Raw genomic sequence first — 46,597 nt, 5'->3', positions numbered from 1 at the left:
GCGGATTACATTTTCGAGACGAAGATGTCATGGAAGTTGACCACAGAATTCCTAAATCGAAAGGTGGAAAGGATTCTTATGACAACTGGGACTTACTTCACAGACATTGCCACGATATAAAGACTGCTACAGATGGCAGTCTGGGTAAAAAATCTAGCTGTAAAAGTGCTAAACCTAAGCCACCCTCACATACAGAATGGTTCTGGAAAGAGGATATGTTGGTAACGCGGTATGAGTGACAATCACCGAGTCATTGAGGAGCCGTGTGATGGGAAACTATCAAGCACGGTTTTGGAGAGCGGCGACTCTCGTGAGGGAGTCGCCGACTTTAATTTCTTAGACCGAGATTTTCTGCCAGTGAAAGTTGGTGAAAAACCTGACAATTGGCAACCATCAGGTAAAAGAATCAAAAGAGGTTTGTACCGTTCGGCTCAGGGATTAATACTGAATGCAGATGTAAATGGTGCTGCCAATATCATCCGAAAATCAAATGTAGCCATAGACTCAATTGTTGAGCGAGTGGTAGTGGGTTGCTGACAAACCCTTTAAAAATCAAACTTTGGGTGGATTCATCCCCCAAAGTTTGTCCTTAAGAATCCCCGTGTCTTCAGACCGGGGAGTGTCAATAACAATCTAAAATCTAAAATCTAAAATCTAAAATGGATCGACCGTTAGGCTCTGTTATTCAAGGTTCCCTGAGCAAGGGATTAGAAGTGCGACTGCACGCCGATGTTTCGGTGGAAGATATGAGGGTGGGGAAATTTCTAGTAGTGCGGGGGGTGCGATCGCACTTTTTCTGTATGCTCACCGACGTGTCTCTGGGAACTTCTAGCGCCCGCATTTTATCGAATCCTCCTAATCCCGACGACGATTTTCTTCTCGCAGTGCTAGCTGGTAGCAGCACCTACGGTACGATCGAACTGTCGCCGATGTTGATGTTGACTGCTGAGAGAGAAAAACAGCAGGCAATTTTCGACCCGACGAAAAACGGCGGAGTTCGCGAGAATAAGCTGGCGTTAGGAAATTTGGCTTCTTTTGAGTCACAAACCGGTGCGGATATTGAGTTGCTCCCTGTTAAAACTATTCCCAGCCACTTTTCCCAGGTGTTTGATGCCAAAGAAACTGATTTTCGGGCAGTTTTTGGCTGGGAAGATGACCCCTATCGCCGCAATTTTGCGATCGGCAAACCGATTGACATGGACGTTGCTGTCTGCTTGGATTTAGACAGGTTTGTGGAACGCAGCAACGGAGTTTTTGGCAAGTCTGGAACGGGAAAATCTTTTCTCACGCGCTTGCTATTGTCGGGAATTATTCGCAAGCAAGCTGCTGTTAATTTAATTTTTGATATGCACTCGGAGTACGGGTGGGAAGCTGTTTCTGAAGGGAAACAGTTCAGCACTGTTAAAGGTTTGCGGCAGTTGTTTCCCGATAAAATGCAGATTTATACCCTCGATCCAGAATCGACCAAACGCCGGGGAGTCCGCGACGCTCAAGAGTTGTTTTTGAGTTTCGATCAAATTGAAGTGGAAGATATCGCGCTAGTGCAGCGCGAGCTAAATTTGTCGGAAGCTAGTATTGAAAATGCGATTATTTTGCGAAATGAGTTGGGAAGTGGTTGGATAAACAAGTTGCTGGAAATGACCAACGAAGATATCCAAATGTTTTGCGAAGAAAAGCGGGGGAATAAGTCTTCGATTATGGCTTTGCAGCGGAAGTTAGAGCGATTAAATGATTTGAAATACATTCGCAAACGCTGTCCGAAAAATTATGTGACTGAAGTTTTGCAGTGTTTGGATGGCGGGAAAAATGTAGTAATTGAGTTCGGTTCCCACTCGGATTTGCTGTCCTATATGTTGGCGGCAAATGTGATTACTCGCCGCATTCACCAAGCTTACGTGCGGAAAGCGGAGAAGTTTTTGCAGAGCAAAAATCCGTGCGATCGCCCGCAGCCGTTGGTGATTACCATTGAGGAAGCTCACCGCTTTCTCGATCCGGCGATCGTGCGATCGACTATTTTTGGTACGATCGCCAGAGAAATGCGAAAATACTTCGTAACTCTGCTAATTGTAGACCAGCGTCCCTCCGGCATCGATGCTGAAGTCATGTCGCAAGTCGGAACGCGGATCACAGCTTTGCTAAACGATGATAAAGACATCGATGCTATTTTTACCGGCGTTTCGGGAGGGCAGAGTTTGCGATCAGTTTTGGCAAAACTCGACTCCAAACAGCAAGCATTAGTTTTGGGGCACGCCGTACCCATGCCCGTAGTCGTGCAAACTCGCCCCTATGACGAGCAATTCTACAGAGAAATTGGGGATATTGACTGGCAAGAAATGCCCGATGAACAAGTATTTGCCGAGGCAGAATCTGCTAAAATGGATTTAGGATTTTAACAACAGATTAAACCCTTATAAAATCCCTTTTTATCAGCGTTCATCTGCGTGCATCTGCCGTAAAATAATCTAATTCCTATGTTTTAATAATTAATTCAACGCGGCGGTTTTTCTCTCTCCCCACCGGGTTGTCTGAGCCGTCTAAATTATTATTAGGAGAAATCGGTTTAGTTTTGCCGTACCCTTTGGTTTGCATTCGGGTATTCTGCACCTTGAAAACGTTGATAAAATAATATTTTACCGCTGCGGCTCGCTTCTGGGAAAGTTCTAGATTATAGGCATTTTCTCCTTTGTTGTCGGTGTGTCCGTTGATGAATATTTGGGCGTTTTTGTAATGTCTCAGCAGCAGATTTATCTTGGTGAGAGTGGGTTTAGCTTGGGCGCGGACGTTATATTTGTCAAAATCAAATAAAATAGTTTCTGGCACATTAATTCTGATGCCTTCAGGTACTTTTTCGGCGTTCAACTCTGTTTCAATGTTTTTGACAGTCTCGGTTGTTATTTGTGTTGGTAGCTGCTCCTCTGTCGCAGTTTGATTAGCGGTGATATTCTCAATATTTACTGTAGTCTGAGCAATAATTTCAACTTTTACTGTAGTAGGAGTAATTGGTATTACTTCTAAGGTTGTAACTGCTGTTGATTCTGATTCAACAGTATCGACTTTAGCGGATTTACTGGCAGCCAACTGAGAGGATGAGGTCGCGAAAAGTAATGATGAGATTATCGTAGTATTAATCAGTCTAATTAGCTTTTTCATTTTCAATCACCTGTCAATTGGAATCTTGTCGAATAGGGTAATAAAACTCCTCGAATCATTGATAGTCGAATATATCCGCAAATTATTTGCTTTCGGTTGTAACCAACCTACGAATACAAACTGCCCTTTGAGCGTAGTGCCTGGTTTAATCATAATTTGGGTATTATTGGAGGGAGGCAACAAATTATATCGTTGCCCATCGTTGTCGTAGAGATACATACTATTTTCAGCATTAAGTATTACAACTTCCTTGCTACCATTTGTAATCACCATAGTCACTATAATGCTATCTTCACCAAAGGTAATTTTTGTCAGCCGTCTCCATAGTTGGTTATCGATAACGCGCAGGTCGTAAGTTTTTTCAGGTGGCAGAGAGTTTGTAGTTTTCTGGGCAACCTCTAAACTCGTTTGAGTCGGAACTGGCGTAGGATTTGGAGATTGAGTTTGAATTGGCGTAGGAGTTGGAGTATTGGGTGCGGGCGATGCGGCGGGTTCTTGTGCTAATGGTGTTTGAACGGGAGGTGAAATGGATGGAGTTTGAATTGGCGTAGGAGTTGGGGGGGTATTGGGTGCGGACGACGCGGCGGGTGCTTGTGCCAATGGGTTTTGCACACAGGCGACACACACCAGCGATAGTAATGCTAATTGTGGGAAATTTTTAGCTTTCATTGCTGCACCCGATCGAGCTTTTGTGCTAATTTTAATAGAGAGTGGTAGCTTTTGTTGCGGGTTTAATCTAGCCTTGAGAATTAGATGAGCTACAAAGTGCGAGCGCCCTTAAAATCTCTTTAACTAGAAATTACGATCGAACGTCAAAAAAATTAGGCCCCAGCTTTCAGTCAGAAGCTTTTCCCCTTTCACCCCCTCACCCCTCATCCCTAAAGGCCCAAAATTTGCTTAAGCTTAAACATGATTGAGATGATGGAGCCTAGGGGCACAATGAAAGTCAAACAGGGCAACAGCCAGCCTTTATACACCTTGTCGTTACTCGTAGCAGAATTTGGTTAGCATATTTAAATAAAAATGTCAATAAATATTTTAAACAGTTACTCCCATCTAATACGGCGATCCAGTTCGGTTATCTCGCATCCCACCATCTAGGCAGCGAGAAAATTTCAAGCGATGATGGAACAGAGAGCAAAACAAAGCCCTCGAATAGCATGAGTCTGCATGAGTATTGTGAAGTTGAGTGGCAGTTAAAACTAACAGGGAATTCAAAACCTTAAGGAAAAATGTAGAATCTTGACCTTAAGACAGAGGTTTTTACTCTTTACGATCCTCAAAATTGGGAATAATATTGAGAAAACTAAACTCTTGCTTCACTTCGCCTTGAACTAGCCGTTAAAGCTAGCGAGCTACCGAAAATCGACGGCGATTACTGGAAAATCAAGCACAAAAGTAATCCCAAACAAAAAGCTTCTACCGATCGTCACCGATAAACAACAGGGGAAACATCCCCTTTGTCGCAGTCTTTATCCCACTTGTAAAAGTGGGACAGGGTATCACCAACTTTTTATCTGTTGTTACAAGGAGTGCAATACTCACCCATGTCCACCACAACCCCCAAAAACAAAACAGTGAAAGCCGATCGCATGGGCAGCCGGCCATACTCCTCAACGGATACGGTTCGTACCTATCTGCACGAGATCGGTCGCGTACCCTTGCTAACCCGAGAAGAAGAAATTGTTTTCGGGAAGCAGGTGCAGCAAATGATGAAATTAATCGAAGCAAAACAAGCACTTGCTAAAGAATGGCAGCGGGATCTGACGACTCAAGAGTGGGCTGCCGAAATGGAGTTGACCGAACCTGAACTTAGCCGGATCTTACAAATAGGGCGGCGGGCCAAGCAAAAGATGATTGAAGCCAATTTGCGGCTAGTAGTGGCGATCGCCAAAAAATACCAGAAACGCAATATGGAATTCTTGGATTTAATTCAAGAAGGCACCCTCGGTTTAGAACGAGGAGTCGAAAAATTTGACCCGATGCGGGGATACAAATTTTCTACCTATGCCTACTGGTGGATTCGGCAAGCAATTACCCGCGCGATCGCCCAACACGCCCGCACAATTCGATTGCCAATTCACATCACCGAAAAACTCAACAAAATTAAAAAAGTGCAGCGGGAACTCACCCAGCAGTTGGGCCGGTCTCCCTCCCCTGGGGAAATTGCCACCGCCTTGGAACTGCACCCTTCCCAGATTCGGGAATACCTGCTGATGGCAAGACATCCAGTTTCTTTGGACTTGCGGGTAGGAGACAACCAAGATACCGAACTGCAAGAACTCTTAGAAGACGAAACGGCATCTCCAGACAACTACATTACCTCGGAATTACTGCGGCAAGACCTCAATACTTTGATATCAGAACTTACCCCCCAGCAGCGAGATGTAATAATTCTGCGCTTCGGTTTGGAAGACGGCACAGAAATGTCTCTGGCGAAAGTCGGAGAACGGTTAAATCTCAGCCGGGAAAGGGTGCGGCAGCTAGAACATCAAGCCCTTGCCCACCTGCGCCGCCGCCAATCTCAAGTCCGAGAATACTTGGCGAGTTAGTCACTAAAAAAGTTGAGATTTTCCCCAAAATCTCAACTTGTTTTTTCGTGTTGGCGCTGCTGGGAAGGATAATTTTATACCACTTAAAAAAAAGAATGCAACTGTAGACCCGTGATCCAAACCCTTATGGAATATGTCACGCCAAATTATTCAATTGTTTAATCTCAAATTAAAAATCTAAAATGGTATTATTTGAGGGGTCGATCTCGCGATCGGGGCGGACGCAAAATTTGTCAAAACTAATCTTAGATTTAAGTTCAGGCATCGGGCGGGCGATCGTTCCTTCAAGTTTATAGCCAACATTAAGCCAAATACCCGGTTTCTCTACAATCTTTGTGAAACTGGTACAAGAGGCGCTTGAAACCAGCTATTTTAAATTTTGGGGTCTGGAGTGGTTTTGACTTATTTGATATTAACAGGAAGTTTAGAAGCGATCGCGATCGTGCTTGCTCTCTCGCCCGGTAACTTGAGCATCGCATTCCCCGCACGCCGATCACACGACTCGGACATCAAATCCGGCGTTTTTAGCTCGCAATCTCCGCCAAATTCTCGGCCAGATACAGCTAGCACAGGTTTAGCAGATGGCATTTATCTCTACGGCCAGTCGAGCCAGCCAGAGGAACTTAAACAAGAATATTTTGTATTTGAAATGCGGCAGAGTAAGGTAGTCGGCGCTTTTTACCTGCCTCGGTCTGCTTTTTACTGTTTTTACGGCACAAGCGAGCTAACTCAGTTAAATTTAACAGTAGTGGACAGTTACGACGGCAGTCGCTCTCCCTACTCCGTAAACCTGCAAAAGTATTACCCAATTTCCACCATCAGCGAGAACGATCGGCGCATCTTGGGTACTTGCAAAGAATCTCACAAACAGCAGGTGTGGGAAAAGTAGGAAACACACGCTGCGCCACCAGTCAATCGATTTTAGATTTTAGATTTTAGATTTTAGAATTGAAGAAAGCAACCCCACTGATACATCGGGCGCCCCCGGACAAAATTGCTTTCGGTCAGGATTCAGGAAACAGTAGTAAAATTGCTCCTGAGTTGAGAATTATCAATTTTAGATTTTAGATTTTAGATTTTAGATTTTAGAATTGAAGAAAGCAACCCCACTAATACATCGGGCGCCCCCGGACAAAATTGCTTTCGGTCAGGGTTCAGGAAACAGTAGTAAAATTGCTCCTGAGTTGAGAATTTCGGACGGACACCACACACATGGCAAGATGAAACTGCGTCGGAAAACACTATCGATCATTGGCATTACCATCGCTGGATTGACTGGCATTCTGTATGTCGTCTCCTCAAGCATCCTCTTGGGCAGCCTGATCAAAGCAGAGGAACAAGAAGCCACACAGGTTGTCAAGGGAGTGCTCAGCGTGTTCGGGCAAACCGCAGATGACTTCAACTCGCGCTTTGCCGACTGGTCCGCCTGGGACGGCACCTACGATTTTATCCAAAACGGCAACTCCGAATTCATTGTCTCCAATTTAGTTCCACAAGCGCTGGCTAATTTGAGAGTTAATATAGCCGTATTTGTCAATACTTCTGGCAAAATAGTTTATGGTACGGGTTTAGACAGCGAAAAGCTGAAACTAACCCCTGTTCCAGAAGCATTAAAACAGCGTATTTCTCTCAGTGACCCGCTGTTGCAGCACCCCAACCCCAACAGCAGCCGCGCTGGTATCCTGCTGCTGCCGTCAGGGCCAATACTGATTACTTCCCGGCCAATTGTCACGACTAAAAACACCGGCCCGATCCGAGGTACGCTGATATTCGGGCGCAATTTGGATGCTGCAGGCATTGCCAAGGTTTCTAAAATTACTCGCTTCCCGCTAATCGTACACAGCGTAAATGAGGTTCGGTTGCCTGCAGACTTTCAGCAAGTGCGGGAGAAACTGTCGGAAAAAAAACCGATTTTGGTGCGTCCTTTAAGCGAGGAGTCGATCGCAGGTTACGCTTTGATCCGCGATATTTACAACCAACCTGCGCTGCTATTACGGGTGGATATCCCCAGAGAAATATATCGGCAAGGTCAAATTAGTTTGCTGTACCTGCTGGGGTCTGTAGCGTTAGCGGGAATTGGGTTGATCGGCTGCACTCTGCTACTGTTAGAGCGTCTGGTACTGTCTCGGTTGAGCGGTTTGGCGAAAGCAGTGAACCACGTCAGCAGCAGCCAAGACCTCTCGGTGCGACTGCCGGTGACGGGCGAAGACGAGTTGTCCGACCTTGCCCATACTATCAACGGAATGTTGAGTGCGATCGCGATCGCCGAAAGCGAACAACTTGAGGAAAAAGCCCGCTACCGAGCCGTCGTGGAGCAAGCTACAGATTGTATATTCCTGTGGGACGCTCAAACCAAACGCCTTTTGGAAGCCAATACAGCGTTTAGAGACCTGCTCGATTACAGTCTTGATGCGATTTCGCAACTGACTATTTACGATATCATCGCTTACTCTAAAGACCTAATTGACAACAATATCGAGTTGCTGCTGACGGACAAACAATTCAGAATTGGCGAAGTTCTCTACCGCCGCCGAGACGGTTCCTGCGTAGATGTAGAAGTGAGCGGGAGCGTGATTTCCTACGGCGGCCGCGAGATTATTTGCACTGTTGTTCGCGACATTACCGAGCGCAAACAAGCCGAAGCTGAACTGCGTGCCTCGGAAGAACGCTACAGACTTTTGTTTAAAAATAACCCCCATCCGATGTGGGTTTACGATTTAGAAACTCTGGAATTTATAGCCGTCAATCAGGCTGCTGTCCAACACTACGGCTACACTCGCGACGAATTTCTCAACATGACTGTTGCGGACATTCGTCCCTCCCAAGAGTTCCCGAAATTGCTAGAAAATATAACCCAAGTAGATGCCGGTATTGAATTTGCCGGTGTGTGGCAGCACCAGAAAAAAAACGGAACAATTATTGATGTAGAAATTACTTCTTATGCCATGATCTTTGATAGCAGGAATGCTGAATTAGTGCTCGCTCACGATGTGACCGACCGCTTGCAAGCCGAGGTAGAACTCTACAAGGCAAAGGAAGCGGCAGAAGCAGCTAATTTGGCTAAAAGTCAGTTTTTGGCTAACATGAGCCACGAACTGCGAACTCCTCTGAATGCGATTATCGGTTACAGCGAGATTCTGCAAGAAGAGGCTTTAGATTTGGGCGAAGAAGATTTTGTGTCGGATTTGGAGAGAATTCACCATTCAGGCCAGCTTTTACTTTCCTTAATTAATGATATTCTCGACTTGTCGAAGATTGAAGCCGGTCATGCGGAACTTGAATTAGAAACTTTTGACGTGTCGGAGACAGTTCAAAATGTAGCGAGAACTGTTGAACCGCTATTTTTGCGAAACACTAATCGCCTGAATGTAGAGTGTCCTAATAATATTGGCGAATTGTATTCCGATCAAATTAAGTTTACTCAGATTTTGTTTAATTTGCTCAGTAATGCAGCTAAGTTTACTCATAAAGGAACAGTTACACTCCGCGTTGAAAAAATTAAAAATGACGAAAATAGTTGGGAATCTGAACAGTTAATTTTTAAGTGTTCTGATACGGGAATTGGGATAACTCCTGAACAACTACAAAAATTATTTCAACCTTTTACGCAAGCTGATGCTTCGACTACCCGAAAGTACGGAGGTACGGGTTTGGGTTTGGCAATAGCGCAGAAATACTCTCAGATGCTGGGGGGAGAAATTACTGTGAGTAGCGAGTTTGGCAAGGGGTCAACTTTTACTTTAATGTTGCCAGCATAGCTCTCTTTTAAATTTTATATATGGTAAAAAGTCTTGACGACAAACAACATTAATACTCAATACCTGGTTGAGCTTTAATGCCTTGTTCTCGGAATGGATGCTTAACTAAAGTCATTTCTGTCACCAAGTCTGCTCGTTCAATTAGCGCTGGCGGGGCGCCTCTGCCTGTTAAAATAATGTGGGTTTCTTCTGGTTTTTGCTCTAACCCGGAAAGCACTTGCTCGACTTGCAAATAACCTAGTTTTAATGCTATATTGACTTCATCTAGAAGAACTAATTTAAATTCGGGATTGCAGATAAAAGTTAGGGATTTTTCCCAGGCTTTTTGAGCTGTTTCAATATCTCGATCGCGGTCTTGCGTGTCCCAGGTAAAGCCTTCTCCCATTGCGTGAAATTCTAGCTGTTTTTCCCAGAGTTGAAAAACGGCTTTCTCTGCGGGTTCCCAAGCTCCTTTGATAAATTGTACTATGGCGACGCGGTATCCGTGACCGAGCGATCGCACAACCATTCCCAAGGCAGCCGTGGTTTTGCCTTTACCATTACCCGTATTGACTATAATTAAACCTTTTTCTTTTGAGGAGTTAGCGATTCGCTGTGATTGCACTTCTTGGCGCCGCTGCATTTTCTGTTTGTGTTGTTCCGCTGTTAAGCCAGTGGTTGCAGTAGGTTCTGTATTGGTTTCCATTAGATTTTTTTTACCGCAGATGAACGCAAATAAACGCTGATAGATGAAAGATGTCTAGTTATTGCCACAGTGTTTTCAAGTTTAGCACGAAACCGGGCAAGATGTCTTCTCCTGAAAGTTCTGTTGGACATTCCAAAACTTCTTTTTCTTGTCCTTGGCGATAGATTTCGACTCTCCGGGTTTTGCGGTTGATTAACCAGCCTAATTTTACTTGGTTATTCATGTATTCTTGCATTTTGTCTTGGGTATCTTTTAAACTATCAGTCGGCGACATTAACTCTAAAACAAAATCCGGGGCAATGGGAGGAAATTTTTGTTTTTGTTCGGGAGTGAGTGCGTCCCATCTTTCTTGTTTGATCCAAGAGACATCAGGAGAACGATTTGCACCGCTGGGCAGTTTGAAGCAAGTTGAAGAATCGAAACAAATTCCCAGTTGAGTTTGTCTGTTCCAAATTCCAAAATCAGTAGCTATTTCAAAATTGTAATTTCCGGTTTCTCCTCCTGTGGGTGGCATGACGATTATTTCTCCTTTGGCGTTGCGTTCAAATTTGACATCGGGGTTTTCGCGGCACAATTGATAAAATTGGTCGTCGGTTAGTTTAACTATGGAGTTGAAGTTGATGGTAACTGCTATCATGGTATTTTATCAGGATGCGTTGGGACTTTTAAGCCAGATTATGTATATAAATGCAGCTCAATGCCGATCGATGCAGATGCTGTAAATATTATTGATGTGGGAAGCAGGATTTTAATTTTATTTTTTGGGAGGCAGTTTTGATATCATTATATCATCCAATTATAACGAGTTATCAATATTTTTATAAAAAGCTTTTTGCAGGAAACACTTACAGATATACCAATAATAAAACGCAATGTTGATTTCGCTAAACAATTTAGGTACTCCCTCTAGTAAACTGGAAAACATTTTGTTTTTTAAGTGCAGGGAATCCACGCCGATCGCAAAAAACAACAAGCCTAAACCCGCTAACAATATTTGGTAGGGAGTTAACTGTAGTTCTCGCCGAAAAAACCATCCGTAGGAAGACAAAACAACGGCGTACAAAAGACTTACTCCTAGCTTGGGAATTCCTATGGCTATCATATATATATGAATTCTGTAAATTTGATTCAGTAGAAATCCACCTGTTAAAAGAGCGGAAAATAAAATAAATCGATTTTCTACAGGGCGCGGTTGAAGAGTTTTAGCTAATCCATAGGTGAAAGTACAAACAATGACTGGTACAGAACATAAAATTTGGAAAGTTCGAGTTAACAAGGCGACATTGGGATTGGGAGAAAAATAAGGCTGAAAGAATAAATCGCTGACTTTTAACCCTGAAAGTTGAGTAAAAATTATCAGTATAGTCATCAATAATAAGGATAAACAATTGAGTCGAACAACAAAGCGAGAAATAGTCATAAGCAATTAAGACCAAAAATTAGGTTTACTGCCCAAATACAAAAAAATTATATCACCAATATCTCTGGATATTTTGCTAAACTTAATCATGAGTGTTATAAAAACAAGGAGACAGTAATGCTGTCAGTGAAAGAAGCAGAATCGATTGTTCTAAATTTGGCGCAACCCCTCGACAGTCAGCGGGATGTAGAAACTGTAGACTTGCTGGCAGCATCGGGGCGCATTTTGGCGGCACCCGTCACTGGTTCTCTAGATTTTCCTTATTGGGATAATTCAGCAATGGATGGGTACGCGGTGCGGTTTGCTGATGTTGAAAATTGTAGCGCCGAAAAGCCCGCGGTACTCGAAGTAGTAGAGGAGATTCCAGCGGGATATCAGCCTCAAAATACCGTGCAATCGGGGCAAGCGGCGCGAATTTTTACGGGTGGTATGATGCCAGAGGGTGCTAATACGGTGGTAATGCAGGAAGAAACAAGGCGTGAGGGCGATCGTATTTTTATCTTAGTTTCTCCTGAAAAACCCCAAGCATTTGTCAGGCCGGGAGGCGCTTTTTATCAAGCAGGAACAACTTTGCTAACTCCCGGTACAGTTATCAATGCCCCAGAAATGGCGGTGTTAGCAACTGCACAGTGCATTCAAGTTCCCGTTTATCGGCGGCTGCGGGTGGCAATTTTTTCGACTGGTGACGAATTGGTATCGCCTGACGAACCTTTGGCACCGGGGAAACTGGTAGACTCTAATCAGTATGCTTTGACAGTTTTGTTGGCACAAATGGGATTTGAACCGATTCGATTGGGGATTGTTCCTGATAATGAAGATGCCTTAAATAAGGCGATATCCGGGGCTGTTGCTACGGCGGATGTGGTGCTTTCTACGGGCGGTGTCTCGGTAGGAGACTACGATTATATTGAGAAAATATTGGGGGATTTGGGAGGAAAAGTTTACATTAGTTCTGTGGCGATTAAGCCGGGGAAACCTTTAACGGTTGCTGAGTTTAAACGAGGTGAAAAAAATGATGATTCGCCGAGTTTGAGTTCGGATTGTCTCTATTTTGGTTTGCCGGGAAATCCGGTTTCGGCTTTAGTCTGCTGTTGGCGGTTTGTTGTGCCTGCTTTGAGAAAGATGTCTGGGCTTGCCCCGGATGCTTGGGGCCCGGAGTTTCTCAAAGCTAGGTGTAATGCTGAATTGCGATCGCCTGGTCGGCGCGAAACTTATGTTTGGGGTAAACTACATTTAGTTGCGGGAGTGTGGGAATTTGAACCTGCTAGCGGCCACCAAAATTCAGCGAATTTAATTAACCTCGCCAATACGAGTGGTTTAGCAGTTTTGCCCGCATCGGACACCTGGATTGTACCGGGCGAATTCGTGGAGGTTTTAAAAGTTAGTCATTAGTCATTAGTCATTAGTCATTAGTCATTAGTCATTAGTCATTGGATCGGTAGAAGTTCATGTAAAATATTAACAACTAAGTAATTCTTCCTTCTTCCTTCGTATTATGAAAATTTTAATTGTTGAAGATGACCCGATGATGCAACTGGGATTAGAGCAAGTTTTAGCCGATTCCCCAGAGATAGAAATAGTAGGACAAGCAGAAGACGGCTATTTAGGCGTAGCAGCCGCACTGAAACTCAAACCTGATATTATTGTAATGGATATCGGTTTGCCGCGGCTGGACGGCATAGCAGCGACGCAGCAAATTAAAGCACAACTGCCAGAAGTTCGAGTCGTAATGTTAACTTCTCACACGGCAGAAACTGAAATTATTGCTGCCCTTTCTAGCGGTGCTGATGCTTATTGTATTAAAGGTGCTTCCGTAGACAGGCTGTTAGCAGCGATTGCAGCCGCAGCAGAGGGCGCTACATATCTTGACCCTCAAATTGCCCGGACTGTCATCGAACACCTCAAACCCCCGATACCTGCCTCTACAACTACTTTTGGCCAGTTGTCGCAGCGGGAATTGGAGGTGTTAAAATTAATGGTGGAAGGTAACAGCAATCCGGAGATAGCAGCGGCGCTTTATTTGAGCCCAAATACTATTAAAACTCACGTTCGCGGTATTATGAATAAGTTGGCAGTGGATGACCGCGTGCAAGCAGCAGTTGTAGCGCTGAGAACTGGATTGGTGTAAAGAAGGAAGAAGGAAGAAGGAAGAGGGAAGAAGGAAGAAAAATAATTCAACGTTTTTCAGTTACTAATTCGCAATTTCCAATCCGCAATTAGCAATGCCCGATGCCCGATGCCCGATGCCCGATGCCCGATGCCCGATGCCCGATGCCCAATGCCCAATTCCCAATTCCCAATTCCCAAAAAGTTTATGTCTGAGTGGATAGAAATCGGTAAAATTGTAGCAGCTCAAGGTTTGGACGGGGAAGTGCGAGTCTATCCCGATTCGGATTTCCCGGAAAGGTTTATCGAACCGGGGAAGCGGTGGATTTTGCGCCCTAACAAAAGTGAACCGGAACCGATCGAGTTTTTGGGCGGTCGCTACATTCCGGGCAAAGGGCTGTATGCTGTAGAGGTAGAGGGTGTGGAAGACCGCGATGGTGCTGAGGCGCTGCGGGGCTGTAAGTTGTTTGTTGAAAAGACCGATCGACCTTACCTCGAATCTGATGAGTTTTACGTCCAAGATTTGATCGGTATGGAAGTTTTTAACAAGTTAACTGGGGAAATCTTAGGCAAGGTAAGTGATATTATTCCCGCAGGTAACGACCTTTTAGAAGTAGAAACGAATCTAACGCCGCCGGAAACTGTCCCTGCAGAATTAGAAAAGCCAAAACAGCCTGAAACTCCCCAAGCCAACGCTGACCCCAGAAATACCCGCAAACCACGGAAAATTCGCGTTAAAGAGCCTAAATCTACAAAAATATTGATTCCTTTTGTGGAAGAGATTGTGCCAGTAGTTGACTTAGAACAAGGCAGAATTGAAATTGTGCCTCCTCCTGGTTTGTTGGAATAATATCATGTCCGGTCGAGCGACCGGACATGATATTAGTTATTAACAATTCCCAATCCCCAATTCCCAATATTAATCATTTCCTCTATTTGTGTACCGCACTATCAAGTAACTGATGGAAAGCGCGAAAATTGCAGTCGCCAAACCAATCAAGTCGGCTGCGGTTTTTTTTTCCAGGTCAAGAATGATGATTTTTCTAGATACTGCTATCAAAGAAGTTACAATAACTAGCTCTACTTGAATAACGTGCTTTTTCAGATAAGCTGTAATATTTTCCAAGATTTCTAGAGCAATTAAAACATTTAAAAATAACCCAAATATCACAAACAACGTGTCTTTTAAAAAATTATCACTGTGGTTTGCCAATTCTTGTGCTAAAAAAATCACCAAATCGGCAACGCTGACGATAATTACCAAAATCATCGCCAGTGATAAAACTTTCGATATTATTACTTCTACACTTTCTGTAAAATGCAGAAAATTTTCATCATTGCTTAACTTCGCAATTTGCCTAAATATTTTTTTCAGCATACCAGTGATTTAGTCATCATTCTTGATGATTGTGTCATTGTTCGGTACACTTTGCAAGCGCAAAACCCTGTGATTGCCTGGTTTTACGGCGCCACCCGGGAACTGGGGAAGGCGACTCTCTCTGGTTCTTATATTTATCTAGTTTTGGGTGTCAGCTAGGAATCGATCGCACGCGCTCGAACTCCTGCTTAATACATTTTTGCCATAAAAAAACCTCAAACTATTGTCTAGCAATATTTTGAGGCTTTTAAGGCGCGGTGCTAGCACTGAACTAACTATCTATTCTCAACAGAGAATGATTGTTGACTCCCAGCTTGCTCCGACGCAATATACAAGATAGCTAAAAATTTAGCTCGGGTGGTTTAGTAGCGACGAGAATTGCCACCGCGATCGTTGTTACCCCAGTTACCACCACCAGAATTGGAACCACGTTCTTCACGGGGTTTTGCTTTGTTGACTTTGAGGTCGCGACCCATCCACTCAGCACCGTCAAGAGCCTCAATGGCTGCGGCTTCTTCGGCTTCAGTAGACATTTCTACAAAAGCGAAGCCCCGCATCCGACCTGTTTCCCGGTCAGCAGGCAACTGAACGCGCTTTACTGTACCGTACTCTCCAAAAGTTTGGTTGAGGTGCTCCTGCGTTACTTCGTAGGATAAATTGCCGACATAGATTGACATTGAACATTCTCCAGAATCAGAGGGTGTAGAGATTTAAATCCGGAGGAACGCCGATAGAACGAACTGTACTGCCGAAAATAAAGCCTTGTAAAACGATTATAGCACCTATAGGTGCAAACTGCAATTGTCTGACTCAATTAATTAAAAAGAAGGCCGAAGGCATTCGCCAGAAGACATTCTCCCGAAGGAAAAACCCCCCATCAAGAAGCAACAACTCAGAATAAATAAATTTAATTTTCCTTGTTTCCGAGCTCTGGCGGGGAAACGCAGCTTTTAGGCTGCGTAATGGCATAACGATTTTAGGTTTTAGGTTTTAGATTTGGGATTTGAGATTTATGTGTAGGGTGCGTCCGGGCTCAAAATTGCTTGATCGAGAGAGGCTGCTCAAGAAGTGACGGCGAGGGTGGATTTTGCCCAATTAAATTCCTCAACTTCTGCGGCAGTTTCTGCCCCAACCAGCACCAACTGCACCGCACAAGCTTTTAACTCAGGCTGTTTGGAATCTGGACAGCTTGCAGCATGAGTCATGGCATTGGCTTCAGCCGCTTCGGCCCACAGAGAACCCCAGTGCATGGGTACAAATAGCGTACCCGGAGCGATCGCCTTTGTGACTTTTGCCGGAAACTGCGCCTTGCCACGGCGCGATCGAACTTCCAGCAAATCCCCCTCCTTAATCTGCAATTTGGCAGCATCGCGGGGATGAATTTCCAAAAACGGATCGGGGTGCAATTGATTAATTTTTTCTGTTCTACCCGTCCGCGTCATCGTGTGCCAGTGTCCGTAAACTCTCCCTGTCGTCAACACAAACGGATAATTCGGATCGGGAGGTTCTGCCAGTCCCCGCGAGTGATAGGCCGAAAATCTCGCCCGTGCGTCAGGAGTGTGAAAACGCCTGTCAGTATACAGCCGTTTCGCTTCGTTCGCTGGATGCACAGGCTCGTTTTCCCGGCAAGGCCACTGCTGCGGCCCTTCTTGGCGGATGTATTCGTGGCTGAGGCCAGTCATGTCGCAAGGCTGGCCCCGCGTCAACTGCACGTACTCTTTAAAAACCTCCGCACTGTTCTCGAAAGCAAAGTGTTCAGCAAAACCCAACCGCCGTCCCACTTCGGCGAAAATTCTCCAGTCGTCACGGGCTTCCCCGGAGGGAGTGTCGAAACCGGGACAAAAGGTAACGCGGCGTTCGGAATTCGTCATTACTCCGGTTTTTTCGCTCCACTGCGTTGCCGGCAGCAGGATGTGAGCGTAGGCGGAGGTTTCAGTGGGATAGTAAGCTTCTTGATAAATAGTAAAGGGCGATCGCAGCAAAGCGGCTTTAGTGCGCTCCAAATCCGGCATACTCACCACCGGATTAGTCGCTGCAATCCACAGCAACTCGACTTCGCCAGTTTCCAAACCGGTAATCATCTCCCAAGCTGTGCGGCCTGGATTCGGGGAAATACTTCCCGGTGCGATTCCCCAAAACTCCTCGACTTGGGTTCTGTGTTCAGCATTTTTCACAAATCGGTAGCCTGGGAGCAAGTGAGACAGTCCTCCGGCTTCCCGCCCTCCCATCGCGTTTGGCTGGCCGGTGAGGGAAAACGGGCCGCATCCCGGTTTGCCGATTTGACCGGTCATCAAGTGCAAATTAATCAGCGATCGCACCTTTGCCGTACCTTCCGACGACTGGTTCATTCCCATCGACCACAGAGACAAAACGCGCTGCGACTGTTCCCAGTAGTTTGCCGCCATTTCTAACTCGCTGACAGTAATGCCGCAGCGCGAGGCTACAAACTCCGGCGTGTAGCTGCTAATAACCTCAGCAAAATCTGAAAAATTAGCCGTGCATTCTTCAATAAACTCAGAATCTATTGCTTGCCTGCGTAACAGCAAATATGCAATTCCGTTAAGCAAATCTATATCCGTACCTGGTTTAATTGCTAAGTGCAAATCCGCCGCTTCCGCAGTCGGAGTCCGCCTTGGATCTACCACAATCATCTTGACATTTGGATTTTTTTTGTGGTATTTTGCTAATCGATTGAATACGATCGGATGGCATTCTGCTGTATTGCTACCGATAATAAAAGCGCAATCAGTTAATTCTAAATCGTCGTAACAGCAAGGTGGCCCGTCCGAGCCAAAGCTTTGAACGTATCCAGAGACTGCTGAAGACATACACAAGCGAGAATTCGCATCAAAATTATTAGTACCCAGACAACCTTTCATCAGTTTCTGGGCAATATAATAATCTTCTGTTGCGAATTGACCCGAACCGTAAACGCACAAAGCATCGGGGCCGCTGGTGCTGCGAATTGTTTGGATTCGGTTAACAATTGCATCAAGAGCTTCGTCCCAGCTAGCGCGGCGGAACGGTTGGTCGAGAGTATCTCGCATCATCGGATACAGTAGCCGATCGCTCCGAATGGACTCTGCTACGGTTGCTCCCTTAATACAAACCATGCCCTGACTTGATGGGTGATTGCGATCGCCCCGCACTTTCCAACTTTGTTTTTTGTCGGGAACAACTTCTAGACCGCAACCTACACCGCAGTATGGGCAAAGAGTTTTTATAGTTTCCATCTGGTGATTTTAGATGCTAATTTTTGAAAGCTAATGGGTAATTGGTAATTCGTCATTATAGTCGGAACTGAGGGCTCCTGCAAATAATGTTTTAATCATTACTAACTTACCGCAAAAATGCTTCACAGCAACGGACAATACCCTGACTTAAAATAAACCGCTATCTTACTCAAACTCGCGAGCCATCTGGTTTTTACTCAGTGGATCGCGGCTCCTAAATCCCTCTTAAACAGAGGTACTCCAGCCCTAAATCTTGTCACCCCCACCTAGGGGAGCGAGGAAGAATTTTTGCAGGACTCAAATAGCGCGCAGGTCTTACTTTTGACCGGGTTGTTAATACCAATCTGAGATTTAGTCCGGGAGTATTATGTCGCCTATTTCTTTGTTTTAACTTCTAATACGCCGCCGTTGCTGGGGCTAAAAGTTACTTGGAATTCAGCAGTTTTTTCAGCAGCGCCTGCTGCGGCACCGGCAGGAGTTTGCAAAACCGGCAGAGGAGTTTCTTTGACGAAATCTTTAGCTGCTTTATTTGTGGGATCGAACTGTAGGATATCGCCGTTTTGTTTTACTTTGACCCGATAAGTCAAGCTTTCGGTAAATGTCGGAGTTGTTCTCCATTTTTGGTCGATTTGTGCATACAACTGCTTTCCGATCGCATCGAGTTGGGCTTGGTCAGAAATCTGTGATGTGGCAGCAGCAGCGATGGGCGCAGGACTTGCAGCAGCAGCGATGGGTGCAGGACTTGCAGCAGCGATGGGTGCAGGGCTAGGATTCGGTGCGATCGAACTTGCTGCGATTTGCGGGCTGGGGGGAGAACTCACAACCGCCCCGGCATTCGGCGCCTGCGGTGCAGTTTCTGCTAGTTTCGCTTGCTTTAGCTGGCTGGAAACAACAGACATATTGACGGCAGCTAAAGTAAACATTGCTACGAACCACGAGACTGCCAGGATGCCGCGTTTGATCGACGAGGCTTCTGGGGGTTCCGCAGTATGATGCACAAAAGGTGCAGGTGCAAGAGGCCTGTCAGCAACCGCAGGCTTTTTGCTAGCAGGTAATGGCATCGGTAGCGCGACGGCTTCTGTCTCCGAGTCCGTTTCTTCACCTTCTTCGTGGTGGGCGTAGCGAGAAAACAGAAACTCCAAAGCAAAGTTGCGAAGTTCGTAATATTTCGGGTCTTCCATAATCCGCGCCCGGTTGCGGGGACGGCTGAACGGAACGTGCATATCTTCGCCGATGGAAGCAGCAGGCCCGTTGGTCATCATCACGATGCGATCGGCCAAAAACAAAGCCTCATCAATATCGTGAGTAATCATAATGACGGTAATTTTTTCCTTCCGCCAAATTTTCAGCAATTCTTCCTGCAACTCTTCGCGGGTAATCGGGTCTAGAGCTCCGAAAGGTTCGTCCAAAATCAACAGTTTAGGACGAGTTGCCAGAGCTCTGGCGATCGCCACCCGCTGTTTCATCCCCCCGGACAATTGGCCCGGTCTTTTGTTACAAGCTTCGGTCAGTCCCACTAATTCCAAGTGTTCCTTGACGATCGTATTGTGTTCGTCTGCGGACTTTTCCGGGTAAACATTTTCAACGCCGAGGTGAATGTTTTCAGTAGCAGTCAGCCACGGTAGCAGCGAGTAGTTTTGAAATACCACCATGCGATCGGGTCCTGGTTCAGTAATCTGCGAACCTTCCAGGGCTACTTCTCCGTTTGTGGGCCCGTTGAATCCCGCAATCATATTCAGCAAAGTTGATTTGCCGCAGCCAGAGTGACCGATCAAACAAATAAATTCGCCTTCATTAATAGTCAGGTTTACACCGTCGAGAACGACGTAAGGGCCTTTAGGAGTTTCGTAGACTTTCGATACGTCTTTAATAGTAAGAAAGTCTGGCTTCTGCGTTTGAATTTGGGTTGTTTGGGGGGTTTTGAGAGTTTGCATATTTTCAGGATTTGGATTTTGGGTGGAAGAATTAGACATGACAGCTTTCGATTGATAATTTGAAATTACGGATTTAGGAAGGGGGAAATGTGGAGTCTTGTTTCCTGATTTCTTACTCCTGATTCCCTCTTCCTATTTGCTGGCTATGCTAGCAGCTTGATGGAACACTGACTGCCTATTTGTTCAATTAAGATTTCTTCAATGCGGACGCCACGCTTGATTTTGACATTTTGAAGATAGTGGATCGGGTCGTCGAGATTAAACACAGTGCCGTCAAATAGCTCGATCGTCCGGCGATCTCTGGCGATATCCGGCAAACCCAATTCGCGCACTGCTTGACCGAAAACATCGGGCCGCAAAACTCGATCGACCACTTCCACCCAGTTTTTCGGGAACGGGATCAGTCCCCAGCGAGCCATCTGCGCCATCACCCACACCATTTCTAGGCGGTCTGGAAAATTGGTTTTGTCAACATAGAACTGGTTGAAGTTGTAGAGCATTTCGGGTTCTGCCTCCGTACCGGAGTTGTACGGATCGATGAACCCTGGACGGATGTCTTTCGGATCGGCGCCGATGTATTGTTCTTGGCTAATCAAACCTAGGACTTCTTCGCGGTTGCGGCGGTCGTCGCAGTAGTCGCAGGCTTCCAAAAGCGCTTTGACGAGGGCGAGGTGGGTTTGAGGATATTTCTGAGCCCAATCTTCGGTAACACCGAGAACTTTTTCGATGTGTCCGGGCAGAATATCGAGGGAACGGGCCATGACAAAACCCGTACCGCTGTTGACTGCGTGGGAGTTCCAGGGGTCGCCTGAGCAGTAGCCGTCAATGTTGCCTGCTTTTAAATTCGATACCATCTGCGGGGGCGGAATCACGGTCAAGCCCACGTCGAGGTCGGGGTCGATGCCGCCAGCAGCCAGCCAGTAACGGAACAGCAGATTGTGCATGGAGGCGGAGTGTACCATGCCCAAGGTGTGAACTTTATCGGGACTCTTGGCGATCGCAGCTTTGAAATCCTCTAATGTCCGAATGCCTTGTTTGTAAAGGTCTTTGTTGAAAACAATCGAATTGCCGTTGCGAGAGAGCGTCATGGCGCTACAGACGGGCACAGGGGCTTGACCGTCCATGCCCAACAGCATGGCGATCGGCATTCCTGCGACCATTTGCGCCGCGTCCAGCCGTCCTTCGGCGACTCCTTGGGCGATCGTTTTCCAGCTAGGTTCGCGGCTGAGAGTAACTTCTTCCAAGCCGTGGGCTTGGAAGAATCCTTTTTCTTTAGCTACTACTAAGGGCGCGCAGTCGGTGAGGGGAATAAAGCCGATGTCGAGGTTGATTTTTTCCAGGCCGTTGCGGGCGATGACAGCGGGTTGTTGTTTGGCCCTGCGCTGTTTGACGCGCTTTTGCTGGTTGAGGAAGTAAACCATTTCGTTACGCAGCGCGTAGTAACTCGGATGGTTGACAACTTCCATGCGCTTGCGGGGGCGGGGAATGTTCACTTCGAGGATTTGCCCGATTTGGGCTTCCGGGCCGTTGGTGAGCATCACAATGCGATCGCTCAGTAATAAAGCTTCGTCCACGTCGTGAGTTACCATCACGCTGGTGACTTTGCTTTCTTCGCAAATTTTCATCAACTGGTCTTGCAAACCGCCGCGAGTTAAGGCATCGAGGGCGCCGAAGGGTTCGTCTAGCAGCAGCAATTTCGGGCGAATCGCCAGGGCGCGGGCGATCGCAACTCTTTGTTTCATCCCCCCAGAAATTTCGCTGGGGCGTTTGTCGGCGGCGTGTCCGAGTCCGACCAATTTAATGTGGTGTTCGATCACCAACTCGCGATCTTCTTTCGAGTTACCGCTGTAAATTTCATTTACTGCTAGGGCAATATTTTCGCGCACCGTCAGCCAAGGTAGCAGCGAGTAATTTTGAAACACCACCATTCTGTCGGGGCCTGGATCGCGGACTTCGCGTCCTTCTAAAGTAATCCCGCCCTGACTTGCTTTGTCGAGGCCGGCGATGATATTTAACAGCGTAGATTTGCCGCAGCCCGAGTGCCCAATTAAGGTGATGAATTCTCCCTTTTTAATTTTCAGTTCTATATTTTTAAGAGCGATGTATTGCTCTCCATTGGGCAAGTTAAATACGCGGTCAACGTGGTCTACTTCAACAAATACTGACATGGCTATTTTAGGTTAGTTTGTAATTTGTATGATGCTGATTATTAATTGGGCATGGGGCATTGGGCATTGGGCATGAATTTACAACTAATTTCTAGCAGTTTGTAGTTGGCAACCATTCCCCATTCCCCATTCGCTATGCCCTATGCCCTATGCCCTATGCCCAAATTCTATTTCTGTTCTTCAGGAACAACTTTGGAAGCGATGAAACCAACTAATCTGTCTAGAAGCAAGCCGACAATCCCTACATAAAGCACTGCCAGAATCACAGAGCTGAGTCTAGAACTGTTGTAAGCGTCCCAGATGAAGAAACCGATGCCGACGCCGCCGACTAACATTTCCGCAGCTACGATCGCCAGCCAAGACAAACCGATACCAATTCTCAAGCCTGTGAAGATGTAAGGAACTGAAGAGGGGAGCAGGATTTTCCAGAAGTATTTTTGGTTGGGGAGGCGCAAGACGCGGGCGACGTTTCTGTAGTCTTGGGGTATTTGTTGAACGCCTACTGTGGTGTTAATAATAATCGGCCAAATTGCTGTAGCTAAGATTACGAAAAGTGCTGCCACTTCGTTGGTTTTTAGCCCCATGCTTTCAAAGGGATTGAACTGTTGAAATACAGCCAGGGCGATCGGCAGCCAAGCTAGGGGCGGGATAGTTCTGAATACTTGAAACAGCGGGTCTAAAGCATCGTACATTAAAGTGTTTGTCCCGATCAATATTCCCAAACTGATGCCGAGAACTGCTGCCATAGTAAAGCCGATCGCCACCCGCTGCAAGCTAGCCGCAAGTTGCCAAAATAAACCTTTGTCGATGCCGCCGTTATCGAAGAAGGGATCGATAATCAAAGTCCAGGTTTCTTGGACAACTTTAATCGGGCCGGGTAAGCTGGACTCTGGACTGTTGCAGAGGATTTGCCAGATTACGAGCAGAACTGCGATAGCCACCAGCGGGCGGATTATTTTTCGGCGGTTTTTTTGAACCTGATCCAGAACGAACATTACTGGATTTTTGCTTTTAGAAACAGCGAGATTTGTTGCCATTTTTGTTCTTGCAGTATTGTGAATAATCGATTATTTGTAGATACTTTGAACCGAGTTCAACAAATTTTGTCCGTGGAACGAACCCTCTGTTTCACTCCGCCCAACACCATCACTTTTAGGAGTTTGTCAACAGTCAACACTCAACTGTCAACTGTCAACACTCAACAAACTAATTATGCTTTTTTGATTGCCAGAGCCTGCAGATATTCTTCTGGTTTTTCTGGGTCAAACTTCACACCATCAAAGAATGTTTCGATACCGCGAGAAGTCGTAGCAGGAATTTCGGCAGCGGGAACGCCAAGTGTTGTCGCTGCTGCTTTCCAAATATCTTCGCGGTTAACTTTATCAACCGTTGCTTTGATGTCGGTAGTTGCCGGGATATAACCCCAGCGAATATTTTCAGCGATGAACCAAGCATCGTGACTCTTGTAGGGATAAGAAGTATTGTCAGCCCAGAATTTCATCGCTAGGGGGCTGGCAGCTTCAACGCGACCGGTACCGTAATCAATTTGACCTTTAGAGCGATTGATAATATCTGCGAATGGAACTTTTAACCACCTATCTTGAGAGATGATTTGGCACATCTCATCGTGATTTTCTGGCTTGTCGCACCACTGCTGGGCTTCCAGTACGGCCATTGTAATGGCTTTAGTAGCTTTGGGGTTTTTGTCAACCCAATCTCCTCTTAAAGTTAATGCTTTTTCTGGATGGTTTTTCCAAAGTTCTCCGGTGATTAAGGCGCTGTATCCTACCTTTTGAGAAATTAGCTGGGCGTTCCAAGGTTCGCCGACGCAAAAGGCTTCCATGCTGCCAGATTTCATGTTCGCTACCATCTGGGCCGGCGGTACGGGAATCACGGAAACATCTGTATCTGGATTAATACCGCCGGCTGCTAGCCAATACCGTATCCACAAATCGTGGGTGCCTCCGGGAAAAGTCATAGCCATAGGCACTTTCTCACTGCCGAGAGCTGCTTTCAAAGGTTTGGAGTCTGTACCTATTTTTAAATCTAGGTATTTTTTGCTGAGGGAAATACCTTGACCGTTAGTATTTAACCGGGCGACAATGTACATGGGCACTGGCTGATTGCCTTTGTTAATTGTGCCTAATGCCATTTGGTAAGGCATCGGGGATAAAATGTGGGCTCCATCAATGCCGCCGCCGGAGGAACCGAGTTCTAAGTTGTCGCGAGTAACTGGCCAAGATGCTTGTTTCTCAACAACTACGTCTTTCATGCCGTACTTGGCAAATAACCCTTTTTCTAGGGCGATGATTAAGGGTGCTGCGTCGGTGAGGGCGATGAATCCGAGTTTGGCTGCGGTAACTTCTGGGGCGTCGGCGGGGTTGATGTTGACTGCTGGGGCGGCGGTGGGTGATGCGCCACCGGGAGTGGCGTTAGATGTGGTGGGGCCGGAACTGCAACCGTGGGCTAGGAGGGTGCCGGCTGCTGTTGCTCCAGCGGTGATGATGAATTTTCTTCTGGAAAGGTTGCTCATTTGTCTTGAATTGTTGTTGTACTTTGAGATCGTGGAAATGTGAGATGTGAGATGGATTCGCGACCTTGGCATCGCATCTCACATTATGAGATTAGGCGTCGATCGACACTTTGCCGATCGCCCGCGCGCTGCAAGTTAAAATGAACCCTGGTTCTAAATCTGCAGCCGCGTCGGGTTGGCTGTCGTAGACTGTTTGGCCTTCTAGGAGTTTTTGCTGGCAAGTGCCACAGCTTCCCGACCGGCAATTGCTGTCAAGTTCGACTCCGGCCCGTTCGGCAACATCGAGAATGAACTCATCTTCGCTGCAAGCAACTTCTTTGCCCGATCGAGCGAAAATGACAGTAGATGTCTGAGGTTTGGCTGCCGGGACTGCCGTTTCGCCCTCCTCAACCGTCAATTGCAGTTGCCGGTTGAGGGAAGCTACATTTTCTTGAGATTGATTGGGAAGGGCCCCGAAGTTATCGACTAAAAGTTGGCGCAGCACTGGTTTGAGGTCTTCGCAAGGGATGCCTTTTTGGACACAAGTACCCAAATGAGCGTCTTTGCCCACTGTGCCTCCCATGTAAATGTCTACACCTTCGAGGGTTTTGCCGTTCTTGCGAACTTTTGTTCCCATCAAACCGATGTCTGCTACTTGGGGTTGAGCGCAGGAATTGGGGCAACCCGTCCAGTGAATTCTGATCGGTTTGGGAACTGAGAGTTCGGCTTCGAGTTCCTCAATCATTGCCACGGCGCGGCTTTTGGTTTCGATGAGGGCGAAGTTGCAAAACTTCGAGCCGGTGCAGGAAACCAATGCTCGCATCAGGGGTGCGGGGTTGATGGAAAAACGCTGCAACAGCGGTTCTTTTACCAGCGATTCAATCCGCGAGTCGGGAACGTTGGGAATAATGACATTTTCTTCCACAGTGAGCCTGAGCTCGCCGCTGCCGTAAACCTCGGCGATTCTGGCCAAATCGAACAAATCCGATGCCTGCAGCCGTCCGACTGGAACGTGCAGCCCTACATAGTTGAGCCCTGATTGTTTTTGGGGGTAGATGCCGATGTGGTCGCGTTTGTCCGAGGTGATTTCATCTTTGGGCGCGGCGGCGGGCAAAGTGCGCCCTAATTCTTGTTCGACTGCGGCTCGGAATTGTTCGATTCCTAGTTCGTCAATCAGCCACATCAGCCGCGATTTTTGGCGGTTTGCTCTCGGGCCTTGATCGCGAAACACAGTTAAAATTGCTTTGCACAAATCTACAACGTCGCTGGGACTTGCCCATGCGTTGAGAGGAATTGCAGCTTCGCAGCGTTTGGCGGAGAAGAAACCGCCGACTAAAACGTTAAAGCCGATGTTGCCGTCTTTGTAAGCGGGTACGAAGGCGATGTCGTTGATTTCTGCGTGGACTGAGTTGTCGCGGCAGCCTGCGATCGCAATATTAAACTTTCTCGGCAAATTGGAAAACGCGGGGTTGCCTTCGCCGCTATTCGTAATCATGTCTTGGACTTCGTTCGCCAGTTCCCGCGTATCAATCAGTTCGTCGGCGTCCAGGCCAGCGACTGGGGAACCCGTGATGTTACGCACGTTGTCCATGCCAGACTGGATGCTGGTCATGCCCGCTTCTTTGAGGCGGCGGAAGATGTCGGGTACGTCTTCGATGCGAATTCCGCGCAATTGCAGGTTTTGTCTGGTGGTGATGTCGGCGCTGCCGTCGTCGCCGTAGCGCTGGACGATTTCTGCTAGCGTTCTGGTTTGATTGCTAGTAATGATGCCGTTGGGCAAGCGCAGCCGCATCATGAATTTGCCGGGGGTTACTGGCCGAAAGAAGATGCCGAGCCATTTGAGGCGGTGCTCGCGATCGATTTCGTCCATTGCTTCCCAGCCGATCTCGGCGAAGTGGTCGAGTTCGGCTGTTAATGCTAAGCCATCTTTTTCGGCTTTGAGTTTTTCAAACTTGTTCAGGCTCGCTTGGGCTTTGGGTTCTACTGTTTGGGTCATCGGTTTACCCTCGCTGCTGGCTTGTGTGGGGAGGTATTGACTTGGAGCATAAAGTGTGTGTTTCCTGCTAACCTTAGTGAGTGTATGGATTTAAAACTGTATATTTAGTTACTAGATCGAATTTCTTTTAAGCATGGTTGGTATTCTGTACATTTGAGCTTGACAGGGCGCTGGCTCGAACGTCGCCAAACTATTTATGGTTATAGTTGCTACCGATGATTCGGTCGATCGCTCTGTTTCGATGCACCTTTGTTATGAGCTAATGTAAAGCCCACGATTGTAAATATTCGTAGCTATTTTTACAAAATATTGAGTTTTATGAATATTTCGCATAGAGCTCATGCGTTTTATACATGGGTAATGGGTAAAGACACCCCCAAAACCGAAAAATCTCTCTAAATCTTTAGATTTAGGACGGAAGAGGGGGAAATTGGAATATCTAAGATTAATGTTGTGAGTGCGATCGCACACTTAAAACGAGATCGTCACAACATTAGAACGGTCGCTGTCACACAGTTTGCCTCAAAACATCACATTGTGTGATATGCCAGCGTCACTATTAATTTTCGGAGAACGAGAGATGATATTAAGTATCGAATTCAGGGAACGTCTCATGCTTTTAGTTCAACTTATCCCCGGCGCTATTTCCGAAATGCTTGCCTCTGTTACGGATACGGGTTGTTTGACTTTAGCCGATCGCTACGGCTTGATGGCCGCTGTTTTGGACGACTCTCTCGACGATGAATACAGACATTCGATCAACCGCCTGCTGCGTTCTGTGATCAAGGGAAGAGTCAAGATAGTCAACGAACTGTCGGCGATATATTAACAGCATTTAAAAATTTGATTGATTTATGCAGCGCATAAGAGTGCAGAAACCATCGGCCGAGTTAGAAGGGACCCACGATGCCTGCAGCGGATGTAGAACCGGAAGTTTCTTCGGTGTTCTAAAAACGTGCGATCGCTCTTGCCGTATGATTTTTTTTGATTCTCCAATTCTCGCTTTGGGCGGCACTTACAGAAAAAGTGGTGATTTACAGTTTTGAGGCCCAATTGAGAGCCTGTTGGGTTGAACGCTGATAGTAAAATTGTTGTGCGCGATCGGCATTTGAGGAGTTTGAGGAAGGAAGTCATCCCAACCAACGTAATTATAGTTATTGAACAGGGCTGGGGATGAAAGACAATTTATGAAAATTATTACTCAAATAATCAGAATATTAACAGAATCCGGCATCGGCATATACAACATCACGGCCCCTTTTTTCAAAATTAATTGGTAATTGATAAAAAATCAATTAAGTCGATCGGCCGGAAAATAATATCTTGTAAGGGCCCGTCAAGCCTGGACATTGGCTCGCAGACAGTTTATGGCTGGACTCAACCGCCTAAACCCGGTAGTCAGTTTATTTGCACCTATACAAGACGTATACAGCCATACTTTATACTGTGCCTGCATAAATCCTGTATTTAGTTACTGCGATTGGTTAGTTTTTTAACCAATATAGTTGATATAATGCGATCGCCCGACCAAATTTATAGCAATATTTTAATATTTTCAGCCGAAATATATGATTGACTGAAAATTAAAAACAGTCGAGCGAGCAGACTTGACAATTTAACAATGATTCCCAGGGAGCATTTTATGAAATCCATTGCTAAAAACAGCATCCACTGGACTTACTCAGTGGCTATTTTCTGTGTCCTTTTCACACTACAGCAACAAAAAGCTACAGCAGCAACGCTATCTAACGGCTGGAATTATGCGATCGATTCCTTCAACGACGGCGTGACAGGGCCCCAAATCGGCGGCGGGGAATTTGAATTTTACGGCATCGCCATCAAACAAACATCAGATACAGCTTTCCTCGCCATCAACTCCAATCTAAGTTTAGCAGGATATGCCGACCCACTAGCTGACAGAGGCAACATCAACTACGGCGATTTATTCTTCAATTTTTCCGGTCAAAATTTCAATACAGCTAACGCAAACGGCAGCTTGTTTGGTATCCGCTTTGCCACCGAAAATGACTCCGGCGTGGCGACAACAGGCGTTTACAGAAATGTTACAGCGAAAAACGTCACCCAAACTAACTCTGGCTTTAGCAATTTAAACCTATACAATACGGTAGTTGCATCTCAAGGCGGAACCCCATCAATGGGCGATTTAGCTGCCACAGACCCCTATTTTGAACTAACAGGAAACTCGCCTATTCTCAACTCAATAGCTACGGGTACAAAAGTAGGAGAAATTAATTTTTTAACGCCAGCAACTTTGAGCGCCCTCGGTCTTGATTTTGCTCAGTTTAATGCCGTAGGTTCTCAAACAATCGGATTCAGTTTCAATAAATCCTCAATGCCTTCGGGGAACTATATTGCTAACTTTTTTGCCGAGTGCGCTAACGATGCGATCGCCATTAAAGGCTCTTTTGAACAAGGCTCTGCTGAACCAGTACCAGAACCTGCTACTATCTTCGGTACTTTAGCCGGATTTGGGATTCTAGGTATTGGCGCAGCAAAACGCAAAATTCAGCGCAAGATTAGCTAAAATGGATTTTAGATCGATCCCCGTAGGGACACGGCATTGCCGTGTCCTCCACTTCATAAACTGCAATCTGCTGTATCTACTACTCCTCTAAGCTAGATTGAAATTGGCAGCATTAATCTGGCTGGCAGACACTCCATTCAGAGAAGCTAAAATCTGACCACTTGCTGACAAACGGATGAAAGTTGCACTGTTTTCTTGAGTAATTGACAGTTGGGAGAAAGTGAGATTGTTGGCGAGTATTAGCAAATCTTTGCCATCCTCAAAATCCAAGATAGTATCGATGCCAGAATTGGTGGAAAGCAAGAATCTATCGTTGCCAGCACCTCCTGACAAAACATCACTTCCCAAACCGCCAGTCAGCCAATCATCACCGTTACCACCCAGTAGAAGATCGGTGCCATCACCGCCATTCAAACTGTCATCACCGCGATCGGCAAACAAAACATCATCACCGCTACCTCCCAGCAATGTATCGTTACCATTGCCACCATAAAGAGTGTCATTCCCAAGGCATCCATCTAGCAGATCGTTATTTTGATTTCCGCTTAAGAAATCATTGCCATCACCTCCGCAGATACTATCATCTCCGAAGTTACCATAAAGACTATCCTCACCTTCATTGCCAAAGATAATATCATTTCCCTTACCCCCAAATCCGATATCATTTCCTTTATCGCCGTCGATAAAATCAGCACCGACATTGCCAAAAAGTAAGTCGTTGTCTTCCTGACCATTTATCGAATCGTTGCCGCGATCGCCGAAAATGATATCTTCACCTTCACCGCCCAAAAGGATATCATTGTGTTTGCCACCAAACAGGATATCATTTCCCCGATCGCCGCTAACAAAATCATTTTGTTTGTTGCCGTAAAAAGTATCGTTGTTTTCGCCCCCGTATAAGTTGTCATTGCCGAAACCCGCATCGAATATGTTCGGACTAGAACTGCCGTAAAAAGCGTCATTGTCCGGCGTACCAAACTGGATTTCACCGCTGCCATTGCTGGTGATAATATTTTCAGCTTGATTAGGTACATCCAAATTTGGATACTGAATAGTATTGCAAATGCAATCACTCTCAGTTGAAGTTGGTGTCGGCGTTTCCAGTGGCGTTGGCGTCGGAGTTGCCGATGGTGTGGGAGTTGGTGAAGTCGGAGTTGCCGATGGTGTGGGAGTTGGCGTCGGTGTCGGCGTCGGCGTCGGAGTTGCCGATGGTGTGGGAGTTGGCGTCGGTGTCGGCGTCGGCGTCGGAGTTTCCGATGGCGTCGGAGTTTCCGATGGCGTTGGCGCTGGCGTCGGTGTTGGCGTCGGCGGTGTGGGCGTTGGTGTTGGCGTCGGCGGTGTCGGTGTCGGTGGTTCTGGTGTGGGCGTTGGTGTTGGCGTCGGCGGTGTGGGCGTTGGCGGTGTGGGCGTCGGTGTGGGCGCTGGTGTCGGTGTCGGTGGTTCTGGTGTGGGCGTTGGTGTCGGTGTCGGCGGTGTGGGCGTTGGCGTTGGTGTCGGTGTCGGTGGTTCTGGTGTGGGCGTTGGTGTCGGCGTTGGTGGTTCTGGTGTCGGCGTTGGTGGTTCTGGTGTGGGCGTTGGTGTCGGTGTCGGTGGTTCTGGTGTCGGCGTTGGTGGTTCCGGTGTGGGCGTTGGTGTCGGTGTCGGTGGTTCTGGTGTCGGCGTTGGTGTCGGCGTCGGTGCAGTGTAGTTAATAATAGTTGTGGTAGCGGTATCAGCGGTAATTATCGGTGTTACCGCTGCGACGCCTGTGGGATCGGACAGGGTGACGGTAATAGTTTCATCGGGTTCAACCGTGGTGTCGCCTAACACATCCAGAGTGATGGTTTTTGATGTTTCACCCGTCACAAAATTAATCGTGCCAGTAGCAGTTGTTGCCCCAGAAGTGCCGCCGATATTGTTATAATCGCTGCCGTTGGTAGCTGTTCCTGCGATCGCATATTTGACGCTACTTGCCCCGTTAGTGACGTTGCTGCGAGTCACAGTGAAAGTTAGAGGTTTTTTGCCGCTATTACCTTCGTCAATGCTGGCAGTATCGGTGGCAATGGCATAAGCAACAGAAACCTGGTCTGAAATAGTTAGAGTTGTTGTTTTTGTGGAACCTGCAATCGCACCTGTAATTGTACCCAAGTTGAAAATTACAGTTTCGGGGTTTTCAGAGAGATTGTCAGGCTTGATAGTAACTGCAATATTCTTGGTGAGTTCGTCACCTGTTGCACCTGCGGGGAAGGTAATCGAAGTAGGGGAAAAGTTGTAGTCTGAATTTTCGGTGGCTGTGCTGCTGGGATCGAGGAGAATTGGCACAACTACATCGTTTAAGGGAGTGCCACCGGTGATGTTGACGGGAATATTAACTACTGTGTCTGTTGTTCCTTCCACACCGCTGTAACTGACCGCACCGAAATTAACTGTATTCGATGTATTCAGCAGAACCGAGACATTTTGACCGGAAGCCGTAGCTATATCCAACTTGCCGTCAGCATTAAAATCTCTCGCAACCGCAAAAGCAATATAACCATCAGTATTCGGGGCATACGGGAGCGTAAAGTTGCTGAGAGTACCAAATTTACCCGTACCATCTCCTGACAAGACTGAAAGTTCCCGAATGGTGTGGCTAGGCGTGGCTAAATCGACTTTGCCATCGCCACTAAAATCCCCTGCAACCACAGATTCGGGACCAAAAGCTAGAGAACGTCTGACACTAAAGTTGTTAGCAGTATCAAAATTACCCGTACCATCTCCCAAGAAGACTGAGACAGATTTAAAGCTGTCGTTATTGGCCGCGATATCGAGTTTGCCGTCGCCATTAAAGTCGCCTGTGACGACAGTGCGAAACTCAGTTCCGGGGGCAGTAAGGTTAACGGGGGAGTTAAAGTTGCCTTGACCATCTCCTAAGAAAACGGAGATGTTATCAGTCTCTGAACGGTTCGACGTGACTAAATCAAGTTTGCCGTCGCCGTTAAAGTCGGCTGTGTCAAGAGTAAACTTGCGTGTTTGTGTATTAATCTTAACGGCAGTGCCAAAGCTACCAGTACCGTCTCCCAAAAGTATTGAAATGAAGTTATCGAGGTCAGGAGTTGTGGCTAAATCTAACTTGCCATCTCCATTAAAGTCACCGGCTACGATCGACTTATGATCTATATTTTCACCAAAGTTGGTAGGATCGCCAAAAGTGCCAGTACCTGTCCCCAACCGGATGGAAACGAAATTGCCGTTACCTTGTGAATCCTGACGATTCGCTACAGCTAAATCGAGTTTGCCGTCTCCATTAAAGTCGCCCACTCCAACGCCAGTGGGATTCTCCTTACCTGCTGGCTTAAGTAAGCTGATAGGAGTACCAAAGCTGCCCGTAGTGCCCGTCCCCAACAATATGGAAATATCTCTTGGGAAGAAGCGATCCTGCTTACCTGTCACTACTAAGTCGAGGAAACCGTCACCGTTAAGGTCGCCCGTATCAATGTCTCCAGCATTTGGTACAGTATAGTTCCTGGCTTCACTGAAGGTTGCAAGGACGTGGCTGTATGCTGCTAGAATTTCGGGCCGAAATGCTAAAGAGGCTGCAATTTTCCCGGTTGTTACTTCTAGTTCCCAGTCGCCACCTTTTGCTGCACTGCCGGTGAGGTTTTTGGAGGCGGCAACGTTGGTATTTGTGAGTTGGGCGATGCGCTGGATGAAGGTGAAACCGTCTATTTTGTGTTTGCGATCGATCGCACATTCATTATCGATCGCATATTGATTATCGATCGCGCGTCGATCGTTTATCGCGTATTCTCGATCTATTATGGCGTTTTCACGATCAATCGCGTATTCATCATCGATCGCCCGTCGATCGTTTATCGCGTACTCATCGGTTCCGCCGGGTTGAAACCCCTGGCGGACTTTCGGACTAGCGTGAGAATCTGATGCGACATTGCAACCGTAAATCAGAATGTCCGCACCCAGAGTTAAGGCACTCCGCCATTGCTGCAATTTCTCGGAATAAGTTTCCAGATTTTCAGAACCCAATCTGGTTTTGCCCAGTTGCAAGCTGCCCGGAGCACCGTGAGAAATGATGTGAATGCTGTCTATATTGGTGCGAAGAGCTAAAATTTGAGTAATTTGGTCGATCGCATCCCTGTCCCCATCCAAAACCACTACTTCCGTACCCGGTGTTACTCCGGCAATCAAATTTTGATAATCTTCAACTTGAGAATCGATAAAGGCGATCGCACTTCCTGAAACTTGACAATTAAAGTTTGGCATCACACCACCTATTCCTGGTTTAAAAAAGAGTGAAAATTTGTTGTACAAACTATAAGGCTTGATTACATACAAATCTGTAAAGATTTGATAAAGATGTATTGATAAATAGTCCCTCGATCGACCTTGGGAGTGCCAAGAGTGCCTCCCCCCCGCCCACGAGGGCAACCGCAGGGGGATTGCCCCTACAAAGAATGGGGGGATATGCAAATCGGGTCGATCGCACTTTCTACCGTATTTTTATTAAATCAGGTGGCTATTTGAGAACTTGAGTGAGTTCTCATCGACTTCTCATCGACTTTTGATTAGACCTCTCCCATAATTAGGTTTTTGTGCAGATGGGACAAGGCGTAACGCAATGAAAATAGTTAAAATTATTAAGTAATCTTGCGGGCGATCGAGACTTCGGTCCAAACGATATATCTAGAGGGTTTCAGTCTTAAATTCACACAAATGCACTGCCAACCCTAGCCGGATCGACTGTCGCAATCTCGATCGCACCTAAAAAGCTTATGGATAGATAAAATGCGCCCAAACATTCCCATCTGGCCCAGCAACTTGATTGACGTAACTGTAGGGATACATCAACTTTCTCCCCTCAGTATCGCTGTAACCAGTGAGTGCATTTCCCCAAGGATCTTGCACTATATAACCTTGAGAATTGTAGCCAATTACAGTAAGAATGTGACCGGCCGCAGTAAAATCTCCTGCTAAAACTACTGGCCGCCGATTCAGCAATTCCGATCGCACCTGGGCCCACGTGCGAGTCGTACTAAAACTCGTCTTAAACCCGTAGGCCTGAATCAGTGCCGAAAGCACGCTGTGATCCGTTTGAGAACCCTGGCCGGCATAGTCGAAACACCACTGCAACAACTCATCCTCCAACTGTCCGCCCCACTCAGAACGAAGGCCGTAATAATAAAGCACCATTGCGATCGCAGTTACGTTGCAAGTAGACCAGTCAAAGCGCGGATTGTCCCGCTGCGAAAAATACGGCACGTTCAATTCCACATTGTTCGGAACCGGATCGAAAATTTTATCTCCGCGCTTGAACTGAACAAAACTAGGAAAAACATAACCTGTATTGCCAAAATTTGGCAGTTCTTCAGTCAGGGAAACTTTCAGGTGAGATCCTTCCGCACCGTAGCTGTTCACGCCGTAAACTCGACCTAAAGGCAACGTAGTTTTCTCGGTACTGCTCAGGCTAGCAGAATCTACCGGCCGTTTTTTAAACACAGTTGTTTGCAGGATTGTCATCGTCAAAGCATCGGGGTCAAAGGGAACTTCTTTGCCGTCTTTTTTAATTTTAACGTCCTGCCAATAAATAAATCCGATATTGCCGAAACCGGGAATAGATTCGGCGAGAGTTACTCGGAAATGCCCCAAAATGCAGGCATAACCAGTAATGGCATAGGTAGTGCCTAAAAGTAGATCAGCAATTTGATCGGCAGGCAGTTTCGATGAATCTTCGGGTTTAGCTTTAATCTGAGTTGTTTGAGTTACCAACAGTTGAGCGCTGACGTTGCTATTCGGTACGTCAGCCAGGTTAAATCTTAGGATTTGAGTACCTTTGGCCAACTGAACGTCGGGTTCATAAAAATAGCCAAAAGTGCCGATCGGCGAAATTGCTGAATCCACAACCACCTTGAGATGCCCGTCAATAAATCCGTATTTGCTAACCGTCAAAGTCTGGCCTGCTTTGACAAAAACTTTTTGCTGATTGTTGAGCCGGGAAGAATCAAGGGGAGCTACCTTAAACAAAGTGTCAGAAACTATCTTTAAGGTCAAACCTCGTCCGACAGTTAGCGGATCGGAAGTTACGGCAATGTAAATTATTTGGCTGCCAGTAACGTTGCCTTTGCTGTCAGTTGCCCGCAACCTGAGCCACCGAGCTCCCGCTACGCTAAATCCTTTAGACAAATTAACTTGCCAAGTGCTGGCCTCTTGGTTTAGCGTGACGCTTAGGGGAAATTTATCCTCAGCTATCACCTCAATTTTTGCTGTTTTTTCTCGGTCAAAAGTACCCCGAAGGACGATCGGCTGATTTACTAAAACTTCTGACGGCCCTTGATAACTTAAATTCACAGCGGGATTAAAAGATTTGCCACCGCGATTGAATTGCACAAAATCGGGATAAATGAAACCCGTATTGCCAAATTGCGGCAAATTCTCGGTCAGCGAGACTTTAATGTGGCTTTGTTCGATCGAGAATCCGGCAATTCCGTAAATCATTCCCGCCGGCAAGGTAATTTTTTCTTGGGGTGGCAGGCTAGCGGCATTTATCGGCCGCTTTTTAAACACAGTCGTTTTGATGATTGTCATCGTAACGGCATTTCTATCATACTCAATTCCCCTGCCGTCTCGCAAAATTTGGACGTGCTGCCAGTACAGAAATCCCGAAGTTCCTAAGTTAGGAACTGCCTGAGCAAAAGCGACTCGGAAATGGTTTTCCACGCAAGCGTAGCCGAGAATATTGAAAGTTTCTCCTGGGTTAAATTGTAATTTTTGAGTGGGTCCTAAAGTTCCAGAATCTGTGGGGGTGAACTTTAACCAGGTCTTTTTGATCACCCACAGTAACTGCATTCCAGGCGGCGGGGTCGGCAACTCGGCGCGATCGAATATGAGAATTTTTGCGCCTTTGGTTATAAGTACGTGTTTTTCGTAGAAAAAACCAGAGGTTCCCACCGGAGGAATTGGATTATTTAGTTGAACATTCAGGTGACCGTCTTCTAACTGGTAGTCTCTAATTTGATAAATTTTCCCTGCTGGTATGTCCGCTTTTTGCAGCTCGTTGAGATTGCTGGCGGGCAGTGTTCCGGCTTTGAATTTGGTATCTGTGAGAGTAATTAACGTGAATAATTGAGCGGGTGACCCAGAAGCAGGATTAACTTTGATATTAATTGTTTGTTGGCCGAGAACTTTGCCGGTCTTATCACTTGCCCTCACCTGCAGTGTGCGAGTTCCTGCGCTATCGAATCCTTTTTCTAAACTGATGTTCCAAAAGCCTCTAGAGAGATTGATCCCCACATTCAGCGCATTTGAGCCTTCTGCTGCTGAAATCGCTGCCACTAGATTTTTGTCAAAAGTGCCAACTAAGACAGTGGCTCTATTGACCTCAATTTCTCGCGGGCCTAAGTAACTTAAAATAATGTTGCTGTTTGTCATTATATATCCCTCTACCTACTTAGTTATTCAGCTAAAGCAAGGATAACTTCTGATTTTATCAAACACAATGACTCGAACCAGGACAAAATCGCCCCTAGATTCAGCCTACGGGCGGTTAATGCCTTTTCCAGTATAAGTTTTTAATTATTGGCGGGAGTTGCGCCACAAATCTAACTTTAGACGTACCATAAGCACCTTAACCGAATATATGCCTGGTTGAGGGGATTTGTGGTGGAAGTTTTAAAGGAAGAAATTTAATTCGAGTAGGTTGTTTCCCCCTGTACCCTTGACCCATCACGGGCTTAGTCAGGACTTAGGAAAAAAACCCGGTTCCTACGACAATATTGCCTATAGCAACGAGGCATCTAGGAAGAAACCGGGTTTTTAGCCGTTTGGTGCATCCAGGAAGGTTAGTGCGATCGGCTAAACTTCGACTAAACTATGGTGACGAGAATATCTTGAGCATGAGTGTCAACTTTCATGGTTTCCCCTTCATAAACCTGAATAATTTTGCCGGTGCCGTCAATGACGAAAGTAACGCGCTTGGCATAATCGCCTTTCTCGACATCGTAAGCTTTGGTAATCGTGCCATCGACATCTGCTAATAGCTGGAAAGGTAAACCGTATTTCTCTGTGAACTTTTGGTGCGATTCTTCGTTGTCGCGACTGACACCGAGAACTACTATATCTTTGCCAGTGTATTCCTCATGGGCTGCTTTGAAGCTTTGGGCTTGTCTTGTGCAGCCAGGGGTGTCATCTTTGGGGTAGAAATACAAGATTACGGTTTTACCGGCAAATTGGGACAGGGAGACTGTGTTGCCGTTGGTGTCTTTGGCGGTAAACTGAGGGGCGGCGCACCCAACTGGTAATGTCATAGTTTTGTTTTTCTTGGGATTTATAAATGTATTTTAATTGATTTTGGGCGGGCTAGAAGCCCAACCCTACTCCCCACAAGAAAATTTATTCTTTGTGGAACAGGCCGGAAAGCCTGTTCATGACATTTAATTAAACTTCAGTCGGTTGTTTTTAAGATTCTAGCCTATGGTCCCTTGTTGGCTATTTGAACATTTGGAGTAGTCGTCTTTGCCACTCAAAAAAGCGATCGCCTAAAATGGCTTTTACAGCCAAACTCCTCTAACCTGTCATAAAATAGAAGACACATCCTATATTAATTCCCTACCATGTCGATCGCCGTCATTAAAGAACATATCGAAATCACCCCAGGAATCTGTGGGGGAAAACCCCGTATCGCCGGACATCGCATCCGAGTTCAGGATATAGTTATTTGGCACGAACAAATGGGAATGTCACCCGACGAAATTCTGTATCACTATCCGAGTATTACTTTATCTGATATTTATGCAGCTTTAGCCTATTATCACGATCGTCGAGATGAAATTCGCTCTGCAATCGAAGCACATGCAGAATTTGCTCGCCAATTGAAAGTTCAAAACCCATCGCTATTGCAAGAAAAATTAAAAAATCGCCCGCATGGCTAAGATAAAATTTCATCTTGACGAAAATATAACTCTTGCCATAGGGAATGGATTGCGAAGACGTGGAATTGATGTCACCACAACTCCTGAACTGGGAAATGTCACCAGCTTATGTGTTGCGGATTTTTAGACAATTTGGGTTTACAGATCCAGAAATTGAGGGGATGATTAGTTAAGTCGGTCTTGATTATTCAGCGATTGAATTAGCAATTTTACTGTACAGCAATTGCCTAATCAATACCCCAATCTTTCAGTTGTCTTGTAACTGATTGGATAGGAAAAGCAAGAGCCGAGCCAGAACTAGAACCAGAACGCTCCAACTGTTGATTCTGTATTTGAATGGTAGAACTAGAACCCCACACAACGCCCACAACGCGATTTTGCTGGTCTAATACGGGACTCCCAGAATTGCCGGGAGCTGAAATTGCAGACATTCGTAACTCTTCGTCAGTCTGGTTGATAACTTCTCCTGTTGCAACTGTCGAATAATCGGTGGTGTAGGGATATCCAATAATGCGGATAGGTGCATTGAGGGCAACAGGCGTTGAGGATCTGGCTAAAGGCTGAATATCCTTTGGAATGTCGGTGACTTCCAGTAAAGCTAAATCCAGCTTGTCAGAGGCAGCAGTAATTTTAGCAATCTTAGCGGGTTTCCGCTTGCGGACTTCACCCGAATGCGGTTCACTGTAAAATTCAACTTCAATTTTTAGATCGCTCTGGGGGGTATTTTTTTCAGCGGTTGCTACATGGCGGTTGGTAACAACCCAAGCTTTGTTTCCCTGCCGTTTTACCACCCAGCCAGTACCAGAATATAACTGGCAAGACCGCTTAAGAAAAACTCGGACAACAGACCGCTTCAATAAAACTAAAGGTTCATTTTTTAAACTGGGCAATCGCTCTGGACTGGCCAACAATTGCGGATTTTTCTGCATGGTTAAAAGCCGTTCTGTCTCTTGGAGGAATAAATTAACGTTCCTATAGTTTTGGGGTAATGCACTTGCTTTTTTATAGACCTCAAGTGCCTCCTCAAACTTCCCTTGTTGCTGTAAAGTCCAAGCTAAATAGTTGTAAGCAACGGCATAATTTGGCTCTATTTGGATGGCTTGGCGGTACGCTGCGATCGCTTCCTTTGGTTTACTTTGGTTGAACAGCGCATTACCGAGATTGTTATAAGCTTCGGCATAATTGGGATATATCTGGATGGCTTGGTGGTAAGCTGCGATCGCCTCATCTAATCTCCCCTGTTGCTGTAAAGCCCAACCTAAACTGCTGTAAGCTTCGCCATAATTGGGATTTATTTGGATGGCTTGGCGGTAAGCTGCGATCGCCTCCTTTGGTTTGCCTTGGTAGGACAGCGTATTACCCAGATTGTTATAAGCTTCGCCATAATTGGGATTTATTTGGATGGCTTGGCGATAAACTGCGATCGCTTCATCGAATTTCCACTTATAATAGAGCCTATTGCCGAGTTCGTTGTAAGCCCAAGTCCACTGAGGGTTAACTTTGATTGCTTGGCGGTAAGTTGCGATCGCTTCATCTGGTTTCCCCTGCTTAATCAGCGCTTCACCTAAAAGTCGATAAACAAGGTCATATTCGGGGTAAAGTCGGATAGCTTGGCGGTAAGCTGCGATCGCCTCCTCAACTTTATCTTGACTACTCAACTGACTTCCGAGCATCGCGTAAAGAGTCGCATCCCAAGAATTATGTTGAATAGCTTGTCTGATACTCTGTGTGGCTTCATTTTCTGCCTTTTGGTCACTCTGCACAATCGCTTGAACAATATAAGCAAAGGAGGTGAGACGATTGGTAAACCACGGCAGTGTCGCCGCCACGTATAACAATAAGAAAACTGAGGTTAACTTGGGCAATAATTTTTTAGGCACTTTTGGTAAAGGCATAATCTTTCTTTATTTCTAAGTTCGATAAGCCTAGTCTACTTCCTCTGAACTTGGTATGCTTTTCACAACTCCAGTTTGACTATAAATCTGTAACAATTAAAAATATAGTACCTGTTCAAAAGTTCTCTCAATGACTTTTATCCCATCCGAAGCGTTTAAATCTATTAGTTATCCCAGCCGCACCGTCAAAAGAGCCGATCGCGCGATCCGGTGCAGCCCATTTCAATTACACTTCTTCAAGACCATCCGCGATAACAGTGTTTTCCTAAGTGCGATCGCCTCAAATTCCGGTGTTGAAAGTGGCTACACCCGATCGCCCGTATCCGAACTCGTAGCCGAAAACTCCCTACTCTGGCTGATTCAAGTCGGCGTGTTGCGACGGGAAGTAGACGGACAAGGGATTACCGACAGTTTTCGCCTCACGCCCCTGGGTCGCCAACTCGTGGAAAAATGGGAACAGGAAGGACAGGGAGTGCCGGCCGCGTCATTGTGCGATCGCATGGGAAATGCCGTTAGTCGCGGGTTGGGAGTATTTCTATAACCGGAATGGCGGCTAATAAGTGGTTGAACCTTAAAATTTAAGCTTTTGGGCGGGCAAGATGCCCACCCCACAAGAGTTTGAAGAAATCCACCCCACAAGCAAATTTACTCTTTGTGGAACAGGCATCTTGCCTGTTCTTGAGAGATGTGAGTATAAATTAAATGCCCGATCGCTTAACTAATACAAATTAAACTTAAATCAAATAACAATAATGGTTCAAACCGCTTCTAAACCTTTGAGTCTCGATGAATTTCTCCAACTGTCGGAAACCAAACCCGCCAGCGAATTCATCGATGGTCAAATTATCCAGAAACCTATGCCCCAAGGAAAACACAGCACAATTCAAAGCGATTTGGGTGCTGACATCAACCGGGTACTCAAACCCCAACGCATCGCCCGCGCCTATCCAGAATTGCGCTGTACCTTTGGCGGTCGATCGACTGTACCCGATCTTGCAGTCTTTACCTGGGAACGCATTCCCCGCGACGAAAACGGCGAAGTAGCCAACACTTTCGCCATCGCCCCCGACTGGACAATCGAAATTCTTTCCCCAGACCAAAGTCAAACTAAAGTCGTCCGCAACATTCTCCACAGTCTCGGCCACGGAACCCAGATGGGCTGGTTGATTGACCCGGAAGAAGAACTGGTATTTGTCTATTTCGCCGATCGCACCATAGCAGTTTTTGAACAACCGGGCGATCGCATCCCCGTTCCACCCTTTGCCGAATCCTTCAATCTCACCGTCGGTGAAATGTTCAGTTGGCTAACCGAATAGCCCAAGGTCGATTTGTGATATCGTTTATGGTTCGACCGGAATGATTTAACCGCAGAGGCCGCAGAGTCCGCAGAGGAAGAGAAGAGAGAGTTCTCTACGGATTTGGTTCGATCGAATGTGCGGTCGATCGCTTATACTGGAATATCTGGTTGTCAGCTCTTCAAGGACGAGAGAGGACTAAAGTCCTCATTACAAAGTAATTATGATTATTTAACTCGACTAGATATCATCTCTCAACAAACCGCTAACTACTAACAACTAACTACAGAAAACGTTTCTCAAAAATGGAAGCTAAATCTTACAAAGACACGGTAAACCTGCCCAAAACCAAGTTTGATATGCGCGCCAACGCCGTCAAACGGGAACCTGAATTGCAACAATTTTGGGCAGATCAAGAAATCTACGATCGCCTCTCCCACAATAACCCGGGCGATTTGTTCATCCTGCACGACGGGCCCCCCTACGCCAACGGCCAACTCCACATCGGCCACGCCCTCAACAAAATCCTTAAAGACTTTATCAACCGCTACCAAATGCTGCGCGGCAAAAAAGTCCGCTACGTGCCCGGTTGGGATTGTCATGGATTGCCGATCGAACTTGAAGTCTTGAAGAACATGAAATCGGACGATCGGCTCAATCTTACCCCGATCGAACTCCGCCGCAAAGCCGCCGCCTTCGCCAAGCAAACAATGGAACAGCAGCGCGAATCCTTCCAGCGCTACGGCGTTTGGGGCGACTGGGAACACCCGTATTTAACCATGAAACCCGAATACGAAGCCGCTCAAATCGGCGTTTTCGGTCAAATGGTTCTCAAAGGCTACATCTTCCGCGGCTTCAAACCGGTTCACTGGAGTCCGAGCTCGAAAACCGCCCTCGCTGAAGCGGAATTGGAATATCCCGAAGGCCACACGTCGCGCAGCATCTACGTCGGCTTCCACGTCAGAAAATTGTCAAAATCCCTGCAAACGAAGCTCAAGCGCTATATGCCGAGCCTCTGGGCGGCGATTTGGACGACTACTCCCTGGACAATTCCGGCCAACTTGGCGATCGCAGTCAATCCCGAACTTACTTACGCGGTGGTGGAACCGCCGACAAATTCCCACATCGCCCAACAATTCATGTTAGTAGCTGTCGATGCGGTCGATCGACTGTCGGCAACTTTTAACACTGAATTAAAAATACTTGCCACCTTCCCAGGTAAAGAATTAGAAGGCAGCAGCTACAAACACCCGCTGTTCGATCGCGAAAGTCCGATCGTTGCCGGCGGTGACTACATTACCGCCGATTCAGGAACCGGATTGGTGCACACCGCACCAGGCCACGGACAAGAAGACTTTATCGTCGGAAAACGCTGCGGTTTGCCAGTTTTAACGCCCGTAGACGAAAACGGAAATTTCACCGCAGAAGCCGGACAGTTTGTAGGTTTAAATGTCCTCGGAAATGGCAATGCCGCAGTGATTGATGCCCTTGCCGAAGCAAATTGTTTGATTAAAGAGGAAAGTTACGCTCACTCTTATCCTTACGATTGGCGCACCGGAAAGCCGACCATTTTTCGGGCGACGGAACAGTGGTTTGCCTCCGTTGAAGGGTTCCGAGATGAAGCCCTAAAAGCGATCGCCGATGTGAATTGGATTCCCGCCCAAGGGGAAAATAGAATCACGGCAATGGTTAGCGATCGATCGGATTGGTGTATTTCTCGCCAGCGGACTTGGGGCGTTCCCATTCCCGTATTCTACGACGAAGAAACTAACGAACCGCTGCTGAATGAAGAAAGCATCGCGCACGTACAAGCAATTATTGCCGACAAAGGTTCCGATGCTTGGTGGGAATTGTCGATCAAAGAATTACTGCCAGAATCTTACCGCAACAACGGCCGCACTTACCGCAAGGGTACAGACACGATGGATGTATGGTTTGACTCGGGTTCTTCCTGGGCCGCAGTTGCACAAGGTCGATCGGAATTAAACTATCCTGCTGATATCTATTTGGAAGGTTCAGACCAACATCGCGGTTGGTTTCAATCCAGCTTGCTCACCAGCGTAGCAACTAACGGCGTCGCTCCTTACAAAACAGTTTTGACTCACGGTTTTGTGCTGGATGAAAAAGGCTACAAAATGAGCAAATCTAAAAAAAATGTCGTCGATCCGGCAGTCGTAATTAATGAATATGGAGCCGATGTTTTGCGGTTGTGGGTGTCTTCGGTAGACTACTCGGCAGACGTACCTTTGGGCAAAAACATTCTCAAACAGCAATCGGATGTTTACCGCAAAATTCGCAATACAGCTAAGTTTTTGCTGGGTAATTTGCACGACTTCGATCCGGCAAAAGATGCCGTTGCTTACGAGGAATTGCCGGAACTCGACCGCTATATGCTGCACAGAATGGGCGAAGTATTTGCGGAAGTCCAAGATGCTTTTGAAAGCTTCCAATTTTCCCGATTTTTCCAAACTGTGCAGAATTTCTGCACGGTGGATTTGTCGAATTTTTACTTGGATATTGCCAAAGACCGACTTTACATCAGCGCGACAGATACCCGTCGCCGCCGCAGTTGTCAGACGGTGATTGCCATTGCTGTGGAGAATTTAGCAAGGGCGATCGCACCTGTGTTGTGTCACATGGCGGAGGATATTTGGCAGTACCTTCCCTATCCGACTCCGTACAAGTCAGTATTTGAAGCCGGCTGGGCGCAAATTGATGCTTCATGGCACAATCCAGAATTGGCTACTCGCTGGCAGTATTTGCGGCAAGTGCGCGGCGAAGTTAACAAGGTTTTGGAACAAGCGAGGATTGAAAAGGCGATCGGTTCTTCTTTGGAAGCTAAGGTTTTATTGTACGTTCCCGATGTTGAGAAAAGAGAGCAATTGCAAGCTTTGAATCCCAGCAGTGAAGAATTGGTGGATTATGTGCGATCGCAAAATGCAGTAATAGAGTTAGCCACAGAGGAGAAAGCAAAAGCAGCACAAGATCGACAGGAAGAACAAGCGGCAAAAGTTGCCAAAGTGTTGACAGAAAAGACAATTTATGTTGAGGCGGAAACGATCGCAGAAAAGGGCGATCGAGCTTCTGAGATCATACAGTATTCCGCCCCTGAACCGTCGGCTTCAGATTGGCAGCAAATGTTAGATCGAAGCGCCCAGTTTGTGGCTAATTTGCCTGAATACGCGGGCAACTTTTTCACAGAATACCAAAAAGTTTTGGTAACACTTGGGCTGTTAGCCTCTGTGTTAGTAACGGGTAGAGTAACGCTGGCGATTTTGGATACGATGAATCAGATTCCGGTGTTGGGAGGCCTCTTTGAAGTCATCGGCATCTTATTTACAATCTGGTTTGCTTTCCGTCACTTGTTGTTTGCCGCCAACCGTCAAAAAATTGCAGAACAAATTGATTTCCTGACAGCAGATGTGGTGGGCCGGAGTACAGCGCTTGTACTTGCAGAAACAAAGGCGATCGTCCTCGCACCGGCATTAGATGCAGCGCTTGTGCTTGTAGAAACACAGGCGATCGCACAAACAGCCCCAGCCGAAAAAGTGTTTGTAGAAACACCCCAAATCCCGGAAGCAGAATTAGTTTCGATCGAACCCAAACCTGAAATTCCTGCTTCCATAGCTGCAGGGCACGATTCTACAATGACCGGCAACGGTGTAGACGAACTGCGGTATTTGTTCATTACTTCGGAAGTGGAACTGGTAGAATCGAATGCAGCGATTCAGGAATTGCCGTACAGTTATCAGTCTCCAGAGTTGGCGATTGGTGTAGTCAAAGCAGACGGGGAAAAGTGCGATCGTTGCTGGAACTACTCTACTCACGTCGGAGAGTCGATCAAACATCCGCTAATTTGCGAACGCTGCGTGTCAGCAGTAGACGGCAAATTCTAACGTAGGCTGCGCTTCGGGAAAAAATCTTGAGTTTGTGGTAGCCACATTCAGCCCGAAGCGCACCCTACAATAACTTCATTTACTTATTTCTGATTAAAAAAACGGCAGACGATTTCACCAGGGTTGTTTTGTCCAAACGCCAAAACAGTTCCATCTTTCTTAACTGTAGTGCGATCGCGGCAATTGTATACTTCTAGAGGCTGTTTAACTCCATCAACACTAAGAATTACCCTGTATTCCCAATAATTTTTTGCACTGCGTTTGATATCGACAATGCAAATCTCGCTTCCTTGATAATTGCGGCATACAGAGGCGTCAGCAGGAAGCGCGACGCCGAAAAAAGATATTAATAACAAAAAGCAGCAAACACATTTCATCATCAGCTCAATTACTAAGTTTTATCTTACGTTTTTTGATAATCAACTGGCAGTATTTTGCAAGCGACTTAGCAATTGGGCGCGCCCTCAAGTCGCGACATCATAAGATAGCTGAACCATACCAGAACTGTATGTCTGACATCCAGTTAACTGCAAAGCTGTAGTATTTCTGGGATTAACAAATAAAGGGATTCCCTCGCCCAAAATAATCGGGTGCACTGAGAGAATGACCTCGTTGACAAAATTTTGATTCAGGAAATCGCGAATCAGCAGAGAACCTCCCACCAACCAAATATTCTTGCCCTCAAGCAAGCGCAAATCCTTGACAAAACTCTCTAAGTCTGTTACTACTTCCACATCCGAAGTGGCTTGAAAATCTAGATTTTTCGTAAAAACATAACTCTTTTTTTCCTGGTACGGATACTCGCCAAAAGTTAGAACTTGTTCGTAAGTTTTCCGACCCATGAGAACCGTATCGATGCTATCTAAGAATTTAGTATAACCGTAATTTTGGTCTGTAAACAGCCAGTCAATATCGCCATTCGTTCGGGCGATATAACCGTCCAGACTAGATGCAATGAATAGTACAATTTTACGCATGGCAACACCTAGATAAATGCTCTACAGAGACTTTATAAAAGTATATGGGCTTTCAGGGGTCGAGAGGTACATTTTGATAATTTGTAATTTATCTTTGTAATTGATCGGCTGTATCCCACCCAGGGTAAGAGCATCTCAATCATGCTTGACAAAAGCACTTGAGAATTTGCATCATATAGTCATTGTTCATCGCGGCC

Annotated in this window: 34 protein-coding genes; 15 read left to right on the top strand and 19 right to left on the bottom strand. The window is 46.3% G+C overall.

Annotated features, from left to right (window positions below):
- From QUB44_RS21760 to QUB44_RS21750, 3 genes are all read left to right on the top strand, one after another.
- Positions 1-239 (top strand): HNH endonuclease signature motif containing protein (locus QUB44_RS21760; protein ID WP_333370692.1); only part of this gene is annotated, 239 nt, incomplete at its 5' end.
- On the top strand, positions 232-537 hold the full coding sequence (locus QUB44_RS21755; RefSeq protein ID WP_445299918.1) for a hypothetical protein: 306 nt from the start codon (positions 232-234) through the stop codon (positions 535-537). The genes QUB44_RS21760 and QUB44_RS21755, both read left to right, overlap by 8 nt.
- A gap of 122 nt (positions 538-659) precedes the next feature.
- The gene (locus QUB44_RS21750; RefSeq protein ID WP_333138683.1) at positions 660-2,393 is read left to right on the top strand and encodes an ATP-binding protein; all 1,734 of its coding nucleotides are present in this window, start codon (positions 660-662) and stop codon (positions 2,391-2,393) included.
- Between the two features lie 76 nt (positions 2,394-2,469).
- On the opposite strand, the gene QUB44_RS21745 is transcribed toward QUB44_RS21750, so the two are convergent.
- Both QUB44_RS21745 and QUB44_RS21740 read right to left on the bottom strand, forming a co-directional pair.
- Positions 2,470-3,150, bottom strand: coding sequence for an OmpA family protein (locus tag QUB44_RS21745; protein ID WP_333370689.1), 681 nt, complete (start codon positions 3,148-3,150; stop codon positions 2,470-2,472).
- A 6-nt stretch (positions 3,151-3,156) separates the two neighbouring features.
- The gene (locus QUB44_RS21740; RefSeq protein WP_333370687.1) at positions 3,157-3,819 is read right to left on the bottom strand and encodes a hypothetical protein; all 663 of its coding nucleotides are present in this window, start codon (positions 3,817-3,819) and stop codon (positions 3,157-3,159) included.
- An 878-nt stretch (positions 3,820-4,697) separates the two neighbouring features.
- On the opposite strand from QUB44_RS21740, the gene QUB44_RS21735 reads away from it, so the two are divergent.
- The 3 genes from QUB44_RS21735 to QUB44_RS21725 all read left to right on the top strand — a co-directional run bounded on the left by QUB44_RS21735 (position 4,698) and on the right by QUB44_RS21725 (position 9,460).
- Positions 4,698-5,702 (top strand): RNA polymerase sigma factor, RpoD/SigA family, encoded by a 1,005-nt coding sequence (locus QUB44_RS21735; RefSeq protein WP_333370685.1) that lies wholly within the window; start codon positions 4,698-4,700, stop codon positions 5,700-5,702.
- Positions 5,703-6,093: 391 nt separating this feature from the next.
- A complete protein-coding gene (locus tag QUB44_RS21730) occupies positions 6,094-6,591 on the top strand; it encodes a hypothetical protein (RefSeq protein ID WP_333370683.1) in 498 nt (165 codons plus the stop codon).
- A 202-nt stretch (positions 6,592-6,793) separates the two neighbouring features.
- On the top strand, positions 6,794-9,460 hold the full coding sequence (locus tag QUB44_RS21725) for a CHASE4 domain-containing protein (RefSeq protein ID WP_333370681.1): 2,667 nt from the start codon (positions 6,794-6,796) through the stop codon (positions 9,458-9,460).
- 49 nt (positions 9,461-9,509) lie between these two features.
- Here the strand turns inward: QUB44_RS21725 and cobO are convergent, their stop codons facing one another.
- From cobO to QUB44_RS21710, 3 genes are all read right to left on the bottom strand, one after another.
- The gene (gene cobO / locus QUB44_RS21720) at positions 9,510-10,145 is read right to left on the bottom strand and encodes a cob(I)yrinic acid a,c-diamide adenosyltransferase (protein WP_333370679.1); all 636 of its coding nucleotides are present in this window, start codon (positions 10,143-10,145) and stop codon (positions 9,510-9,512) included.
- Positions 10,146-10,203: 58 nt separating this feature from the next.
- On the bottom strand, positions 10,204-10,782 hold the full coding sequence (locus QUB44_RS21715; RefSeq protein ID WP_333370677.1) for a Uma2 family endonuclease: 579 nt from the start codon (positions 10,780-10,782) through the stop codon (positions 10,204-10,206).
- A gap of 159 nt (positions 10,783-10,941) precedes the next feature.
- Complete coding sequence (locus QUB44_RS21710; RefSeq protein ID WP_333370675.1) at positions 10,942-11,514, bottom strand: hypothetical protein; 573 nt, start codon at positions 11,512-11,514, stop codon at positions 10,942-10,944.
- A 168-nt stretch (positions 11,515-11,682) separates the two neighbouring features.
- On the opposite strand from QUB44_RS21710, the gene QUB44_RS21705 reads away from it, so the two are divergent.
- The 3 genes from QUB44_RS21705 (at position 11,683) to rimM (ending at position 14,521) form a co-directional block, all read left to right on the top strand.
- Positions 11,683-12,957, top strand: coding sequence for a molybdenum cofactor synthesis domain-containing protein (locus QUB44_RS21705; protein WP_333370673.1), 1,275 nt, complete (start codon positions 11,683-11,685; stop codon positions 12,955-12,957).
- A 103-nt stretch (positions 12,958-13,060) separates the two neighbouring features.
- Positions 13,061-13,693, top strand: coding sequence for a response regulator (locus tag QUB44_RS21700; protein WP_015179099.1), 633 nt, complete (start codon positions 13,061-13,063; stop codon positions 13,691-13,693).
- 186 nt (positions 13,694-13,879) lie between these two features.
- The gene (rimM, locus tag QUB44_RS21695) at positions 13,880-14,521 is read left to right on the top strand and encodes a ribosome maturation factor RimM (protein ID WP_333370697.1); all 642 of its coding nucleotides are present in this window, start codon (positions 13,880-13,882) and stop codon (positions 14,519-14,521) included.
- Positions 14,522-14,590: 69 nt separating this feature from the next.
- Here the strand turns inward: rimM and QUB44_RS21690 are convergent, their stop codons facing one another.
- The 8 genes from QUB44_RS21690 to QUB44_RS21650 all read right to left on the bottom strand — a co-directional run bounded on the left by QUB44_RS21690 (position 14,591) and on the right by QUB44_RS21650 (position 26,892).
- The gene (locus QUB44_RS21690) at positions 14,591-15,049 is read right to left on the bottom strand and encodes a phosphate-starvation-inducible PsiE family protein (protein WP_333370670.1); all 459 of its coding nucleotides are present in this window, start codon (positions 15,047-15,049) and stop codon (positions 14,591-14,593) included.
- A gap of 362 nt (positions 15,050-15,411) precedes the next feature.
- Complete coding sequence (locus QUB44_RS21685) at positions 15,412-15,726, bottom strand: RNA-binding protein (protein WP_333143949.1); 315 nt, start codon at positions 15,724-15,726, stop codon at positions 15,412-15,414.
- 384 nt (positions 15,727-16,110) lie between these two features.
- Entirely contained in the window at positions 16,111-18,282 is a 2,172-nt protein-coding gene (locus QUB44_RS21680) for a nitrate reductase (RefSeq protein ID WP_333370668.1), read from the bottom strand.
- A 374-nt stretch (positions 18,283-18,656) separates the two neighbouring features.
- Positions 18,657-20,255: a nitrate ABC transporter ATP-binding protein gene (locus QUB44_RS21675; protein ID WP_333370667.1), complete on the bottom strand. Its 1,599-nt coding sequence runs from the start codon at positions 20,253-20,255 to the stop codon at positions 18,657-18,659.
- 104 nt (positions 20,256-20,359) lie between these two features.
- Complete coding sequence (locus QUB44_RS21670; protein ID WP_333370665.1) at positions 20,360-22,384, bottom strand: nitrate ABC transporter ATP-binding protein; 2,025 nt, start codon at positions 22,382-22,384, stop codon at positions 20,360-20,362.
- A 167-nt stretch (positions 22,385-22,551) separates the two neighbouring features.
- Positions 22,552-23,421 carry a nitrate ABC transporter permease gene (ntrB, locus tag QUB44_RS21665; RefSeq protein ID WP_333370663.1) on the bottom strand — a complete coding sequence of 290 codons (870 nt, stop codon included), beginning with the start codon at positions 23,419-23,421 and terminating at the stop codon, positions 22,552-22,554.
- A gap of 173 nt (positions 23,422-23,594) precedes the next feature.
- A complete protein-coding gene (locus QUB44_RS21660) occupies positions 23,595-24,917 on the bottom strand; it encodes a CmpA/NrtA family ABC transporter substrate-binding protein (RefSeq protein WP_333370661.1) in 1,323 nt (440 codons plus the stop codon).
- A gap of 91 nt (positions 24,918-25,008) precedes the next feature.
- Positions 25,009-26,892, bottom strand: coding sequence for a ferredoxin--nitrite reductase (locus QUB44_RS21650; protein WP_445299917.1), 1,884 nt, complete (start codon positions 26,890-26,892; stop codon positions 25,009-25,011).
- A 613-nt stretch (positions 26,893-27,505) separates the two neighbouring features.
- On the opposite strand from QUB44_RS21650, the gene QUB44_RS21645 reads away from it, so the two are divergent.
- Together QUB44_RS21645 and QUB44_RS21640 are read left to right on the top strand one after the other, a co-directional pair.
- Entirely contained in the window at positions 27,506-27,721 is a 216-nt protein-coding gene (locus QUB44_RS21645; RefSeq protein ID WP_333159210.1) for a hypothetical protein, read from the top strand.
- Between the two features lie 813 nt (positions 27,722-28,534).
- The gene (locus tag QUB44_RS21640; RefSeq protein WP_333370659.1) at positions 28,535-29,437 is read left to right on the top strand and encodes a PEP-CTERM sorting domain-containing protein; all 903 of its coding nucleotides are present in this window, start codon (positions 28,535-28,537) and stop codon (positions 29,435-29,437) included.
- 87 nt (positions 29,438-29,524) lie between these two features.
- Here QUB44_RS21640 and QUB44_RS21635 read toward each other — a convergent pair whose 3' ends face one another.
- The 3 genes from QUB44_RS21635 to QUB44_RS21625 all read right to left on the bottom strand — a co-directional run bounded on the left by QUB44_RS21635 (position 29,525) and on the right by QUB44_RS21625 (position 37,713).
- Positions 29,525-33,676 (bottom strand): DUF4347 domain-containing protein, encoded by a 4,152-nt coding sequence (locus QUB44_RS21635; RefSeq protein ID WP_333370694.1) that lies wholly within the window; start codon positions 33,674-33,676, stop codon positions 29,525-29,527.
- 507 nt (positions 33,677-34,183) lie between these two features.
- Positions 34,184-36,838, bottom strand: a complete 2,655-nt coding sequence (locus QUB44_RS21630) for a C39 family peptidase (protein WP_333370657.1) — start codon at positions 36,836-36,838, stop codon at positions 34,184-34,186.
- A 434-nt stretch (positions 36,839-37,272) separates the two neighbouring features.
- Complete coding sequence (locus tag QUB44_RS21625; protein ID WP_333370655.1) at positions 37,273-37,713, bottom strand: peroxiredoxin; 441 nt, start codon at positions 37,711-37,713, stop codon at positions 37,273-37,275.
- A gap of 306 nt (positions 37,714-38,019) precedes the next feature.
- Here QUB44_RS21625 and QUB44_RS21620 point away from each other — a divergent pair, with 306 nt between their 5' ends.
- Positions 38,020-38,337, top strand: coding sequence for a DUF433 domain-containing protein (locus QUB44_RS21620; RefSeq protein ID WP_333370653.1), 318 nt, complete (start codon positions 38,020-38,022; stop codon positions 38,335-38,337).
- A gap of 227 nt (positions 38,338-38,564) precedes the next feature.
- On the opposite strand, the gene QUB44_RS21615 is transcribed toward QUB44_RS21620, so the two are convergent.
- Complete coding sequence (locus QUB44_RS21615; RefSeq protein ID WP_333370651.1) at positions 38,565-40,232, bottom strand: tetratricopeptide repeat protein; 1,668 nt, start codon at positions 40,230-40,232, stop codon at positions 38,565-38,567.
- 130 nt (positions 40,233-40,362) lie between these two features.
- On the opposite strand from QUB44_RS21615, the gene QUB44_RS21610 reads away from it, so the two are divergent.
- From QUB44_RS21610 to ileS, 3 genes are all read left to right on the top strand, one after another.
- Positions 40,363-40,773 (top strand): Npun_F0494 family protein, encoded by a 411-nt coding sequence (locus QUB44_RS21610; RefSeq protein ID WP_333370649.1) that lies wholly within the window; start codon positions 40,363-40,365, stop codon positions 40,771-40,773.
- Positions 40,774-40,984: 211 nt separating this feature from the next.
- Positions 40,985-41,548 (top strand): Uma2 family endonuclease, encoded by a 564-nt coding sequence (locus QUB44_RS21605; RefSeq protein ID WP_333370647.1) that lies wholly within the window; start codon positions 40,985-40,987, stop codon positions 41,546-41,548.
- Positions 41,549-41,832: 284 nt separating this feature from the next.
- Positions 41,833-45,423 (top strand): isoleucine--tRNA ligase, encoded by a 3,591-nt coding sequence (gene ileS / locus QUB44_RS21600; RefSeq protein WP_333370644.1) that lies wholly within the window; start codon positions 41,833-41,835, stop codon positions 45,421-45,423.
- 83 nt (positions 45,424-45,506) lie between these two features.
- Here ileS and QUB44_RS21595 read toward each other — a convergent pair whose 3' ends face one another.
- Entirely contained in the window at positions 45,507-45,779 is a 273-nt protein-coding gene (locus QUB44_RS21595; RefSeq protein ID WP_333370642.1) for a hypothetical protein, read from the bottom strand.
- 108 nt (positions 45,780-45,887) lie between these two features.
- The gene (locus QUB44_RS21590; RefSeq protein WP_333370640.1) at positions 45,888-46,400 is read right to left on the bottom strand and encodes a dihydrofolate reductase family protein; all 513 of its coding nucleotides are present in this window, start codon (positions 46,398-46,400) and stop codon (positions 45,888-45,890) included.
- Between the last annotated feature and the right edge of the window lie 197 nt (positions 46,401-46,597).

The sequence above is a fragment of the Microcoleus sp. AT3-D2 genome, assembly GCF_036705715.1.
Lineage (GTDB): Bacteria > Cyanobacteriota > Cyanobacteriia > Cyanobacteriales > Microcoleaceae > Microcoleus.
The sequence above is the reverse complement of the archived record's forward strand: the minus strand, read 5'-3'. Positions and strand labels throughout refer to the sequence as shown.

What these genes read in the sequence shown, in the direction of transcription:
- ntrB (WP_333370663.1), bottom strand. Translation starts at nt 23,421, where the DNA reads ATGGCAACAAATCTCGCTGTTTCTAAAAGCAAAAATCCAGTAATGTTC.
- QUB44_RS21615 (WP_333370651.1), bottom strand. Translation starts at nt 40,232, where the DNA reads ATGCCTTTACCAAAAGTGCCTAAAAAATTATTGCCCAAGTTAACCTCA.
- QUB44_RS21635 (WP_333370694.1), bottom strand. Translation starts at nt 33,676, where the DNA reads ATGCCAAACTTTAATTGTCAAGTTTCAGGAAGTGCGATCGCCTTTATC.
- QUB44_RS21650 (WP_445299917.1), bottom strand. Translation starts at nt 26,892, where the DNA reads ATGACCCAAACAGTAGAACCCAAAGCCCAAGCGAGCCTGAACAAGTTT.
- QUB44_RS21680 (WP_333370668.1), bottom strand. Translation starts at nt 18,282, where the DNA reads ATGGAAACTATAAAAACTCTTTGCCCATACTGCGGTGTAGGTTGCGGT.
- cobO (WP_333370679.1), bottom strand. Translation starts at nt 10,145, where the DNA reads ATGGAAACCAATACAGAACCTACTGCAACCACTGGCTTAACAGCGGAA.
- QUB44_RS21750 (WP_333138683.1), top strand. Translation starts at nt 660, where the DNA reads ATGGATCGACCGTTAGGCTCTGTTATTCAAGGTTCCCTGAGCAAGGGA.
- QUB44_RS21645 (WP_333159210.1), top strand. Translation starts at nt 27,506, where the DNA reads ATGCTTTTAGTTCAACTTATCCCCGGCGCTATTTCCGAAATGCTTGCC.
- QUB44_RS21620 (WP_333370653.1), top strand. Translation starts at nt 38,020, where the DNA reads ATGTCGATCGCCGTCATTAAAGAACATATCGAAATCACCCCAGGAATC.
- QUB44_RS21610 (WP_333370649.1), top strand. Translation starts at nt 40,363, where the DNA reads ATGACTTTTATCCCATCCGAAGCGTTTAAATCTATTAGTTATCCCAGC.
- QUB44_RS21640 (WP_333370659.1), top strand. Translation starts at nt 28,535, where the DNA reads ATGAAATCCATTGCTAAAAACAGCATCCACTGGACTTACTCAGTGGCT.
- QUB44_RS21630 (WP_333370657.1), bottom strand. Translation starts at nt 36,838, where the DNA reads ATGACAAACAGCAACATTATTTTAAGTTACTTAGGCCCGCGAGAAATT.
- rimM (WP_333370697.1), top strand. Translation starts at nt 13,880, where the DNA reads ATGTCTGAGTGGATAGAAATCGGTAAAATTGTAGCAGCTCAAGGTTTG.
- QUB44_RS21685 (WP_333143949.1), bottom strand. Translation starts at nt 15,726, where the DNA reads ATGTCAATCTATGTCGGCAATTTATCCTACGAAGTAACGCAGGAGCAC.
- QUB44_RS21690 (WP_333370670.1), bottom strand. Translation starts at nt 15,049, where the DNA reads ATGCTGAAAAAAATATTTAGGCAAATTGCGAAGTTAAGCAATGATGAA.
- ileS (WP_333370644.1), top strand. Translation starts at nt 41,833, where the DNA reads ATGGAAGCTAAATCTTACAAAGACACGGTAAACCTGCCCAAAACCAAG.
- QUB44_RS21735 (WP_333370685.1), top strand. Translation starts at nt 4,698, where the DNA reads ATGTCCACCACAACCCCCAAAAACAAAACAGTGAAAGCCGATCGCATG.
- QUB44_RS21605 (WP_333370647.1), top strand. Translation starts at nt 40,985, where the DNA reads ATGGTTCAAACCGCTTCTAAACCTTTGAGTCTCGATGAATTTCTCCAA.
- QUB44_RS21625 (WP_333370655.1), bottom strand. Translation starts at nt 37,713, where the DNA reads ATGACATTACCAGTTGGGTGCGCCGCCCCTCAGTTTACCGCCAAAGAC.
- QUB44_RS21740 (WP_333370687.1), bottom strand. Translation starts at nt 3,819, where the DNA reads ATGAAAGCTAAAAATTTCCCACAATTAGCATTACTATCGCTGGTGTGT.
- QUB44_RS21710 (WP_333370675.1), bottom strand. Translation starts at nt 11,514, where the DNA reads ATGACTATACTGATAATTTTTACTCAACTTTCAGGGTTAAAAGTCAGC.
- QUB44_RS21700 (WP_015179099.1), top strand. Translation starts at nt 13,061, where the DNA reads ATGAAAATTTTAATTGTTGAAGATGACCCGATGATGCAACTGGGATTA.
- QUB44_RS21705 (WP_333370673.1), top strand. Translation starts at nt 11,683, where the DNA reads ATGCTGTCAGTGAAAGAAGCAGAATCGATTGTTCTAAATTTGGCGCAA.
- QUB44_RS21745 (WP_333370689.1), bottom strand. Translation starts at nt 3,150, where the DNA reads ATGAAAAAGCTAATTAGACTGATTAATACTACGATAATCTCATCATTA.
- QUB44_RS21670 (WP_333370665.1), bottom strand. Translation starts at nt 22,384, where the DNA reads ATGTCAGTATTTGTTGAAGTAGACCACGTTGACCGCGTATTTAACTTG.
- QUB44_RS21755 (WP_445299918.1), top strand. Translation starts at nt 232, where the DNA reads ATGAGTGACAATCACCGAGTCATTGAGGAGCCGTGTGATGGGAAACTA.
- QUB44_RS21660 (WP_333370661.1), bottom strand. Translation starts at nt 24,917, where the DNA reads ATGAGCAACCTTTCCAGAAGAAAATTCATCATCACCGCTGGAGCAACA.
- QUB44_RS21590 (WP_333370640.1), bottom strand. Translation starts at nt 46,400, where the DNA reads ATGCGTAAAATTGTACTATTCATTGCATCTAGTCTGGACGGTTATATC.
- QUB44_RS21715 (WP_333370677.1), bottom strand. Translation starts at nt 10,782, where the DNA reads ATGATAGCAGTTACCATCAACTTCAACTCCATAGTTAAACTAACCGAC.
- QUB44_RS21675 (WP_333370667.1), bottom strand. Translation starts at nt 20,255, where the DNA reads ATGTCTAATTCTTCCACCCAAAATCCAAATCCTGAAAATATGCAAACT.